The organism is Polymorphospora sp. NPDC050346, assembly GCF_040655695.1.
GTDB classification, from domain to species: domain Bacteria; phylum Actinomycetota; class Actinomycetes; order Mycobacteriales; family Micromonosporaceae; genus Polymorphospora; species Polymorphospora lycopeni.
On the sequence record NZ_JBFAKM010000047.1, the window covers coordinates 1 to 47,530 of the forward strand.

The 47,530-nt window shown below is 72.3% G+C and carries 45 protein-coding genes; 26 read left to right on the forward strand and 19 right to left on the reverse strand.

The genetic code is table 11. From position 1 onward, the window contains the following. The first annotated feature begins 59 nt into the window (after positions 1-59). From AB0I42_RS32470 to AB0I42_RS32485, 4 genes are all read left to right on the forward strand, one after another. Positions 60-791, forward strand: a complete 732-nt coding sequence (locus AB0I42_RS32470; protein ID WP_357543465.1) for a fumarylacetoacetate hydrolase family protein — start codon at positions 60-62, stop codon at positions 789-791. After that, positions 788-1,231: a RidA family protein gene (locus AB0I42_RS32475; RefSeq protein ID WP_357543467.1), complete on the forward strand. Its 444-nt coding sequence runs from the start codon at positions 788-790 to the stop codon at positions 1,229-1,231. Before AB0I42_RS32470 ends, AB0I42_RS32475 begins: the two co-directional genes overlap by 4 nt. Before the next feature lie 42 nt (positions 1,232-1,273). Beyond that, the gene (locus AB0I42_RS32480) at positions 1,274-2,431 is read left to right on the forward strand and encodes a hypothetical protein (RefSeq protein ID WP_357543469.1); all 1,158 of its coding nucleotides are present in this window, start codon (positions 1,274-1,276) and stop codon (positions 2,429-2,431) included. A gap of 87 nt (positions 2,432-2,518) precedes the next feature. Further along, entirely contained in the window at positions 2,519-3,934 is a 1,416-nt protein-coding gene (locus AB0I42_RS32485; protein WP_357543471.1) for a DUF234 domain-containing protein, read from the forward strand. A gap of 16 nt (positions 3,935-3,950) precedes the next feature. Here the strand turns inward: AB0I42_RS32485 and AB0I42_RS32490 are convergent, their stop codons facing one another. Further along, on the reverse strand, positions 3,951-4,487 hold the full coding sequence (locus AB0I42_RS32490) for a hypothetical protein (protein ID WP_357543473.1): 537 nt from the start codon (positions 4,485-4,487) through the stop codon (positions 3,951-3,953). Between the two features lie 149 nt (positions 4,488-4,636). Here AB0I42_RS32490 and AB0I42_RS32495 point away from each other — a divergent pair, with 149 nt between their 5' ends. From AB0I42_RS32495 to AB0I42_RS32505, 3 genes are all read left to right on the forward strand, one after another. Next, entirely contained in the window at positions 4,637-6,340 is a 1,704-nt protein-coding gene (locus tag AB0I42_RS32495) for an MFS transporter (protein WP_357543475.1), read from the forward strand. A 206-nt stretch (positions 6,341-6,546) separates the two neighbouring features. Beyond that, complete coding sequence (locus tag AB0I42_RS32500) at positions 6,547-7,923, forward strand: reverse transcriptase family protein (protein WP_357543477.1); 1,377 nt, start codon at positions 6,547-6,549, stop codon at positions 7,921-7,923. A gap of 257 nt (positions 7,924-8,180) precedes the next feature. Further along, entirely contained in the window at positions 8,181-9,962 is a 1,782-nt protein-coding gene (locus AB0I42_RS32505; RefSeq protein WP_357543479.1) for a glycoside hydrolase family 6 protein, read from the forward strand. A 71-nt stretch (positions 9,963-10,033) separates the two neighbouring features. On the opposite strand, the gene AB0I42_RS32510 is transcribed toward AB0I42_RS32505, so the two are convergent. Both AB0I42_RS32510 and AB0I42_RS32515 read right to left on the reverse strand, forming a co-directional pair. Next, positions 10,034-10,396, reverse strand: coding sequence for a hypothetical protein (locus AB0I42_RS32510; protein ID WP_357543481.1), 363 nt, complete (start codon positions 10,394-10,396; stop codon positions 10,034-10,036). A gap of 127 nt (positions 10,397-10,523) precedes the next feature. Continuing rightward, positions 10,524-11,207 (reverse strand): maleylpyruvate isomerase family mycothiol-dependent enzyme, encoded by a 684-nt coding sequence (locus AB0I42_RS32515; RefSeq protein ID WP_357543483.1) that lies wholly within the window; start codon positions 11,205-11,207, stop codon positions 10,524-10,526. Between the two features lie 49 nt (positions 11,208-11,256). On the opposite strand from AB0I42_RS32515, the gene AB0I42_RS32520 reads away from it, so the two are divergent. Next, the gene (locus tag AB0I42_RS32520) at positions 11,257-11,922 is read left to right on the forward strand and encodes an O-methyltransferase (RefSeq protein ID WP_357543485.1); all 666 of its coding nucleotides are present in this window, start codon (positions 11,257-11,259) and stop codon (positions 11,920-11,922) included. A 65-nt stretch (positions 11,923-11,987) separates the two neighbouring features. Here AB0I42_RS32520 and AB0I42_RS32525 read toward each other — a convergent pair whose 3' ends face one another. Both AB0I42_RS32525 and AB0I42_RS32530 read right to left on the reverse strand, forming a co-directional pair. Then, positions 11,988-12,794 (reverse strand): hypothetical protein, encoded by an 807-nt coding sequence (locus AB0I42_RS32525; protein ID WP_357543487.1) that lies wholly within the window; start codon positions 12,792-12,794, stop codon positions 11,988-11,990. 11 nt (positions 12,795-12,805) lie between these two features. After that, positions 12,806-13,390 (reverse strand): hypothetical protein, encoded by a 585-nt coding sequence (locus tag AB0I42_RS32530; RefSeq protein ID WP_357543489.1) that lies wholly within the window; start codon positions 13,388-13,390, stop codon positions 12,806-12,808. Between the two features lie 234 nt (positions 13,391-13,624). Here AB0I42_RS32530 and AB0I42_RS32535 point away from each other — a divergent pair, with 234 nt between their 5' ends. The 7 genes from AB0I42_RS32535 (at position 13,625) to AB0I42_RS32565 (ending at position 22,312) form a co-directional block, all read left to right on the forward strand. Next, a complete protein-coding gene (locus tag AB0I42_RS32535; RefSeq protein ID WP_357543491.1) occupies positions 13,625-16,081 on the forward strand; it encodes a nitrate- and nitrite sensing domain-containing protein in 2,457 nt (818 codons plus the stop codon). Beyond that, the gene (locus AB0I42_RS32540) at positions 16,081-16,509 is read left to right on the forward strand and encodes a roadblock/LC7 domain-containing protein (RefSeq protein ID WP_357543493.1); all 429 of its coding nucleotides are present in this window, start codon (positions 16,081-16,083) and stop codon (positions 16,507-16,509) included. Before AB0I42_RS32535 ends, AB0I42_RS32540 begins: the two co-directional genes overlap by 1 nt. After that, positions 16,499-16,882, forward strand: coding sequence for a DUF742 domain-containing protein (locus tag AB0I42_RS32545; protein ID WP_357543495.1), 384 nt, complete (start codon positions 16,499-16,501; stop codon positions 16,880-16,882). Before AB0I42_RS32540 ends, AB0I42_RS32545 begins: the two co-directional genes overlap by 11 nt. After that, entirely contained in the window at positions 16,863-17,465 is a 603-nt protein-coding gene (locus tag AB0I42_RS32550; RefSeq protein WP_357543497.1) for an ATP/GTP-binding protein, read from the forward strand. Before AB0I42_RS32545 ends, AB0I42_RS32550 begins: the two co-directional genes overlap by 20 nt. Before the next feature lie 109 nt (positions 17,466-17,574). After that, positions 17,575-18,615, forward strand: a complete 1,041-nt coding sequence (locus AB0I42_RS32555) for a lactonase family protein (protein WP_357543499.1) — start codon at positions 17,575-17,577, stop codon at positions 18,613-18,615. A gap of 239 nt (positions 18,616-18,854) precedes the next feature. Continuing rightward, positions 18,855-20,588: a substrate-binding domain-containing protein gene (locus AB0I42_RS32560; protein WP_357543501.1), complete on the forward strand. Its 1,734-nt coding sequence runs from the start codon at positions 18,855-18,857 to the stop codon at positions 20,586-20,588. A gap of 233 nt (positions 20,589-20,821) precedes the next feature. Beyond that, a complete protein-coding gene (locus AB0I42_RS32565; protein WP_357543503.1) occupies positions 20,822-22,312 on the forward strand; it encodes a sugar transferase in 1,491 nt (496 codons plus the stop codon). Positions 22,313-22,361: 49 nt separating this feature from the next. Here AB0I42_RS32565 and AB0I42_RS32570 read toward each other — a convergent pair whose 3' ends face one another. After that, positions 22,362-23,492, reverse strand: a complete 1,131-nt coding sequence (locus AB0I42_RS32570; protein ID WP_357543505.1) for a PP2C family protein-serine/threonine phosphatase — start codon at positions 23,490-23,492, stop codon at positions 22,362-22,364. A gap of 57 nt (positions 23,493-23,549) precedes the next feature. On the opposite strand from AB0I42_RS32570, the gene AB0I42_RS32575 reads away from it, so the two are divergent. Continuing rightward, positions 23,550-24,029 carry a MarR family transcriptional regulator gene (locus AB0I42_RS32575; protein ID WP_357543507.1) on the forward strand — a complete coding sequence of 160 codons (480 nt, stop codon included), beginning with the start codon at positions 23,550-23,552 and terminating at the stop codon, positions 24,027-24,029. Positions 24,030-24,127: 98 nt separating this feature from the next. Here AB0I42_RS32575 and AB0I42_RS32580 read toward each other — a convergent pair whose 3' ends face one another. Then, positions 24,128-25,423, reverse strand: a complete 1,296-nt coding sequence (locus tag AB0I42_RS32580) for an ROK family protein (RefSeq protein WP_357543509.1) — start codon at positions 25,421-25,423, stop codon at positions 24,128-24,130. 74 nt (positions 25,424-25,497) lie between these two features. On the opposite strand from AB0I42_RS32580, the gene xylA reads away from it, so the two are divergent. From xylA to AB0I42_RS32600, 4 genes are all read left to right on the forward strand, one after another. After that, on the forward strand, positions 25,498-26,685 hold the full coding sequence (xylA, locus tag AB0I42_RS32585; protein ID WP_357543511.1) for a xylose isomerase: 1,188 nt from the start codon (positions 25,498-25,500) through the stop codon (positions 26,683-26,685). Positions 26,686-26,816: 131 nt separating this feature from the next. After that, on the forward strand, positions 26,817-28,238 hold the full coding sequence (xylB, locus tag AB0I42_RS32590; protein ID WP_357543547.1) for a xylulokinase: 1,422 nt from the start codon (positions 26,817-26,819) through the stop codon (positions 28,236-28,238). Positions 28,239-28,302: 64 nt separating this feature from the next. Further along, a complete protein-coding gene (locus AB0I42_RS32595; protein ID WP_357543513.1) occupies positions 28,303-29,784 on the forward strand; it encodes an MFS transporter in 1,482 nt (493 codons plus the stop codon). Between the two features lie 17 nt (positions 29,785-29,801). Then, positions 29,802-30,074, forward strand: a complete 273-nt coding sequence (locus tag AB0I42_RS32600) for a hypothetical protein (RefSeq protein WP_357543515.1) — start codon at positions 29,802-29,804, stop codon at positions 30,072-30,074. Between the two features lie 56 nt (positions 30,075-30,130). Here AB0I42_RS32600 and AB0I42_RS32605 read toward each other — a convergent pair whose 3' ends face one another. The 6 genes from AB0I42_RS32605 to AB0I42_RS32630 all read right to left on the reverse strand — a co-directional run bounded on the left by AB0I42_RS32605 (position 30,131) and on the right by AB0I42_RS32630 (position 37,381). Further along, entirely contained in the window at positions 30,131-31,735 is a 1,605-nt protein-coding gene (locus AB0I42_RS32605) for an alpha-amylase family glycosyl hydrolase (RefSeq protein ID WP_357543549.1), read from the reverse strand. Between the two features lie 185 nt (positions 31,736-31,920). Beyond that, complete coding sequence (locus tag AB0I42_RS32610; protein WP_357543517.1) at positions 31,921-32,946, reverse strand: LacI family DNA-binding transcriptional regulator; 1,026 nt, start codon at positions 32,944-32,946, stop codon at positions 31,921-31,923. A 40-nt stretch (positions 32,947-32,986) separates the two neighbouring features. Next, entirely contained in the window at positions 32,987-33,952 is a 966-nt protein-coding gene (locus tag AB0I42_RS32615; protein WP_357543519.1) for a carbohydrate ABC transporter permease, read from the reverse strand. A 1-nt stretch (position 33,953) separates the two neighbouring features. After that, positions 33,954-35,018 (reverse strand): sugar ABC transporter permease, encoded by a 1,065-nt coding sequence (locus tag AB0I42_RS32620; protein WP_357543521.1) that lies wholly within the window; start codon positions 35,016-35,018, stop codon positions 33,954-33,956. A gap of 85 nt (positions 35,019-35,103) precedes the next feature. After that, entirely contained in the window at positions 35,104-36,447 is a 1,344-nt protein-coding gene (locus AB0I42_RS32625) for an ABC transporter substrate-binding protein (RefSeq protein ID WP_357543523.1), read from the reverse strand. Between the two features lie 211 nt (positions 36,448-36,658). Continuing rightward, positions 36,659-37,381 carry an HD domain-containing protein gene (locus AB0I42_RS32630; RefSeq protein WP_357543525.1) on the reverse strand — a complete coding sequence of 241 codons (723 nt, stop codon included), beginning with the start codon at positions 37,379-37,381 and terminating at the stop codon, positions 36,659-36,661. A 131-nt stretch (positions 37,382-37,512) separates the two neighbouring features. Here AB0I42_RS32630 and AB0I42_RS32635 point away from each other — a divergent pair, with 131 nt between their 5' ends. Then, positions 37,513-38,292, forward strand: a complete 780-nt coding sequence (locus AB0I42_RS32635) for a peptidoglycan DD-metalloendopeptidase family protein (protein ID WP_357543527.1) — start codon at positions 37,513-37,515, stop codon at positions 38,290-38,292. A 108-nt stretch (positions 38,293-38,400) separates the two neighbouring features. On the opposite strand, the gene AB0I42_RS32640 is transcribed toward AB0I42_RS32635, so the two are convergent. The 6 genes from AB0I42_RS32640 to AB0I42_RS32665 all read right to left on the reverse strand — a co-directional run bounded on the left by AB0I42_RS32640 (position 38,401) and on the right by AB0I42_RS32665 (position 41,792). After that, on the reverse strand, positions 38,401-38,889 hold the full coding sequence (locus AB0I42_RS32640; RefSeq protein ID WP_357543529.1) for a TspO/MBR family protein: 489 nt from the start codon (positions 38,887-38,889) through the stop codon (positions 38,401-38,403). A 188-nt stretch (positions 38,890-39,077) separates the two neighbouring features. Further along, the gene (locus tag AB0I42_RS32645) at positions 39,078-39,221 is read right to left on the reverse strand and encodes a GPGG-motif small membrane protein (RefSeq protein WP_357543531.1); all 144 of its coding nucleotides are present in this window, start codon (positions 39,219-39,221) and stop codon (positions 39,078-39,080) included. A 42-nt stretch (positions 39,222-39,263) separates the two neighbouring features. Further along, a complete protein-coding gene (locus AB0I42_RS32650; protein WP_357543533.1) occupies positions 39,264-39,986 on the reverse strand; it encodes a metallophosphoesterase in 723 nt (240 codons plus the stop codon). Continuing rightward, positions 39,983-40,228, reverse strand: coding sequence for a hypothetical protein (locus tag AB0I42_RS32655; protein ID WP_357543535.1), 246 nt, complete (start codon positions 40,226-40,228; stop codon positions 39,983-39,985). The genes AB0I42_RS32650 and AB0I42_RS32655 overlap by 4 nt, the downstream gene beginning before the upstream one ends. Before the next feature lie 25 nt (positions 40,229-40,253). Further along, positions 40,254-40,832, reverse strand: a complete 579-nt coding sequence (locus tag AB0I42_RS32660; protein WP_357543537.1) for a nucleotidyltransferase — start codon at positions 40,830-40,832, stop codon at positions 40,254-40,256. Positions 40,833-40,991: 159 nt separating this feature from the next. Continuing rightward, complete coding sequence (locus tag AB0I42_RS32665; protein WP_357543539.1) at positions 40,992-41,792, reverse strand: SigB/SigF/SigG family RNA polymerase sigma factor; 801 nt, start codon at positions 41,790-41,792, stop codon at positions 40,992-40,994. A 209-nt stretch (positions 41,793-42,001) separates the two neighbouring features. On the opposite strand from AB0I42_RS32665, the gene AB0I42_RS32670 reads away from it, so the two are divergent. From AB0I42_RS32670 to AB0I42_RS32690, 5 genes are all read left to right on the forward strand, one after another. Beyond that, positions 42,002-42,688 carry a dTMP kinase gene (locus tag AB0I42_RS32670; RefSeq protein WP_357543551.1) on the forward strand — a complete coding sequence of 229 codons (687 nt, stop codon included), beginning with the start codon at positions 42,002-42,004 and terminating at the stop codon, positions 42,686-42,688. 62 nt (positions 42,689-42,750) lie between these two features. Next, positions 42,751-43,761 carry an NAD-dependent epimerase/dehydratase family protein gene (locus tag AB0I42_RS32675; protein WP_357543541.1) on the forward strand — a complete coding sequence of 337 codons (1,011 nt, stop codon included), beginning with the start codon at positions 42,751-42,753 and terminating at the stop codon, positions 43,759-43,761. A gap of 184 nt (positions 43,762-43,945) precedes the next feature. Beyond that, positions 43,946-44,815 carry a MurR/RpiR family transcriptional regulator gene (locus AB0I42_RS32680; protein WP_357543553.1) on the forward strand — a complete coding sequence of 290 codons (870 nt, stop codon included), beginning with the start codon at positions 43,946-43,948 and terminating at the stop codon, positions 44,813-44,815. 115 nt (positions 44,816-44,930) lie between these two features. Continuing rightward, a complete protein-coding gene (murQ, locus tag AB0I42_RS32685) occupies positions 44,931-45,932 on the forward strand; it encodes an N-acetylmuramic acid 6-phosphate etherase (RefSeq protein ID WP_357543543.1) in 1,002 nt (333 codons plus the stop codon). 477 nt (positions 45,933-46,409) lie between these two features. Continuing rightward, positions 46,410-47,411, forward strand: a complete 1,002-nt coding sequence (locus AB0I42_RS32690) for a sigma-70 family RNA polymerase sigma factor (protein ID WP_357543545.1) — start codon at positions 46,410-46,412, stop codon at positions 47,409-47,411. Positions 47,412-47,530 lie beyond the last annotated feature (119 nt).

Here is a 47,530-nt window from a genome sequence, read left to right on the forward strand (position 1 = left end):
GAGGACATGATCGTCGACGTCGCCCTCGACCTGGTCGGTGGCGGCGGGGAGGGCAAGCCGTGACCGACCTCGCCACCATCGCCGAACGACTCGACCGGGCGGCGACCAGCCGAACCGCGACCCCGCAGTTCGGGGCCGACGCCGGGCTGGACGTGCCCACCGCGTACCGAATTCAGGAGGCCGTGGTCGCCCACCGGACGGCCCGCGGCGAACGTCTCGTCGGGTTGAAGCTGGGGCTGACCAGCCGGGCCAAGATGGCGCAGATGGGCGTCGACGAGGTCATCTGGGGCCGGCTCACCGATGCCATGGCCATCGCAGACGGCGGCACGATCAGCCTCGCCGACCACATCCACCCGAAGGCCGAACCGGAGGTCGCCTTCCTGATCGAGGGCGGCGCCATCGCGGCGGTCGCACCGGCGATCGAGGTCATCGACTCCCGGTACGTCGACTTCCGCTTCACCCTGCCCGAGGTGATCGCCGACAACACGTCGGCGAGTGGTTTCGTGGTCGGCGCCTGGCAGCCGGTTCCGGCCGGGATCGACAACCTCGGGGTGCTGCTGGAGGTCGACGGCCGCACCGTCCAGATCGGATCGACGGCCGCCATCCTCGGCGACCCGCGCCGGGCCCTGGCCGAGGCGGTCCGGCTCGCCGCCGCCGATGGCGTCGAGCTGACCGACGGCTCGGTCCTGCTCGCCGGCGCGGCGACGGCCGCCGTACCCCTGGAACCCGGCGCCCACATCCGCGCCGTCGTGGAATCGCTCGGCACCGCGTCGCTGAAGGTGACGCCGTGACCGCCGGGAGCGCACCGGGCAACGGTGCCAAGGGCGGCGGGGTCGTGGCCGGCAAGGCCACGCCACGCGGCCGGTTCCCGCACGTCAGGGTCGCAGGCGACCTGGTCTTCGTCTCCGGCACGTCCAGCCGGCGACCGGACAACACCATCGCCGGCGCCTCCGTCGACCCGATGGGCACCACCGACCTCGACATCCGCGTGCAGACCCGGGCCGTCATCGAGAACATCCGCGACATCCTGCACTCCGTCGGCGCCGACCTGACCGACCTCGTCCAGATCACCACCTACCTGGTCAACATGAACGACTTCGGCGGCTACAACGAGATCTACGCCGAATACTTCGACGAGACCGGACCCACCCGCACCACCGTCGCCGTACACCAACTCCCACACCCGCACCTACTCATCGAGATTCAGGCGGTGGCCGTACGCCGGGGTTGACGGCACCGCTGCCGGTGGAGGCCCGCTGGCAGGATGTCGCGGGTGGACACGGTTGACTGGGCGGGGTTGGAGCACGCGTACGGCAGTGCCGGGGACGTACCGGCGAACCTGCGGGCGCTGACCTCGGCGGACGAGGAGGAGCGGCACGGTGCGTTCGGCGAGTTGTACGCCAGCATCGTCCACCAGGGCACCCGCTACGAGGCGAGCGCCTACGCGGTGCCGCCGCTGCTGGACCTGATCGCCGACCCGGCGACCCCGGACCGGTGGCTCGTCGGGCAACTGCTGGTGCTGATCGCGATCGGCAGCGACGAGGCGTGGCTGCCCGACGGGCTGCCGGTCGACGAGTTGCGGGCGGCGGCGGCCGGTGGTGTCGAGGTGCTGCGACGGTACAAACGCGACGAGCCCCTGGACGACGCGGACCAGGGGCGGATGTACGCGCATTTCGACCTGCGCGCGTACGAGGCGGTCGGCGCCGGCCTGCCGCTGCTGCGCCGGCTGGTCGGCGGGGACGACGCCGATCTGAGCATGATCGCGACGTACACGCTGGGCTGGTATCCGGAACCGGAGCCGGTCGCGAGCATCGCGGCGGTGGCGACGGTGGCGACGGACCCGGCCCGAGCTGAAGAGGAAGTGGCGGTCGCGGTGGTGGCGGCCGGGATGGTCGGCGCCGACGGTGCCGACCGGCTCGCCGCGACGGCACTCGACGACGGGCGGGCGGTGGTGCGCTGGGCGGGTGCCGTCGCGTCCGCCCGCCTGCACGGGCCGGCCTCCGGCGAGCGGGCGGTCGCCGAACTGCTGCGCTGGGCCGGCGGCGCCGACGAACCGGACACCCGGATCCCGTACCTGGAGGGTGACCTGGGCGGCTACGCCTCGCTGGCGCTGCACCAGCTCGGGCCGGCGTACGCCGAGGCCGCGTTCGACGCCCACCTGGCCCGGCTGCCGAAGGTCCAGGCCATGCCGGCACTGACGGTCGTCGGCGCGGCGCTGCGGCTGGCGTTCCCGGCCGGCCCGGTGCCGGCGGATACACCGTTCACGGCACTCGACGACCGGCAGCGCCGCCTGGCCCGGGTGCTCGCCGCCGCGCCCGGCTCGTGGTGCTGGTCCGGGCAGAAGAGGTTCGGCAACTTCGACATGGCGGTCGGCGAATACGGCCTGCCGAACAGCAACTCCCGCATGCGTGAGTACGTCAGAACCGCCTGACCAGCTGAAAGAAGACTCCGTCTAGCGATACTATCTCTAGCGATAGTATCGCTAGGCGGAGTCTTTGGGGGATCTGTGGTCGCTTTCGTGGGGCGGGAACGGGAACTCGGCGTGCTCGGCACGCTGCTCGACGACGTGGCCGCCGAGACCGGCACCGACCGGCCCGGCCGTTGCCTGCTCATCCATGGACGGCGGCGGATCGGCAAGTCCAGCCTGGTCGAGACGTTCGTCGGTGCCGCCGGAGCGCCGTCCGTCTTCTACACCGCCGCCGGCGCGTCGTCCGAAGCCGAACTCGAAGTCCTGACCGACGCCGTCCGTTTCTCGACCCTGCCGGACCGGGCCGTCTTCGACGAGGCGATACCGGGAAACTGGACGGCCGCCCTACGCCAACTCGCCGGCACCCTGCCCGACGACCGGCCGAGCGTGGTCGTCATCGACGAGGTTCCCTACCTGATGGACCGGGTGGACGCGTTCGAGGGCATCCTGCAACGTGCCTGGGACCGGGAACTCAGCCGGCGTCCGGTGCTGCTCGTTCTGATCGGCTCGGACGTGTCCATGATGGAGGCGCTCGGCTCGTACGGCCGGCCTTTCCATCAGCGGGGACAGGAGATGGTCCTCGGTCCGCTCAACCCGGCCGAGGTCGGCCGGATGCTCGACCTCGATCCGCCGGCCGCTTTCGACGCCGCGCTCGTCACCGGTGGACTGCCGCTGATCTGCGCGGCGTGGCGTCGGGGCATGGACCTCTGGGACTTTCTCGCCGCGGAACTGGCCAATCCCGTGTCGGCCCTGCTGGTCAGTGCCGAACGGTCGCTCGCGGCGGAGTTCCCCGACCATGCCCACGCCCGAGCCGTACTCTCGGCGATCGGCAGTGGCGAGCGGACCTTCACCAACATCGCCCGGGCGGCGGGCGGGATCGCCAACACGACCCTGACCCGGGCCGCCGAATTCCTCGTCCGCAAACGGCTCGTCGCCGCCGAGTTGCCGCTCTCCACCCGGCCGTCGAAAGAGCGCCGATACCGGATCGCCGACCCGTATCTGCGGTTCTGGCTGCACTTCGTGCAGCCGCACCTGCCCGAGATCGAACGGATGCGCGGCGACCTCACCCTCGACCGGGTCCGGGCGGGCTGGACGACGTGGCGCGGCCGCGCGATCGAACCGCTGCTGCGGGAGTCGCTCGCCCGGCTGCTGCCCGACGACAACCTGCCGTCGCCCGCCGCCGTCGGCGCCTACTGGACCCGGTCGAACGACATCGAGATCGACATCGTCGGCGCGGACCGCGAACCGATCGCCCGGGAATTGCTCTTCCTCGGCTCGGTCAAGTGGCTGGAGCAACGGCCGTTCGACGCCCACGACCTCGCCGCGCTGCACCGGCACCGGGCGCTGTTGACCGATCAGCCGGTTCCGCTGGTCGCGGTGAGCCGAAGCGGGGTCACCTGCACCGGGCTGGAGGCGGTCTACGGTCCAGCCGAACTGCTCGCCGCCTGGCGGCCGGCGTCGGGCTGACCGCCACAGCCCGTCGTCAGTACAAGAGCAGGGTGCCGGCCAGGGAGATCAGAGCGCTCACCAGCAGGGCGGCGCCGCAGCCGACGCCGGTCACCGCGCTCACCGGCAGGGACCGGGCCCGCGCCACCGGCACGGCGGCCAGCGCCACCACGGTCAGCAGCACCGCCGGCAGGTGGATGAGCGGATAGTGCAGCAGCACCGCCACCGGGAAGAGGTGCAGCCCGACGACGAGGGCGACCCAGGCGGGGATCAGGTCCTTGTGCCGGGTGAAGGCCAGGAGCAGGGCGCCGAGCCCGGCGGCGCCGAACTCGATGGCGACCACCAACCCGAACGCCTTGCTGGTGTCGGCGTCGAAGACGGTGCCGTCGGTCCAGTGTCGCCAGGCGAGCAGGCCGCCGGCCACCGCCGTCAGCATCGACACACCGGATCCGATGCCGAGCCACTTCGGCCAGGTCGGCGGCGGCTTCTCCTGCGCCCACCCGAACCAGCCGGAGGCGAAGAAGCCGAAGATGACGGCGGTCATGGCCGCGTCTCGGACGAAATCTGCGGTCATCGGTCTGCCCCCTCCGGCCGGGCGGCGGCTCCCGGACCTGGTTCACCGTACGGGAGACTTTCTACCTGGACCGATACCCGCGATCCACCAACGGGTGCCGGATCATTGGATGCCCCGTGGGGATCAGCGCGGCTGTTACGGTGGCGCCCATGTCCGACCCCGCGCGTCCCGCAACCGGTGGAGCCGTCGCGAAGCGCCGGGAGGCGAGCACCCTTCTCGCCGCCGCGCTGACCAACGGGCCGGCCGAACTCGTCGACTTCGTACTCCCGCTCTGGGCCGGCATCGCCCTGGGGGCCAGCGCCACCGAGGTCGGCCTGCTCGTGGCGCTGGAACTGGCCGTGTCGGTGGTCGTCCGCCCGATCGCCGGGGTGCTGGCCGACACCCGGGAGCGCCGCTACGTGGCCGGTGCCGGGGCACTGCTCTACGGCCTGTCCTGTGCCGGATACGCGGTGGCGGGCAGCCTGCCGCTGGCGTACGTCGCGGCGGTCCTCGGCGGTGTCGGCGGCGCCCTGCTGTGGGTGTCGGTACGCGCCATCGTCGGGGAACGGCTGGCCCGCGACACGACCGTCTACCCGCGCCTGATGTCGGCCCAGGAGACCGGGACCTGGATCGCCTTCGTCGCCGGGCTGACCCTGCTCGGCTTCGTCGACTTCGTCGGGCTCTTCCTGGCCTGCGCGGCGGCCTGCCTGGTCGGCGCGGTGGCCCTCTTCGCGATGCCGGCCCGGCCGGCTCCGGCCGGGGAACACGGTGGCGCCGACATCGCCGGCACGGTGGGGCTCGGCGCGGTCGGGCGCCGGCTGCGGCCGATGCTGCTCGCCGTCGTCGTCACGATGACCGCCGAGGCCGCCATCGGCATCCTGTTGCTGCTGCACCTGCAACGCGGGTTCGACCTCGAGATCATCGAGATCGCGTACGTCTTCCTGCCCGGCGCCATCGCGATGAGCGTCCTGCCGGGCTATCTGCACCGGTTCGTGCTCCGGTTCGGCCGGACCCGGGTGCTCGCGACCGCCTCGGTGGCCAGCGCCGCGTTCGCCGCCAGCCTGTCCCTGGCCCCGAACCCGTGGGTGCTCGCCGGGCTGTGGGTCCTCAGTGGTGCGGCGTGGGCGGCGGTGATGCCGATCCAGCAGGCGGTGATCGCCGAGGCGTCCGGCGCGCAGACCGGTCGCGGGATGGGCCTCTACGAGTCGGCGGCGCTGGTCGGTGGCGTGATCGGTTCGCTGGCCGGCGGCCTGCTCTACGACGGTGGCTCGTGGGCGCTGGCCTGCCTGGTCGCCGCCGCGGTCATCCTGTCCGGCGCGCTGATCGTGCCCCGGTCGGTGCGTGCCCTCGGCGTCGCCGACGTCCCGACCGTCACCGAGCCCGAAGAATCCGATGTGGACGACGGCGGGGCGCCGACCGCTGGCGGGGGAGCGGTGGTGGCTCCGGCGCCGGGGGTCGTACCGGTCGTACCCGTCGCGACCCGCCCGGCGGAGCCGGTGCCGCTGACCAAGCCCGAGCCGTCCGCACCCGAGCCGTCCGCTGGTGCACGGGCCGGAACCGGCGAGCCGTCCGCCCCGGAGACGACGAAACAGCAGACGGCCGGGAAGCCGCCGAAGACCCCCCGTCAGCGCCTCGTCGAACTCGGCCAGCACGCCGCACTCTTCGCCGCCGTGCAGGTCGGGCTCGCGGTGTTCGGCGTCTCCTGGCTCTGGGACCTGCTCACCGGCCGGCTGTCCGGGCTCGTCATGCGCGGCGGCGTCGAGCACGACGGGCTGGCCGCCGCCGCGTACGGGGTCGGCCGGATCTGGACCATCGTGCTGGTCGTCGACGTGCTGTGGACCTTGATTCAGGTGTCGCGCTCGCGACGCCGGTAGGTGGCCGCCTAGGCTGGCCGGGTGGCAGCGTGTCCCGAGCTGACCAGGCCGCGTCCGCGCGGTCCCGGTCTCTCCGGGGAAACCCCGGGGACGTCACCCGTACCACCGCATCGCGTCGCCTGCGCTCCGGTGCGCTCCGCGCACGTCCGCGCACGCACGACCGGGCCTCGTCGGGACACGCTGCCTCACCCGACCGTGGACCGGCCGTGCTGAGCGGCGCCGGACCAGAAGAGTCGCCCGGCCGGCCCGCGGAGCGGTTCGCCACGGCGCTGGCCGATTCGTTCCTGGCCGGTGACTGGGTTCGCGACGGCCTGCTCGGGCGGGGTGCGCTCGTCGTCGGCGTACGGGCCCGCTGGCTGCGCCGGGTGGTGGCCGAGGTGCTCGGGGCATACCCGAGGGTGCCGGCCGACCGGCCGCGTGAACTCGCCGGTTTCGTCGCGGCGTCGCCGGTCTACCGGGCGGCGTGGCACTCGGCCCGGCTGCGTGGCCGCCGGTTGCGGGTCCACGCCCGGCCGGTCACCGCGACCCGGACCGTACGCCGGCCCTGGCCCACCCCGGTCGTCGACGATCTGGCCGCGCTCTCCGACCTGCTCGGACTCACCCCCGAAGAACTCGACTGGTACGCCGACCGCCGGTCGATCAACCGGCATGCCCGCGACGAGCGGCTGCGCCACTACCGGTACACCTGGCTCGGCGGGCGGTTGATCGAGGCGCCGAAGCCCCGGCTGCGGGCGCTCCAGCGGCGGCTGCTCGCCGAGGTGCTCGGACCGGTGCCGGTGCATCCCGCCGTGCACGGCTTCGTGCCCGGCCGGTCCGCGCACACGTTCGCGGCGGCACACGCCGGGCGGCCGACCGTCGTACGCGTCGATCTGGTGTCGTTCTTCGCGACCGTGTCGGCGCCCCGGATCTTCGGGCTGCTGCGGGTCGCCGGATATCCCGAGCCGGTGGCGCACACGCTGACCGCGTTGTGCGTGACCCGTACCCCGGTCCGGGTGCTGCGGGCGGCGCCGGCCGGGCTGCCGGACCGGCCGTACCGGCTGGCGTTGCTGCGCGGGCCGCACCTGCCGCAGGGCGCGCCGACCTCGCCGGCGCTGGCCAACCTGTGCGGCTACCGGCTCGACCGGCGGCTGGCCGGGCTGGCGGCCGCGTTCGGCGCGACCTACACCCGGTACGCCGACGATCTCGCCTTCTCCGGCGACCTGCCGCCGCGCCGGGCGGCTGCCCTGGTCGACCGGGTCACCGCTGTCGTGGCGGCGGAGGGGTTCCGGGTCCGGCCGGACAAGACCCGGATCCGCGGCCGGGCCGACCGGCAGGTGCTCGCCGGCCTGGTCGTCAACGCCCGGCCGGCGGTGCCGCGCGACGAGTACGACCGGCTGCGCGCCCTGCTGCACAACGCGGCGCGGACCGGACTGGCGGCGCAGAACCGCGACGGCCACCCCGACTTCGAGGCCCATCTCGCCGGTCGGATCGGGTGGGTCGGCCGGGACCGCCCGGCCCGGGCGGCGAAGTTGCGGGCGCTGTTCGAGGCTGCCCGCTCCCGCCCGGACGGCGGCTCGTCGGACGGCGTGACAGCAGGTCAGTGATACGCGGAAGTTTCAGGCCGATGTCGACTGTTGTGCATGGAAGCGCTCCCATGTAAGAATTCCAGCACTGTGTCGGCCAACACGCCACACAGTAATGGCGCCGAGGGCATCCGGCTATCCGGGCGGCGCCGATGAAAGCCCGACCGGGCCGGGCAGAGCACCACCCCCGAATGGCGCCCCACGGACGACGTCCGGCGGTCGTCGCCGTTCCGGACCCCACCCCCGGGGGCCGGACCGACCCGAGGAGATCAGCGGTAATGAATTTGCGGAACAGGTTGTCCGGCCGGCGTAAGGCCGTGGCGTTGGCAGGTGCCAGCGCCCTCGTGGCCGCCGGCCTCGCCACGATCCCGGCCACCATGGCCCACGCGGCGACCGGCTGCGACGTCACCTACACCACCAACGACTGGCAGGGTGGCTTCACCGGCAACGTCACCATCAAGAACGTCGGTGACCCGCTGACCGCGTGGACGCTGCGCTTCACCTTCCCCAACGGCAGCCAGCAGGTGCAGCAGGGCTGGTCGGCGAACTGGTCCCAGAGCGGCAGCCAGGTCACCGCCACCAACCTGTCCTGGAACGGCGCGCTGGGCACCGGCGCCTCCACCAGCATCGGATTCAACGGTGCGTGGAGCGGCAGCAACCCGAAGCCGACCAGCTTCACCCTGAACGGCGTCGTCTGCAACGGCGGTACCACGAACCCGACCACGCCGCCGCCCACCACCCCGCCGCCGACCACGCCGCCGCCCACCACGCCCCCGCCGACCACCCCGCCGCCCACGACGCCGCCGCCCGGCGGTCCCCGGGTCGACAACCCCTACGTGGGCGCCCGTGGCTACGTGAACCCGGAGTGGCGCGCCAAGGCCAACGCGGAGCCGGGCGGAAGCCGGATCTCCAGCACCCCGACCGCCGTGTGGATCGACCGGATCGCCGCGATCGAGGGCACCGACAACAGCCAGTCCAACGGCCCGATGGGCGTACGTGACCACCTGGACGCCGCCCTCGCCCAGAACGCCGGCTACATCCAGTTCGTCATCTACAACCTGCCCGGCCGCGACTGCTCGGCCCTCGCCTCCAACGGCGAGCTGGGCGTCGACGAACTGCCCCGCTACAAGTCCGCGTACATCGACCCGATCGCCGCGATCCAGGGCGACCCGAAGTACCGCAACCTGCGGATCATCAACATCATCGAGATCGACTCGCTGCCGAACCTGGTCACCAACCTCAACGTGGCCAAGTGCCAGACCATGAACAACAACGGCGGCTACGTCAAGGGCGTCGGCTACGCGCTGCACAAGCTCGGCGCGGTCCCGAACGTCTACAACTACATCGACGCCGCGCACCACGGCTGGATCGGCTGGGACAGCAACTTCGGTCCGTCGGCCGCCAAGTTCAAGGAGGCGGCGACCGCCGAGGGCGCGACCGTCAACGACGTGCACGGCTTCATCACCAACACCGCCAACTACTCGGCGCTGCGCAACCCGCACTACACCATCAACACCACGGTCAACGGCACCTCGGTGCGCCAGTCCAAGTGGGTCGACTGGAACTTCTACGTCGACGAGCTGACCTTCGCCCAGGCCTTCCGGCAGGAGCTGGTCAACCGCGGCTTCAACAGCAACATCGGCATGCTGATCGACACCTCCCGCAACGGCTGGGGCGGCCCGAACCGGCCGACCGGTGCCGGCCCGACGGACAACGTCGACAACTTCGTCAACGCCCGCCGGATCGACCGTCGGATCCACGCCGGCAACTGGTGCAACCAGAGCGGTGCCGGCCTCGGTGAGCGTCCGGTCGCCGCTCCGGAGCCGGGCATCGACGCGTACGTCTGGGTGAAGCCCCCGGGTGAGTCGGACGGCTCCAGCCGCCTGATCCCGAACAACGACGGCAAGGGCTTCGACCGGATGTGCGACCCGACCTACACCGGTAACGAGCGCAACGGCAACAACCTGAGCGGTGCCCTGCCCGACGCCCCGATCTCGGGTGCCTGGTTCTCGGCGCAGTTCCGCGAGCTCATGGCCAACGCCTACCCGCCGTTGAGCTGAGCGTCACACCCCGCCCGGCGGCCCCCGATGCGATCCGCATCGGGGGCCGCCCCCTTTTGTCGTTCCGGCGACTAGGGCACGGTCCGTTCGATGGCCGCCGGACCGTCCCGGTCCAGCTCGGCCTGGGCCCGCCGGACGCGTTCCGGGGTCGGCTCGCCGCCCTGCGCCATCACCAGGTCCTCCGGATCCCACGGCTGCTCCGCCCCGGTACGCGCACCGCGCGCGGCCGGCGTGCCACCGCCGAACGGGGCGCCGAGGATCTCCTCGGTCGGCGGAAACTCGGCGGTGTCACCGGCCTCCCGAAAGTCCGGATTGTCCGGGCCGGGCCCGCCACCGCCGGTCAGCTTGTTCACGCTCGTCTCCTGCTCGACCGCGGCGGCCACCTCGGGCGTCTCCTCCAGCGGTCGCTGCGCATCGGAACTGCGGTCCGTCATGGCTCCGCCCTCCTGTCGGTCGACACCGACGGCATACCCGGCGCCGGCCCGGACATTCCGGCCGCGACCGGACGGGGAGCGGGCGGTGAGCGGCGGGCGGCCGGGACGCCGGAGAAGAAGCGGCCGGCTACCCCAGGGTCAGCCAGCGGATCGCGCGCTGCTCGACCCGGGCCGTCTCGGCCGGGGTGAGCGGCTGACGGCCGGTGGCCTTGCGCAGGAACGTGATCTCGTCCCAACCCAGATCGGCCACCGCCGCGATGCCGTGGTCGGGCAGCAGCAGGTCGGTCAGCACGCCGGCCGCGGCCGGGGTCAGCCACGGCCGCCGGTCCAGGGCCGTGGCCAGGTCGAGGCCGTGGATGCCCACCTCGACGATTCTGGTGACCAGGAAATCGGTCAGCAGCATGGCGTCGCCGTGCCGGGTCCGCACCACACGGTCGGCCGGCTCCCGCCCGCACTGTTCGACGATCCGCCGCCAGGTGCCGTCGAACTCGACGGCCAGCGCGGCGCCGTCCGCGACGTCCGCCACCCGCCGCTCGGCCAGCCCGATCCGGGCGGCGTTCGTACCGGTGGCGAAGCGGTGGTCGGGCCGGTAGTAGCCGGCGGCGGAGACCGTCGCCCGGGGCGGGGCCGGTGCCGCCAGCATGCCGGGCAGCCACTCCAGGATGGTCAGCACGTGACCGAGCAGCCCGGCGACGTTCCACGGTGGACACGGGGTGGGTCGCGACCAGTCGTCCGCCGGCAGTTCGCGCAGGACGGCGGCGAGTTGTGCGGCCTCGGCCCGCAGTGCCGGCAGGGCCCGATCACTTGGCATGTCGGGCACCCTATCGGGCCGCCGTGGAGCCCTCTCGACAATGCAACGTATGACCATTGATGCGTGGGAGTCCGTCGACCGGTACTTCAGCGACCTGCTCATTCCCGCCGACCCGGTGCTGGCGGCGGTGCTGCGGGCCAACAAGGAGGCCGGCCTGCCGGCCATGGACGTCGCGCCCAACCAGGGGAAACTGCTGATGCTGCTGGCCCGGATCAGCGGTGCCCGCCGGGTCCTGGAGATCGGCACCCTGGGCGCCTACAGCACCATCTGGCTGGCCCGGGGAATCCCGGCCGACGGGTGGATCGTGACCCTGGAGGCCGACCCCTCGTACGCCGCCGTGGCGCGGGCGAACCTCGACCGGGCCGGGGTCGCCGACCGGGTCGACCTGCGGGTCGCCCCGGCCCTGGACACGCTGCCCGAACTCGTCGCGCAGGACGCCGGACCGTTCGACCTGGTGTTCATCGACGCCGACAAGCCCAACAACCCGCACTACCTGGAGTGGGCGCTGCGCCTGACCCGGCCCGGCAGCCTGATCATCGGTGACAACGTCGTACGCGACGGGCACGTCGTGGACCCGGACAGCCCGGACGAGAAGGTACGGGGGGTGCGTACCTTCCTCGAGATGACCGGCGCCGACCCGCGCCTCGACGCGACCGCGCTGCAGACGGTCGGCGCGAAGGGCTGGGACGGCTTCTCGCTCGCGGTCGTCCGGTGACCGGCGGGCGCCGGTGGTGCGTGGTCCGGCACGACCACGCGCCACCGGCGCCGGGGGAGGCCGGCTCAGGTGTCCAGCAAGCGGTCCAGGAAGTCCCGGTAGCGGCGGACGGTGACCCGCAACCGCTCGGTGTCGTCGGCCCCCGAGGACCGCCAGCCACCGAGGTCGTCCTTCTGCTCGGCGAGTGCCGTGGCCAGCGTTTGCACCGCCTCATCGACCAGGTCCTGCGCCTCGCCGGCGGCGGCGCGCGGATCGTCGACGAAGCGCAACTGGACCTCGCGCCACCGCTGGCGCAGGGCCTGCGCGGTGGCGGCCGGGATCAGCACGGCGACCGGCTCGCCCGGCACGTCACCGGGCATGAGCCCGGACCTGCCGGCCGGTTCCGCCTCCGCCGCGGCGTCGGCCGCGGGGTCGACGGCGACCGGGTCGGGCCGGCGGTCACCGGTCGTCGCGTCGGTCCGGTCGTCGTCGAACCGGTCGTCGACGGCGCCGGTGTCGGTCCGGTCGTCACCGGGCCGGTGGTCGACGGCGACGGTGTCGGCTGGGCCGTCGGCGGTGTCCGTGTCGGCCTTGGAAGCCGTACGGTCGGCGTGGAACCCGTTGACCGCCGGATCGTGACCGTCGACGCCGTGGTCACCGGTCGGATCGGGCCGGTCCCGTCGCAGGTCGATGGCGTCCGGAGCGGCGCGTCCCGGGTGGTCGTGACCGGGGTCGGGGGTGTGGTCGTACCCGGGGGTGTCGCGCGGGTCCGACGCGAACTCGTCGGCCCGGCGCGCGGACGTCCGGTCCGGGGCGTCGTCCTGCTCGGGTACGGGCACCGGGTGGGACCGGACCACGTCCGGTTCCCGCAGCTGCTGGTCGTGATGGCGCACGGCTGGCCTCCTCAGCGGATCGTGGCGTCGGCGGGTGCGGGCGACTCCGCGGCCCGGGTCGGCGCGGGAGCGTCGCCGAGCAGGTCGGCGAAGAGTTCCCGGTAGTGGACGATGGCCTGCCGCAGCTCCTCGGTGCTGGCCTCGCCCTTGGCGTTGCGGACCTGGATGTCGTGGGCGTCGCGGTAGTGCCCCAGGGTGCGGGCGTGCTCGACGCTCAGGTGGGACACCTGGGCGTCGTAGTCGCCCGTGGGGTAGCCGCGCTCGGAGACGAGGCGGGTGACCAGTTCGTCGGCGGCGCCGACGGCCTCGGCGGGGGAGTCGACGAACCGGGCCTGGATCTCCTCCCACTGCGTGGCGTAGCGTTCCCGGGCCTCCGGCGACAGCGGCGTCAGGGTCAGTTCGGCGTGGCGGCGCTCCCGGTCCCGCAGCTCACGCTCGGCGTCGGCGCGGCTGTCCCGTTCGGACAGCAGGCGGTCGTACTCGGGCCCGAACCTGCTGCGCAGGTTGCGGCGCCGGCCGAACATCAACGCGGCGGCCACGGCGGCCACGACGACGACAACGAGAATCAGGGTGACGACGATCTGGGTGGTCGACATGGTGTCCTCCTTCGACACCGGTAGTTCCCGCTGGAGGGTGGTTGTCAATCCCCCTCCGGCCAACCAGTTGTCATCGATGGGCTAAACCGGATCGAATCGGTCGAAAGTCGAGATATCAATCCATCGACGAAACGGTACGGATCGATCATTGGTGGTAGTGCCGAGGCCCTGGATTCCGTATCCTGCCCAAGGCGCACGCGCCGGGTCCTGCCGTATCCCCTAGGGCGAGGTCTGATGATTACCCGCAACTGGTCGATCCGGTCGAAGATCGTGGCCCTGGTCACCGTGCCGCTCGCCGCGCTCCTCGCACTGTGGATTTTCGCCACCACGCTCACGGTCGGGCCGGCGCTGAGCCTGCTCAGCGCCCAGTCGCTGCTCAACGACCTGGGCTTCCCCGGCCAGGCCATGGTGTCGGAGCTGCAACGCGAGCGGCGGCTGTCCCTGGTCTACCTGGCCGGCGACACCGACACCACCGAGCTGGGCCAGCAGCGGGTCAGCACCGACCGGGCGATCGCCGAGTTCCGCCGCCGGGCGCTGAACCCCGACTTCCGCGCCGGCGTCGACCCCACCCTCAACGCCCGCCTCGGCCAGCTCGCCACCGCCCTCGACACGCTGCCGTCCGGGCGCGGCTTCATCGACCGGCGCGACCTGGACCGCACCGGGGCCCTCGGCCTCTACACCAGCACCATCGACGCGGCGTTCCGCACCTTCAGCGCCCTCGCCGCCCTGCCCGACGACCAGATCAACAGCGAGGTACGCGCGCTGACGTCGCTCGGCCAGGCCCGCGAGGTGCTCGGCCAGGCCGACGCGCTGCTCGCCGGGGTGTTCACCGCCGGCCGGTTCGCCGACGGCGAGCACGGCCAGCTCGTGCAGATCCTCGGCACCAAGCGCCACCTCTACGGAGCCGCGGTCGCCGATCTCAACTCCGAGGACCGGGCCACCTACCTGCGCCTCGTCGAGGGCGAGACGTTCGTCCGGCTGCAGAACCTGGAGGACCGGCTCATCGCCGAGGGGCGTACCGGCGCGGTCTCCCCGGTCGACCCGGGCAACTGGGCCGCCACCTACGACTCGGCGCAGGAGCAGCTGCGCGACTTCGAGTCGACCGCCTCGACCACGCTGGAGCGGCGCACCGTGCCGGTCGCCGTCGACATCCTGGTCCGGCTGGCCCTGGCCGCCGTACTCGGGCTGATCGCGGTCGCGATCTCGCTGTTCATCGCGTTGCGGGTCGGCCGGCAGCTGATCCGTCGGCTGGGCGACCTCCAGGAGTCCGCGCTGGAGATCGCCGACCGGCGGCTGCCGAACGTCGTCACGCGGCTGCGTCGTGGCGAGGACGTCGACGTCGAGGCCGAGACGCCGGTGCAGGAGTACGGCAGCGACGAGATCGGCCAGGTCGGCCGGGCGTTCGACCAGGTGCACCGGCGGGCGGTGCGCTCCGCGGTCGACGAGGCGGACCTGCGCCGTGGCCTCAACGAGGTCTTCCTCAACATCGCCCGGCGCAGCCAGACGCTGCTGCACCGCCAGCTCGCGCTGCTCGACAAGATGGAGCGGCGCACCACCAACCCCGACGAGCTGGAAGATCTCTTCCGGGTCGACCACATGGCCACCCGGATGCGGCGGCACGCCGAGGACCTGGTGATCCTCGCCGGTGCCGTGCCCGGCCGGGGGTGGCGCAACCCGGTGCCGATGATCGACGTGGTGCGCGGTGCGGTGTCCGAGGTGGAGGAGTACGTCCGCGTCGACGTACACGCCATCCAGCCGGTGTCGGTGGTCGGCCGCGCCGTCGCCGACCTCACCCACCTGCTCGCCGAGCTGATCGAGAACGCGACCTCGTTCTCCCCGCCGCACACCCGGGTGCAGGTCGCCGGCCAGGAGGTGCCCAACGGCTACGCGATCGAGGTCGAGGACCGTGGCCTCGGCATGGTGCCGGACGCCCTCGCCGAGGCCAACCGGCGGCTGGCCGAGCCGCCCGACTTCGACCCGGCCAACAGCGCCCGGCTCGGGCTCTTCGTGGTCGCCAAGCTCAGCGCGCGGCACGGCATCCGGGTGCAGTTGCGGCCGTCGCCGTACGGCGGGGTGACCGCGGTCGCGCTGCTGCCGACGGAACTCGTCGTCGTCGCCCCCGGCGCCCGGGCGCTGCCCGGCCGGGCCGGGGGACAGCCGGCGGTCGACGTCGACACCATGGAGGTCAAGGCACTGGACCCGGCCCGCCGGCCGAGCCCGATGCTGCTGCCGGCCGGACCGTCCGCGGCCGCCCCCGCCGAGCCCGAGCGGCGGATCCGTACGACGACCCGGCTCACCGCCGTACCGACCCAGCCCTCGCCACGCCGGGAGATGCCGTCGCCCACGCCACGGGGTCCGGTGGCGCCGGCGACGCCGGTCGGCGACGACGGGCTGCCCCGCCGGGTCCGCCAGACCAGCCTCGCGCCGCAGCTCCGGGCCTCCGCGACCGGCGACCTGGCCGGTCTCGCCAGCGAGGTGCGCGACCGGTGCCCCGAGGAGGTCCGGGCGAGGATGTCGGCGCTGCAGGCGGGCACCGCCCGGGGCCGGCGCGAATCCGAGGACCTGACGAATCCACCGGCCGGCCAGCCCGGTCCGGTGACCGAATCCCAGCCGGTGCCGCCCGCTCCGGCCGCCCCCGACGGCACCGCGGTGCCCGACGGGGCGCCAGCCGATTCCGAAAGGAACGCGTAGTGGTGTATCCGCACCCGACCAGGTCTGCCTCGAATCTCGACTGGCTGCTCGACGATCTCATCGAGCGTGTGCCGTCAGCTTCGCAGGCCGTGGTGCTCTCGGCCGACGGCCTGCTGATGGGCTCGTCGAGCGAGTTGAGCCGGGAGGACGCCGAGCACCTGTCGGCCATGGCCGCCGGCTTCCAGAGCCTGGCCAAGGGGGCCAGCCGGCACTTCGCCGCCGGCCCGGTCCGCCAGACCGTGGTGGAGATGGAGTCGGCCTACCTGTTCGTGACCGCCGCGGGGCAGGGCGCCTGCCTGGCGGTGCTCAGCACCACCGACGCGGACATCGGCCTGATCGCGTACGAGATGGCGATGCTGGTCACCCGGGTCGGGCAGAACCTGAGTTCGCCGACCCGGCCACCGGCGGTGCACTCCGATGCGCGGTGACACATCGGATCCGCATCACTGGCTCGACGGCGACGCCGGGCCGGTGGTACGGCCGTACACGGTGACCGCCGGCCGGGCCCGCCCGGCCGCTGGCGGGTTCGACGTGGTCGCCTTCGTGGTCGCGGGTGCGCCGCCGGCCACGGCGGACCCCCGGCTGCAACCCGAGCACCACGCGATTCTCGGCAACTCCCAGCAGCCGATCTCGGTGGCCGAACTGGCCGCCCAGGTCGACCTGGCGCTCGGCGTCGTCCGGGTGCTGCTCGGCGACCTGCTCGCCGAGGGGCTGATCGCCATGTACGAGCCGCAGCCGGCGGCCAACTTCCCCGACGACAAAATTCTCAAGGCGGTGGTCAATGGACTCCGTGCGCTCTGACCGGCGGGGCACCGGCCCGCGCATCCCGCTCGCGCTGAAGATCCTCATCGCGGGTGGTTTCGGGGTGGGCAAGACGACGCTGGTGGGCTCGGTGAGCGAGATCCGGCCGTTGCAGACCGAAGAGGTCCTCACCGACGCGGGCATCGACACCGACGACCTGACCGGCGTCGAGGCCAAGAACACGACGACCGTGGCGATGGACTTCGGCCGGATCACCATCAACTCCGACCTCCAGGTCTATCTCTTCGGCACGCCCGGGCAGGACCGGTTCTGGTTCCTGTGGGACGAGTTGTCGTTCGGGGCGCTCGGCGCGGTCGTGCTCGCCGACACCCGGCGGCTCGCCGACTGCTTCCCATCGGTCGACTACTTCGAGCAGCGGGGTACGCCGTTCGTCGTCGGTGTCAACTGCTTCGAGGGGGCGCAGCGGTTCAGCCCCGACTCGGTCCGCACCGCCCTGGACCTCGACCCGGAGGTACCGGTGGTGCTCTGCGACGCCCGTGACCGGCAGTCCGGCAAGGCGGTGCTGGTGTCCCTTGTGGAGTACGTGGCCAGCCGGCGGGGGCATCCGGTCCCGGCGTACTGACCGTCGGGGCGGGGGCGCGAAGTGATGCTTCCCCGGCGCCCGGCCGCCGGTTCTGGTTGGATCGTAACCGGGGCCAATGCGGCGGATCAGGCAGAAGACGGAGCTTCGAGTGGCTGACAGTGGCGAACTGGTGCATATCGGGTGTTACACCCCGCAGGGCGGCGGACGGGGCGAGGGTATCGTCGCCGCCCGCCGCGACCCGCGTACCGGCCGGCTCGACATCCTCGGCACGGTCGCGGCCACCCCGTCACCGTCGTTCCTGACCCGGCACCCCCGGCTGCCGGTGCTCTACGCCGTCGGGGAACTCGACGACGGCGTGGTCACCGCCTGGGGCATCGGGCCGGACGGCGGACTGGCACCGCTCGGCAGCCAGCCGACCGGTGGCGCCCACCCCTGCCACCTCGCCGTCTCCGCCGACGGCGGCCACCTGTTCAGCGCCAACTACGGCGGGGGCAGTGTGGCCGTACACCCGCTGGACCCGGCCGGGGTCCCCGGCCCGCGCTCCGACCTGATCGAGCACCACGGGCACAGCGTCGACCCCGACCGGCAGGCCGAGCCGCACGTCCACATGGTCTCGCCCGACCCGGACGGCGGCCCGCTGCTCACCGTCGACCTCGGCACCGACGCCGTCTACCGCTACCAGCTCGACCCGGCCACCGGGCGGCTCGGCTCCTACGGCACCCCGGTGCGGACCTCGCCCGGCACCGGCCCGCGCCACCTCGCCCGGCACCCCGACGGCCGGTTCTTCCTGGTCGGGGAACTCGGTGCGACGCTGCACGAGTACGGCCCCGATGGCGCCGGCACCGTGCACGAGCGGTCCCGGGTCCCGGCCAGCGAACGGCGTGGCCACGTCCAGCCCTCGGAGGTCGCCGTACGCGGCGACGGCCGCTTCGCCTACGTGGGCAACCGGGGCGTCGACACGGTCAGCGTGTTCGCGCTGGACACCGCGCAACCACGGCTGGTGGCCGAGGTCGGCAGCGGCGGACACTGGCCCCGGCACCTCGTCGTCACCGGCACCCACCTGTACGTCGCCAACGAGCGTTCGGACACGATCGGGGTCTTCGCCGTCGACGCGGAGAGCGGGGTGCCGACGCCGCTCGGCGAGCCGGTCCCGGTGCCCAGCCCCACTTGCGTACTTGCGACCACCTGACGGCCACTATGCGTAATAAGTGTGAAGTGTCGTCTCATTCTCCGGTTGGGCGATTGCTGAAACGCCCCGGGATCAGGGTGCTACCAGCGGTTACTGAAATTTCCTCCGAGGTTCCGCCTCCGTAACTTTCGACCGAACGTACGTGGCAGTCACCGGGCGGCTTCAGCACTATGGGGACCGTGCCGGGCCGCCATCGCATGCGAAAAAGCTTCCGTGGAACGAGCGCCATCGCGTCCGCGATGGCGCTCGTCGTCGTAGCCGCGGGAGGTTGGTTCGCCTACCGGACCGTGCTCGGGGCCGACTGCTCCGGCCGGGTGCCGCTCAACGTCGCCGCCGCACCCGAGATCGCGCCGGTGATCGAGGCCGCCGCGGCCGAGTGGGTCGAGGACGGGGCGGCCGTCGACGGCACCTGCGTCGCGGTCACGGTCAGCGGCACCGACTCGGTCGACGTCGCGGCCGCCGTCGCCGGACTGCACGGCATCTCGCTCGCCGGGGTCGGCCGGGCCAGCGGCACCGCCGTCATGCCCGACGTCTGGGTGCCCGACTCGTCGACCTGGCTGCTGCGGCTGAGTGCGGCCGCGCCCGGATTCGCCCCGACCAACAACGCCTCGGTGGCCCACAGCCCGGTCGTGGTCGCGATGCCCGAGCCGGTCGCCACCTCGTTCGGCTGGCCCGACAAGCAGCTCACCTGGGCCGACCTGCTCCAGCAGATCACCACCGGGACCCAGCTGCGGACCGGCATCGTCGAGCCGACCCGGGACTCCGCCGGGCTGTCGCTGCTGCTCGCCCTCGGGGCCGCCGCCAGCGCCGCCGGCGAGGGCGCCCAGCAGGCCACGACGGCGGCGCTGCGGGCCCTGGCGACCGGCCGCTCCGCACTGCGTCAGGACCTGGTCGCCCGCTTCCCACGGTCGGCCGACCCGGCCTCCGTCGCCTCCGCGCTGGGCGCTGCCGCGCTCTCCGAGGAGGACGTGATCGCCTACAACGCGGCCCGGCCGCCGATCACGCTCGCCGCGCTCTACCCGCAGCCGGCGTCGATGGCGCTGGACTACCCGTACGCGATCCTGCCCGGCACCGATCCGGCCCGGGCCGCCGCCGCCGAGGGGCTGTTCTCGCTGCTCGACACCGCGGCGTTCCGGGACCGGCTCGGCGCCCGTGGACTGCGTGGCCCGGACGGCACCTGGGGCCAGGGCTTCGAGGCGCCGCGCGGGGCACAGGCCGGGCTGCCGTCCCCGCCGTCGGCCGCACCGGGCACGAGCGCGTCACCGGACCCCGGCGGGTCGGCGCTGCCCGGAGCACCGGCCCGCGGCCCCGATCCGGCGGCGGTCGAGCGCGCCCTGTCCACCTGGACGGCGGTGACCCTGCCCGCGCGCATGCTGGCGGTGATCGATGTGTCGGGATCGATGCTGCAACGGGTGCCCACCGCCGGCGGCGCCACCCGGATGCAGGTCACCCTCCAGGCCGCCCAGCGCGGGCTCGGTCTCTTCGACGACTCCTGGGCCGTCGGGCTGTGGACCTTCTCCACCGAGTTGTCCGGCGGGCGGGACTACCGCGAGGAGCAGCCCGTCGGGCCGCTGAGCAGCCAGCGGAGCAGGCTGCTCAGCTCGCTGAACGCCATCACCCCGAAGCCGGACGGCGACACCGGCCTCTACGACACCGTGCTGGCGGCGTACGAGAGCATGCAGGAGGGGTGGGAGCCCGGGCGGGTCAACTCCGTCGTCATGCTCACCGACGGTCGCAACGACGACGACAACGGCATCTCGCAGGAGAAGCTGCTCACCGACCTGCAGGCGCTCGTCGACCCGCGCCGGCCGATCCAGGTCGTCATCATCGGCATCGGCGACGGGGTGAGCCGCGACGAACTGGACGCGATCACCAAGGTGACCGGGGGTGGCGTCTTCGTCACCGAGGACCCGGCGAAGATCGGCGACATCTTCCTCCAGGCGATCGCGCTGCGTCCGGCCGCACCCGGCTGACCTGCGATTCAGCGATGGACGACAATGCCGAATCACGTTGAGTGGTGCCGTGGCTGCGATCTGCTCCCACGGATGAACCTATGGCCGCAATCAAGTGACAGTTTTTTGTCGCAAGGTCTGGACGAGTACCCGCGTAGGCAAAGATGACTGAGTGCCCGGAGCAGCCGGCTCGCGTTCATGAGCCGGGTGATGTTCCGGGTTTTCGTCGACTTCTCTGACCTGGGGGTGGATTGGTGTCGTCGGCGACGCTTTCGAGCCCCGCCGCGGTCCAGGCGGGCGCCGGGCCGCAGGCCCGCGCCGAATCGCTGCGGATACGGCAGCGGGCATACATTCGCGCGATCTTCGTCCTGGACACGGTCGTCCTGGTGCTGGCGGTGCTCGGCGCCTACCTGATCCGGTTCGGCACCTCCGAACCACGTGGCCGCGGTTCCGACATCTCCTACCTGATAGTCGGACCGGCCCTGGTGCTCGTGTGGCTGCTCTCGCTCAAGCTGCTGCACTGCTACGACGACCGGGTGCTCGGCTACGGCGCCGACGAATACCGTCGGGTCACCTCGGCCAGCCTCCGGCTCGCCGCCACCGTGGCGATCGCCGGATACATCGCCGACGTCGGGGTCGCCCGCGGCTTCCTCGCCCTCTCGTTCGCGCTCGGCATCGCCGGAATGCTGGTGGCCAGGTTCGCCGCCCGCAAACGGCTGCACCGGGCCCGCTCGCGGGGCGCCGGCTGGTCCCGGCAGGTGCTCGTCGTCGGTGACACCGCCCACGTGCTCGAACTCGTGCACACCCTGCGCCGCGAGCCGTACGCCGGCTACGAGGTGGTCGGCGCCTGCATCCCCGACGCGCTGCTCGCCCCCGTACCGCAGCGGCTCGGCGACGTACCGGTCGTCGGCTCGTTCCGGGGCATCCCCGACGCCGCCGCCGCGACCGGCGCCGACACCGTGGCCGTCACCGCCTCCGGCGAACTCACCGCCACCCGGCTGCGCCGGCTCGGCTGGCAGCTCGAGGGCACCGGCATCGACCTGGTGCTGGCACCGGCGCTGACCGACGTCGCCGGCCCGCGCATCCACACCCGGCCGGTCGCCGGACTGCCCCTGATCCACGTCGAGGCGCCCGAGTTCCGCGGCGCCCGGAAGTTCATCAAGGGCCTGGTCGACCGCTCGCTCTCGCTGATCGCGCTCACCCTGGCGCTGCCCGTACTCGCCGTCATCGCGCTGACCATCAAGCTCGACAGCCGGGGGCCGGTCATCTTCAAGCAGGTCCGGGTCGGGCAGGGCGGCAAGGAGTTCGGCGTCTACAAGTTCCGCACCATGGTGGTCAACGCCGACGCGCTGCTCGCCAAGCTGGCGGCCAGCAACGAGACCGACGGCCTCATGTTCAAGATGCGCGACGACCCCCGGGTCACCCGGGTCGGCAAGTTCCTGCGCAAGTGGTCGCTCGACGAGCTGCCCCAGCTGGCCAACGTGCTCTTCGGGCACATGAGCCTGGTCGGCCCGCGCCCGCCGCTGCCGTCCGAGGTGGCCCGCTACGACGGCGACGTGGCCCGGCGGCTGCTCGTCAAGCCCGGCATGACCGGCCTGTGGCAGGTCAGCGGCCGATCCGACCTGACCTGGGAGGACGGCATCCGCCTCGACCTCTACTACGTCGAGAACTGGTCGCTCGCCGCCGACCTCGCCATCCTCTGGAAGACCTTCGGCGCGGTGGTCAACAGCCGCGGCGCCTACTGAACCCCGCCGCTCCGCCCCACCCGTCCGGGACCCGGGGGAGCGGCGGCGGTCAGTGCTGCGGGCCGGTCCAGTCGAGGCAGACGGCCACGGCGTCGTCGACCAGGTCGCCGGAGACGAAGGCACGCACGTCGCCGAGCAGCGAGCGCACCGCCTCCAGCGGTGCCAGCGGGCGGGTACGCCGGACGAACCGCTCCAGCGCCGACTCCCCGTACCGGGTGTTCGTCGCGGTGGCGTCGGAGATGCCGTCGCTGAGGACGAACAGCCGGTCACCGACCCGCAGGTCGAAGCTCTGGGCGTGGTAGATCGTGCCGTCGAACATGCCGAGCGGGAACTGCGCCTCCAGCCGCTGCTCGACCACCTCGCCCTCCCGCAGCAGCAGCACCCGGGGCGAGCCGGCGTCGACGGCGAGGACCTTCCCGGTGGCCAGGTCGAGTTCGAGCAGGAGCGTCTCGATGTGCTGCACACCCCGGTGGTGGGCGTAGACGGCCTGGTCGGCCAGGGACGCCTGGTCGGCCAGGGACAGCCCGGCGCGGCGGGCGTTGCGCAGTGCCTGGATCGCCAGGGTGGTCAGGGTGGCGGCGGTCACCCCCTCACCCATGCCGTTGACGGTGGCGAGCCAGGCCCGGTGCCCGTCGTCGGCCCAGTCGAAGCTGTCGCCGCGCACCGCGTACGCCGGCTCCAGTTGGCCGGCGAGGCTGAACGACGACCGGGACCGGCTGCGGCCGGGAAGCAGTTCCCACTGCATCTCCGCGGCGAGGGTCAGCCGGCGGGTGCGTGCCCCCACCGAGTACCGGTCGGTGCTGGAGCGTACGGCGGCCAGTTCGTGCCCGAGCGACGTGGCGATCTCGGCCAGCTCGCCGCGTAGTCGCGGGTCGTCGGGTGAGGGTCGCAGGCGCAGCACCCCGATCCGGTCGCCGCGCATGGTGACCGGCAGGTAGAGCGTGTCCTCGTGGAGGATCTCGGCCTGGTGGTCGAAGCTGCGCCAGGCCGGGTCGCCGGGCGAGGTCACCGGCCCGTCCCCGCAGAGCGGCAGGAGCGCGGCGATCCGGTAGTCGACCTGGAGAAGTTCCGTCCCGGTGATGCCGTACGCCTTGGCCAGCGCCCCGCCGAGGCACTCGACGATCTCGTCGGCGGGTGCCGTGGTCAGGGATCGCCGCACTCCGATCAGCCGCTCGTACATGATCCGCCCCCTGGCTTGTCCGGCGGCGGGTGCCGCGAGGGTAGTGTCAGGCCCACCATGGCCGAACACCATGGTCCAGACGGGCCGGAACCGAGTATCGCCGCCGAGGTGGACGCCGCGGCGGAAGCGTTGCTGTCCGTGTGGGATTCGGCACGTGAGCGGGCCACCAGCCGGTTGTCCGGATCACAGCTGCGCGCGGTGATCATCGTCGAGCAGTACGACGGGATCAACCTACGCGGGCTGGCCGAGAGCATGGGCATGATCCTGTCGTCGGCGAGCCGGCTCTGCGACCGGCTGGTCGCGGCTGGGGTGCTCGAACGGGTGCCCGGCCGGGCCGACCGGCGGGAGATCTCGCTGCACCTGACCCCGGTCGGTCAGGCGTTGCTCGCCGAGCTGCGCCGGGACCGGCGGGAACGGCTGGCGGCGGTGCTCGACGCGATGAGCGCCGGCAGCCAGCAGGCGCTGCTGCGCGGGCTGCGTGAGTTCGAGTCGGCGGCCCGCGCCGAGACGGCCGAGGACGAGGCCCGTTCGGCCTGAACCCCGATCCGGGCGGGCGCCTCGCCGGTCACGGCCGGGTGGGCGCCGCACTGGTCACGGCCGGCGGGCACCGTCACGGCCGGGCGGCGCCTCGCCGGTCACGGGCGGCCGCCGGTCAGCCAGCGGGCCGGCCGGTCCAGCACGGCCCGTACGACGGATCCGGCCGCACCCACCACCGCCGCGTCGCCGCCGAGCCGGGAGGCCCGGACGGTCACCGGTGACCAGCCGGCGGTCAGCACCCGGTGGTTGACCTCGTCCTCGACCGCCGGCCCGAGCCAGGGGGTGAGGGGGGCGTAGACACCGCCCAGCACGACGGTGTCGACGTCGAGCACGTTGATCACGCCGGCCACGGTGACGCCGAGGGCCGAACCGGCGTCGGCGAGGGCTCGCAGCGCCGCCGGGTCGGCCGCCTCGGCGAGGCTGGTCAGCCGGGCGACGGCCTGGTCCGCGGTGTGGCCCCGGCCGGCCAGGCCGGCGGCGGCCAGGATCGCGTCCTGCCCGGCGTACCGCTCCAGGCAGCCCCGGGCGCCGCAGCCGCACGGCGGGCCGTCGGGCCGTACCGCGACGTGGCCCAGTTCGCCGCTCCAGCCTCGGGCGCCGCGCAGGAGGGCGCCGTCGAGCACGATGCCGGCGCCGATCCCGATCTCGCCGGAGACGTAGAGGAAGCTGGCCGGACCGGCGGTGTGCAGTTCGCCGAGGGCGGCCAGGTTGGCCTCGTTGTCGACGGTCAGCGGCGCCCCGGCCAGGGCGGGATGCCCGTGCACGAGGGCGGGTACGTCGACGTCGCGCCAGCCGAGGTTGGGGGCGAGCCGGACGACGCCGTCGGCGGTGACCAGCCCGGGTACGGCCAGCGCGGTGCCGGCGTGCGCCAGTCCCTGCCGTTCGGCCTCGCCCCGTACGGCGGCGGCGAGGTCGGCGATCCGGGCCAGCACGTCCCGGGGCCCGGCCGGGCGCTGGTCGGCGCGGTGGACGACGCGGTGCCGGACCCGGCCGGTCAGGTCGACGACGCACGCGGCGAGGTAGTCGACGTTGATCTCCAGCCCGAGCCCGGCCGGCCCGTTCCCGGCGAGCACCAGGCCGAGCGCGGGCCGCCCGGCGCCGGCACGTGGGGCGGGGGCGACCTCGGTGACCAGCCGGCCACCGATCAGGTCGTCGACGAGTGCGGAGACGGTGGCCCGGGTCAGCCCGGTCGAGGCGGCGATGTCGGCCCGCGACGGCGCCCGCCCGCCCGCCGCGGCCGGCCCGCCGGTGCCGACGGTCCCGTCGGCCGCTTCGGTGCTGCCAGCCGTCGGCGGACCGGTCGCGATGTGTCGCAGGACCAGGCCGAGGTTGTGTTCGCGCAGGCTGGCCTGCCTCACCGGGGTGTTGCCCGACCGTGTGCCAGCCTGCGCCATGACCTTGACAGTGCCATAGCCGCGCCAAATAATTCAACGAATAAACAAATCGAACGTGTTACGTGGAGGTCGCCATGGCAGCCCAGCCCACGCCCGCTGACAAGTTCTCCTTCGGCCTGTGGACGGTGGGGTGGCCGGCCCGCGATCCGTTCGGCGACGCGACCCGGGCCGCGCTCGACCCGGTCGAGGCGGTGCACCGGCTCGCCGAACTCGGGGCGTACGGCATCACGTTCCACGACGACGACCTGATCCCGTTCGGTTCCGACGACGCGGCCCGCGACCACCACGTCGGCCGCTTCCGCAAGGCGCTCGACGAGACCGGCCTGGTGGTCCCGATGGTGACCACCAACCTGTTCACCCACCCGATCTTCAAGGACGGCGGGTTCACCAGCAACGACCGGGACGTACGCCGGTTCGCCCTGCGCAAGGTGCTGCGCAACATCGACCTCGCCGCCGAACTCGGGGCGCGCACCTTCGTGATGTGGGGTGGCCGCGAGGGCGCCGAGTACGACGTGGCCAAGGACATCCGGGCCGCGCTCGACCGCTACCGCGAGGCGGTCAACCTGCTCGCCGGCTACGTGCTCGACCGCGGCTACGACATCCGGTTCGCGATCGAGCCGAAGCCCAACGAGCCGCGCGGCGACATCCTGCTGCCGACCGTCGGTCACGCGCTGGCGTTCATCAACGAGCTGGACCACCCGGAGCTGGTCGGCCTCAACCCCGAGGTCGGGCACGAGCAGATGGCCGGGCTCAACTACGCGCACGGCATCGCCCAGGCGCTGTGGGCCGGCAAGCTGTTCCACCTCGACCTCAACGGCCAGCGCGGCATCAAGTACGACCAGGACCTCGTCTTCGGCCACGGCGACCTGCTCAACGCGTTCGCCCTGGTCGACCTGCTGGAGAACGGCGGCCCGGACGGCGGGCCGGCCTACGACGGCCCCCGGCACTTCGACTACAAGCCGTCGCGGACCGAGGACTTCGCCGGGGTGTGGGCCTCGGCGGCCGCCAACATGCGCACCTACCTCCTGCTCAAGGAGCGGGCCGCGGCGTTCCGCGCCGACCCGGAGGTGCGGCAGGCGCTGGCCGACAGCCAGGTCGGCGCCCTCAACGAGCCGACGCTGAACCCGGGGGAGACCTACGCCGACCTGATCGCCGACCGGTCGGCGTACGAGGAACTCGACGCCGACGCGGTCGCCGCGAAGGGCTTCGGCTTCGTACGTCTCAACCAGCTCGCGGTGGAGCACGTCCTCGGCGCCCGCTGACCCCCACCCGTGATCACCGTGATCAGGGAGTACGTCCGGCGTGCCGGCGTACCCACTCCCTGATCACGGTGATCTTGGAAGAGGGCGGGCCAGCGGGTAGAGTTTCGGATCTGTCGATGCGGAGGCCAGTCATGCCGTACGTCGCCGGAGTCGACTCGTCGACCCAGTCCTGCAAGGTGGTCGTCCGCGACGCCGAGACCGGCGCGCTGGTCCGGCAGGGCCGGGCCGCCCACCCCGACGGCACCGAGGTCGAACCGGCCGCCTGGTGGGCGGCACTCCAGGAGGCGATCGACCAGGCCGGCGGGCTCGACGACGTGGTCGCCGTGTCGATCGCCGGCCAGCAGCACGGCATGGTCTGCCTCGACGAGGACGGCAAGGTGGTACGGCCGGCGCTGCTGTGGAACGACACCCGCTCGGCCGGTGCCGCCGCCGACCTCGTCGCCGAGTTCGGCGGCGACCGGGCCGGCCGGCGCGCCTGGGCCGAGGCGGTCGGATCGGTGCCGGTCGCCAGCCTGACCGTCACCAAGCTGCGCTGGCTGAGCCGGCACGAGCCGGCCGCCGCCGACCGCACCGCCGCCGTCTGCCTGCCGCACGACTGGCTCACCTGGCGGCTGGCCGGCGCGCCCGGCCTCGACGCCCTGCGCACCGACCGCGGCGACGCCAGCGGCACCGGCTACTGGTCGCCGGCCACCGGCGCCTACCGCACCGATCTGCTCCGGCACGCCTTCGACGGGCGGGAGCCGGCCGTACCCAGGGTGCTCGGCCCGACCGACCCGGCCGGCACCCTGCCGGCCGGCGCCCGGCTCGGCCCCGGCACCGGCGACAACGCCGCCGCCGCGCTCGGGGTCGGCGCCCTGCCCGGCGACGTCGTGGTGTCGATCGGCACCTCCGGCACGGTCTTCAGCGTCGCCGACCGGCCGGCCGCCGACGAATCCGGCGCGGTCGCCGGATTCGCCGACGCCACCGGCCGGTTCCTGCCGCTGGTCTGCACCCTCAACGCCGCGCGGGTGCTCGATGCGGTCGCGACGATGCTCCGGGTCGGCCTCGACGACCTCGCCACCCTGGCCCTGGAGGCGCCGCCCGGCGCCGACGGCCTGGTCCTGGTGCCCTACCTGGAGGGGGAGCGGACCCCCAACCGTCCACACTCGACCGGCGCGGTGCACGGCCTGACGCTGCGCACCGCCACCCCGGCCCACCTGGCCCGCGCCGCCGTCGAGGGCATGCTCTGCGCCCTCGCCGACGGGCTGGACGCCCTGGTGGCGCAGGGCGCCGCCGTCAACCGGGTGATCCTGGTCGGCGGCGGGGCCCGGTCCGAGGCGGTCCGCCGGATCGCGCCCGAGGTCTTCGGCGTCCCGGTGCTGGTCCCGCCGCCCGGCGAATACGTGGCCGACGGCGCCGCCCGCCAGGCCGCCTGGGTCGCCCTGGGCGGTGCCGAGCCGCCGCCGTGGTCGGCGAGCCAGGCCCGGGAGTACGTCGCCACCGCCGCCCCGCACGTCCGCGGGCAGTACGCCGCAAGCCGCGACCTGGTCCGGGACCGGCCGGTCGCCGGTTAGCGCGTCGCCGGCCCCGGGTGTTGCCGGTGCCGGCGGCGTGGGTGATCCTGGTGCGGTGCCGAGGATGACCAGCGGGGTCGGGCCGCGTGGGGGCAGCCCGGCCCACCGGTTCTACAGCGTCGTCGTCTTCGTCGTCCTCGCCTCGCTCGACAACGTCGCGATCGGGCTCGTCCCACCGCTCTACGGGCCGATCTCCGAGTCGTTCGACGTGCCCGTCAGCGCCCTCGGCCTGGTCACCGCACTCACCTTCCTCGTCAGCGCGGTCGCCTCCGTCGCCTGGGCGTACGTCGGCGACCGCACCGACCGCAAGCCGCTGCTGGTCGCCGGCACCCTGCTGTGGGCGGCCGGCACCGCCGGCAGTGCGCTCGCCGGCGGCGCGGTCGGCGGGCTGGCCACCGGCTACGCCGGCTTCGTCGTCGCGCAGATCGTGGCGGCGATCGGCCTGGGGGCGGTCGGGTCGGTCGGCTTCTCGGTCGTCACCGACCTGATCTCGCCGCGCCGCCGTGGCCTGGTGATGAGCTTCTGGGGGCTGTCGCAGGGCATCGGCACCCTGACCGGCACCCTGGTCGCCGGGCTGCTCGGTTCCGTCGACTGGCGCCGCCCGTTCCTGGTGCTCACCGTTGTCGGCCTCGCCGCGACCGCCGCCTACCTGTTCACGTACGACATCCGGCGCGGCGCGAGCCAGCCCGAACTGGCCGGTGTGCTCTCCGCCGGCGGCGACTACGACTACCGGATCGGCCGCGCCGACCTGCCGAAGATCGTCGGCCGGCGCAGCAACGTGTGGCTGATCCTCCAGGGCCTCACCGCCCAGGCGGCGTTCGGGTCACTGGTCTGGCTGCCGGTGCTGTTCCAGCAGCGGGCCCTCGACCAGGGCTACTCGACGCCCACCGCGATCGTGGTCGGCAGCGTCTTCGCGACCCTGTTCCAGCTCGGCGGGGTCTTCTCCATCGTCGGCGGCCTGGTCGGCGACGCGCTGCAACGGCGTACCCCGCGCGGCCGGGCGATCGTGGCCTCGGTCGGCATCCTCGCCGCGGTGCCGTTCTACGTCGCCCTGTTCTTTGTGCCGATGCGCATCGACGTGCCGGACGGGGCCGGCGGCGGCGCGGTCACCGCCGCCGTGCTGCGCAGCGTGGTGTCCGAGCCGACGGTCGGCCTCAGCTTCCTCGCCGCCGTCCTGGCCCTGGCACTGACCTCGGCGAACTCCCCGAACTGGTTCGCCCTGATCGCCGACGTCAACCCGCCCGAGCACCGGGGCACCGTCTACAGCCTCGGCAACCTGGTCAACGGGGTGGGCCGGGCGGCCGGCAACGGGCTGGTCGGCGTCGTCTTCGGCGTACTGCGCGGGGCGTTCCCACCCCCGCTGAACTACGCCGTGGGGCTCGCCGCCTTCCAACTGTTCTTCGTGCCGACCGGGATCATGTACTGGCTGGCGTCACGCACCGCCCCCCGCGACATCGTCGCCGTGCACGACCTGCTGACCGCACGGGCGGCGGGGGCCGGGCCGGACCGCACCGACCGGTCGGCCGAGGGCACTTCCGGCCGTTGATCGGCAAGCTTGGCGGCATGCAGAACGCTCACCCGCTGCCGGCCCGTGTCGCCGGCTGGTTCGGGCTCGTCGCACATCTCGCCACCCTCGTCTGGTACGCCGCCAGCGGCCTGCTCGCACCCGGCTGGGCGGTGCTGCTCCTGCTGCTGGTGTGGGCCGGGCTGCTCGTCGTCGCGATCGTGCTGCTGCGCCGCCGTCCGGCGTACGTGCCGCTGGTGCCGGTCGTGGCGGCGCTGTTCTGGTTCGGCGCCATCTCGGCCGGGGAGGCCTGGCTCGGCTGGACCGGCTGACGGCACGCTCGTCACACCGGCCGGTCCCGGGCCCGGAACCGGCCGGTCGACGTGTCTCAGGCGCGGGCCCACACGGTGACGTCGGTCGGCACCCCGCCGTCGGAGTCGAGCGGACCGCTGCTGAGCAGCGGCTGCGTGCCGGCCGGCAACCCGACCGGATCGGCCCCGAAGTTGGTCACCACGAGCAGGTCGCCGTTGCGGAACGCGAGCACGTCGTCGGCGGTGTCCACCCAGGACAGCGTGCCCCGGCCGAGACCGTGTTCGCGGCGCAGCATCAGCGCAGCCCGGTACATCTCGTACGTCGCCCCGGCCACCTCCCGCTGGCGGTCCAGCGCGTACTCGGCCCACAGCGCCGGCTGCGGCAGCCAACTGGCGTCGGTCGGCCCGAAGCCGTACGACGGCGCGTCCGCCTCCCACGGGATCGGTACCCGGCAGCCGTCGCGGCCCCGCTCGGCACCGCCGCTGCGCTTCCAGGTCGGGTCCTGCCGGGCGTCGTCGTCCATCGTGGTGTGTTCGGGCAGCCCGAGTTCCTCGCCCTGGTAGAGGTAGGCCGATCCGGGCAGGGCGAGCATCAGCAGGGTGGCCGCCCGGGCCCGGCGCAGCCCGACCGCGGCGTCCGGCTGCGGGTCGCCGGCCCCGATCCCGTTCGGCTTGGGCGTGCCGGGCGGCAGCCCGAGCCGGGACGCGTGCCGTACGACGTCGTGGTTGGACAGCACCCAGGTGGTCGGTGCCCCGACCGCGTCGGTGGCCGCCAGCGAGCGGGTGATCACCGCGTACTGGGCGGGCGCGGTCCAGGCCGCCAGCAGGTACTCGAAGTTGAACGCCTGGTGCATCTCGTCGGGGCGGACGTAGGCGGCCAGCCGCTCGGCCGGCTGCACCCATGCCTCGGCGACCAGGATCCGCTCGCCCGGATAGCTGTCCAGCAGCCGGCGCCAGTCCCGGTAGATCTCGTGTACGCCGTCCTGGTCCCACATCGGCGGCCGTACGCCCTCGCTGCCGCCGCCGCTGAGCGGCTCCTCCGGATAGTGCCAGTCGGCGAGATCGGCCTGCTTCACCAGACCGTGCGCCACGTCGACCCGGAAGCCGTCGACGCCACGGTCGAGCCAGAACCGCAGGACGTCCTCGAACTCGGCGCGCACCTCGGGCAGGTCCCAGTTGAGGTCGGGCTGGCCGACGTCGAACAGGTGCAGGTACCACTGGCCGGGCCGGCCGTCGGGGTCCGGCACCCGGGTCCAGGCCGGCCCGCCGAAGACGCTGCGCCAGGTGTTCGGCGGCTCGGCGCCGTCGGTGCCCCTGCCGTCGCGGAAGACGTAGCGGGCGCGGGCCGGGCTGCCGGCCGGGGCGGCGAGCGCCTCGACGAACCACGGGTGCGCCGACGAGGTGTGGTTGGGCACCAGGTCGACGATGACCCGCAGGCCCCGGGCGTGCGCCTGCGCGATCAGCTCGTCGGCGTCGGCCAGCCGCCCGAAGATCGGGTCGACGTCGCGGTAGTCGGCGACGTCGTAGCCGGCGTCGGCCTGCGGCGACGGGTAGAACGGGGACAGCCAGACCGCGTCGACCCCGAGTTCGACGAGGTGGCCGAGGCGGGCGGTGATGCCGGGCAGGTCGCCGATGCCGTCACCGTCGATGTCGGAGAACGAGCGCGGATAGATCTGGTAGATGACGGCGTCACCCCACCAGGCGGGCGGGACGGCGGCGGGCCCACCCTGGGCCGGGGAATCCGTGGCGGAGGTTTCGTGCGTGTTCAGGGCGCTACTCCCGTCAGTTCGTGCCGGATCGACCTGTTTCCACCGTACTGGTCGAGCCGCTGAATCCGGGTGGACCGGTCGTGGCGCGGTCGACTCTCTCAACCTGCCCGCGGCGGCGCCGTCGACTCCCGTACGACCAGCCGAGTGGGCAGGATCACCGGCGGCTCGACGGCGTCGGCGGGATCGCCGTGGCCGAGCGGGCCGAGCAGCAGGCGGGCACCGATCCGGCCCTGTTCGGCGGCGGGCTGCGCGACGGTGGTGAGCCCGACGACGCCGGCCACGTCGTGGTCGTCGATGCCGATGACGCTGATGTCGTCGGGCACCCGCAGCCCGGCCTGCCGCAGCGTGGCCATCGCGCCGAAGGCCATCTCGTCGCACGCGGCGAAGATCGCGGTGGGCAGCGGGCCACGGCGCAGCAGTTCGGCGGTGGCCCGGCTGCCCCCGTTGATGGTGAAGTCGGCCTCGATGTCGAGCCGGGGATCGGGCTGCACACCGGCGGCGAGCAGTGCCCGCCGGTGGCCGATCCGCCGGTCGATGTGGGTGGTGAAGGCCAGTTCGTCGGACGGGTCGCCGGAGATGTGCGCGATCTGCCGGTGCCCGAGGGCGAGCAGATGGTCGGTCGCGGCTGCGGCGGCCGCCCGGTCGTCGATCAGCACCCGCGGCCACCCGGGTACGGCGGTGCCGGAGCTGATCGTGACGCCGGGCAGGGCCAGGTTGGTGACCGCCACGAAGTCGGCCGGCCCGAGCGGGGTGGCCACCAGCATCACGGCGTCGACCCGCTTGTGGAGGTTGGCGGTGTGCAGCAGCCGCTGGCGGGCGTGCTCGCGGCCGCCGAGGTTGTACAGCAGCAGGTCGTAGCCGGCCTCGTGCAGCGTCTCCTCGGCGGCCTCGACGACCGTGGCGAAGAACCAGCGGGTGACCCGGGGGATCACCACCGCGACCGCCCCGCTGCGGCCGCCGGCCAGCCGGGAGGCGGTGGGGGAGGCGGTGTAGCCGAGTTCGGCCGCCGCCTCCAGCACCCGTTCCCGGGTGGCCGGCGACACCGTCGGCAGCCCACGCAGGGCCCGCGAGACGGTGGCGGTGGAGACGCCGGCCCGGCGGGCCACGTCGTCGATCCTGGTCACCGGACCACCCCCGCCACCGTCGCGCGCAATGGTGCCGCGGTCAGCCCTTCACACTGCCGGCCAGCAGGCCGCGTACGAAGTAGCGCTGGAGGGACAGGAACACGATCAGCGGTACGACGATCGAGACGAACGCGCCCGCGGTCAGCCGTTGCCACTCGTTGCCCCGGGTGCCGGCGAGTTCGGCCAGCCGCACGGTCAGCGGTGCCGCCTCGTTGCCGCCGCCCGCGAAGATCAGGGCGACCAGCAGGTCGTTCCATACCCACAAAAACTGGAAGATACCGAACGCGGCCAGGGCCGGGGTGATCAGCGGCAACACGATCGAGCGGAAGATCTTCGGGTGGGTGGCGCCGTCGACCCGGGCCGCCTCCATCAGGTCGCCCGGCAGCTGCGCGATGAAGTTGTGCAGCAGGAAGACGGCGAGTGGCAGCGCGAAGCAGGTGTGCGCGAACCAGACCTGGATGAACCGTTGCTCGTCGTCGAGGTCCCAGGCCGGCATGATCTGGACACCGCCGACGCTGACGCCCTGGGAGAAGAAGCTGAGCAGCGGTACGAGGGCCATCTGCAGCGGCACGATCTGCAGCGCGAAGATGCCGATGTAGACCCAGTCCCGGCCCCGGAAGTTGATCCACGCCAGCGCGTACGCCGCCAGCGCGGCGAAGGCCAGCGGGAACAGCACCGACGGCAGGGTGATGACGACCGAGTTGACGAAGTAGCTGGCGAGCTGTCCGGCGGAGGACGACCGGCCGAAGAGAACGTCCTGGTAGTTCTCGAAGGTGATCTGCGGGTCGGTGAAGAAGGTCCACCAGCCGGTGGTCTTGATCTCCTGCTCGGGGCGGAACGACGAGACGAACAGGCCGAAGGTCGGCAGCGTCCACAGCATCGCGATGACGATCGAGACGAGGCTCGCGACCCTGGTGTTCAGCCGCCTGCGGACCCGCCCGGCGGCGGTCTTCGGCCGGTCGGCGCCGCTCTTGGCCACCGGCGGCGCGGGGGTGGTGGTGGTCATGTCAGCCCTCCCGCTGCTGGCGCAGGTTGCGGATCTGGTAGATCACGATCGGGATCACCAGGACGAAGAGGAACACCGCCAGCGCGGAGCCCTGCCCGACCTGTCCGAACCGGAACGCCTGGTTGTACATCTCGTTGGCGATCACGCTGGTGTTGAAGTTGCCGTTGGTCATGGTCCGGACGATGTCGAAGACCTTGAGGGTGGCGATCGAGATCGTCACGACCACGACGATCAGGGCCGGCCGGATGCTGGGGAGGGTGACCCGCCGGAACATCTGCCAGGCGTTGACGCCGTCGAGCCGGGCCGCCTCGACGATCTCGGCCGGGATGGCCTTGATCGCGGCGGACAGGACGACCATCGCGAAGCCGGCCTGGATCCAGACCATGACGGCGATCAGCAGCAGCGTGTTGAGGGGGGAGTTGAGCAGCCACTGCTTGGGTTCGCCGCCGAAGGACACCGCGATCTGGTTGAGCAGGCCGATCTGCTCCTGCTCCTCGGAGCGGTAGGCGTAGACGAACTTCCAGATGATGCCGGCGCCGACGAACGAGATCGCCATCGGCATGAAGATCAGCGACTTGGCGATGGCCTCGAACCGGGCCTTGTCCACCAGTACGGCGTACAGCAGCCCCATGCCGGTCGCGAGCAGGGGGACGAGGACCACCCACATCAGGGTGTTGATCAGTACGTCGATGATCTCGGGCTGGGAGAACATCCAGCCGTAGTTGCGCAGCCCGACCCAGTTGTCGCTGCCGCCGTCCATCAACGACAGCAGGGTGGTGCGGACGGCCGGCACGACCAGGCCGATGAGCAGCAGCACGATTGCCGGGAACAGGAAGAAGGCGGCGAAGAGCCCCTCCCCGCGGCGGGGGCGGGCGACCGGGGCGGGGGAGTCCCCGCCAGGCCCGCCCTTGGCGGTGCTCGCCGCGATCAGCCGCTGTTCGCGGCGCCGGGCGAAGTAGTTGGGGATGGCGTCGAGCAGCAGGAGCAAGCCACCCACCACGACGACGAACGCCACCAGGCCGTACAACAACATGAGAAGCTTCGGGGCTTCGTCGGCGAACTCCATGCGTCCTCCCGCACGCGGAACCTACCGGGCCGGTGGCCCAATGGAACGGTGGTCCGGCCCGAGAGCGGGCCGGACCACCGGAAAATCACTGGGGCCAGGATTGCTCGACGAAGGTCAGCGTGCTGGCGGTGTCCTTACCGTTGATCCAGTCGATCATGCCCTTCCAGAACGTGCCGGCACCGACGGCCGCCGGCATCAGGTCCGAGCCGTCGAAACGGAAGACGGCGTTGCTGTCCTGGAGGATCTGGACCGACAGCTTGTCGATCGGGTTGGCCACGTTGTTCAGGTCGACGCCCTTGTTGGCCGAGACCCAGTTGCCCAGCTTGGCGCGGGCGTTGGCGTGGTCGGCCGAGGCGAGGTAGGTCTGGAACGCCTGGACCTCGGGGCGGTCGGCGAACGCCGTGGCGAACTCGCCACCGCCGAGGACCGGCTTGCCCTTGCTCGGGTCGACCGGCGGGAAGTAGAAGGCGAAGACGTCGCCGTCCTCGGCGACCCGGGTGCCCTGCGGCCACTGGTTGGCGTAGAACGACGCCTGCCGGTGCAGGGTGCACTTGCCCTCGACGATGGGCAGGCCACTCTCCTGGAAGGAGGTGGTGGAGATGCTCTTGACGTCGCCGTAGCCGGCGTTGACGTACGCCGGGTTCTTCAGGATGGAGCCGGCGCGCTCGAACGCGGCGGCCACCCGCGGGTCGTTGAACGGGATGCCGTGCTCGACCCACTGGTCGTAGACGTCAGGGGCGTTCTCGCGCAGCATGATGTCTTCGATCCAGTCGGTGGCCGGCCAGCCGGTGCCCTCACCGGACTCGATGCCGACGCACCACGGCTTCTGGCCGTCCGCGACGACCTTGTCGCTGAGCGCGATCAGCTCCTGCCAGGTGGTCGGGACCGTGTAGCCCTTCTCCTGGAAGGTCTTCGGCGAGTACCAGACGAAGGACTTCACGTTGGACCCGAACGGCGCGCCGTAGAACTGGCCGTTGACGGTGCCGTACTTCAGCCACTCGGCCGGGTAGTTCTGCTCGGCCATCGTCTTGGTCTCGGCGGAGGTCGGCTTGAGCTTGCCGGCGTCGGCGAAGCGCTTGATCAGACCCGGCTGCGGGATCAGGGCGATGTCCGGCGGGTTGCCGCCGTCGACGCGTACGGGAAGCTGGGCCTCGAACTCGCCGCTGCCCTCGTAGTTGATCTCGATTCCGGTGCAGTCCTGGAACTGTGCCCAGGACTGTTCAAGCAGATCGGCCTCCGCGTCGCGGATCGACGCGTAGACGGTCACCTCGGTGCCGTCGTGTCCCTTGTATGGCTCGTACGCGGCGCACTCCGGGGAGTCCGCGTCGGTACCGCTGCTGTCGTCGCTGGAGCACGCGGCGGCACTGAGGGCAATGCCGAGCACGCTGGCGATCACGAGGGCTTGGCGTGGTCTGGTGAAGACCGCCATGCCGTCCTCCTTCCTTGCCGGCGCCGTTTCCGAGCCCCACGGCTCACACGCCGGCCCCGACTCCTGTGGGCGTCCTCACATGTAAGCGCTTGCAACATTCGGAGTCCAGTCCAGAAAGGCATCGGCAAGTAACAATCAGGAAACTCGAAGAGATCGCTCTCCGTAGTTGTTTGCGCACCTGGTGCTCATGGGAGCGCTTCGACCAGCGGATTCAGTCACCGAGAATGGCGGCGAAGCGGGTTTCCGCAAGGTCCAACTGGTCGAAGATGTGGTCCTTGGCGCGGGTGGACAGCGGGGTGTCGGGGCGTCCGATCAGTTCCCGGAAGAGCGGGACGAGTGGCCGGTACTTGCGGGCGAGCCGCGCCACCCGGTCGCCGGTGGTGTGGATGATCCCCACCCCGTTGTCGGTGAAGTCGGAAACCTTGATCACCCGCGCCCACGGGTGCCGGTCCAGGCTCTCCGCCACGTGTGCCCGGTACTGCTCGTGCCGGTCGCGGTCCGGGGCGTACTCCGGGTTGGTCACCGCCCGGACCAGGTCGGCCACCCGCGGGTTGAACCGGCGGGCCAGTTCGGCCAGGGCGGCCCGGGTCGCCACGTCGTACGGCTGGCCCGGCGGCAGTCCGGCCAACTCCTCCGGGTGGTCCTCGACCGCGTCGTGCAGCAGGGCGGCGACGATCACGTCGACGTCGTCGACCTCGTAGTACCGGATGATCCGGATCGCCACCCGGAGCAGGTGGTTGAGGTACGGCTCGCGCACCCGGCGGTCGTCGCGGTGCAGGTGGGCGGCGAGTTCGGCGGCGGCCGCCAGGCGCGGCCGGTCGGCGGGGGAGAACCGGGCGAGTTCCTCGTCCAGGCGGTCCCGCAGGCCCGGTTCGCCGTAGACCTCGGTGATCGCGTGCAACGGCATGGACATCAGGTACGTCGGCGAGGCCATGGCCAACAGGTATACCGGATCATCGCCACCGGAACTGGCGTGAACTTGCCAGAGCCCCTTCCGCCGCCTGCAGCTTTCTGTCAGCATCCATCGAAAGATCGACAATTATTACCGCTACTTGGAGGATCTGGATGTTCAGACGCCTGCTCACGCTCTCCGCCGCGGCGCTGATGGCCGCCGCCGCCGTCATCATCCCGGCCGCGCCGGCCGCCGCCGCACCCACCTTCAAGGTCCCGTTCCCGTGCGGGCAGACCTGGTCGGGCCAGACCCGGACCAACCACAGCCCGCCGAACTCGATCGACTTCAACCGGACCAACGACGTCGGCGACCCGGTCGTGGCCAGCGCCGCCGGCACCGTCGACCGGGTCACCAACCTCGGCAACACCAGCTACGGCAAGTACGTACGGATCAACCACGGCGGTGGGTACCACACCTACTACGCGCACCTGAACGCGTTCCGGGTGTCGGTCGGCCAGACCGTGCGCCACGGCACGGTGATCGGCACCGTCGGCAGCACCGGCGGCTCCACCGGCCCGCACCTGCACTACGAGCAGCGGCTCAACGGCGCCGACATCAAGATCCGGTTCAACGGCACCCTTGCGTTGTACTGGGGCACCCGCAACTACACCAGCGACAACGGCTGCTCCGGCGGCAGCACCGCCGCGGGCACCGTGCGCACCGCCGGCACCCCGCTGACCGTGCGCTCCGGCCCCGGCACCGGTTACGCCTCGGTCGGCACCCTCGCCACCGGCACCAACGTCACGATCCACTGCCAGACCACCGGTACGTCGGTGACCGGCACCTACGGCACCAGCAACATCTGGAACCGGATCGGCAGCGGCCGGTTCATCGCCGACGCCTACACCTACACCGGTCACAGCGGCTTCATCCCGGGCGTGCCCCGCTGCTGACCGACCGATCCGCGTACGGGCGCCGTGGCCGGGCTGGGCACGGCGCCCGCCGGATCGGTTCATCCGCCATACGGCGAGGGATTCGTTCATCCGCCAGACGGCGAGGGATCAGTTCATCCGCCACACGGCGAGGTTGAGCGCCGCCGCGAACGTCACCCACGCCCAGTACGGCACGAGAAGCAGCGCGGCCGGGCGGCTCACCCGCCAGAAGAGCGCCACGGTGGCGCCGACCAGCGCCCACAGCACGACGATGTCGAGGAACGCGAGGCCGTACCGGCCGGCGCCGAAGAAGATCGGTGTCCAGAGCGCGTTGAGCACCAGTTGGGTGGTCCAGACGTAGAGGGCGGGGCCGAAGCCCACCCGCCGCCAGACCAGCCAGCCGGCGAGCGCGATCATCGCGTAGAGCACGGTCCACACCGGACCGAAGACCGACGACGGTGGCGCCCACGACGGCCGGGCGAGCCCGCCGTACTCCTGCGCCGTGCCGCTCACGCCCAGGCCGCCGATGCCGGCGGCCACCACGACGGCGGCGGCGAAACCGGCGAGCGCCCACCACCGCCGGTGGCCGTGCCGGGCGTCGACGCTGAGCGTGTCCATGTCCGATGCGGTTCCCGCCGGTGGACCCGGGCAAACCTGGACCCGGCCCCGGACGGCAAGGCGCCGGGGCCGCTGCCGGCCGGCCGTCCATCGGGGAGGACGACGACCTTCCGGCAAGCGACCCCGGCGGGTTCGGGAGGGGAATCGGAAACGAGGGGTGGGAGGGACGGAGAGGGGATTGGACGGCGTCAGGTGAAGAGGCTGACGCCGCCCGGGCCGACGAGCAGCCCGACGATGATGAGGACGATGCCCCACAGGATCTGCCGCCGGAAGAGCGCGAGTACGCCGGCGACGACCAGTACCACTGCGAGAATCCAGAGAATCAGGTCCATGGCGGCGAATTACCCGACCGCCCACTGCCGGAAACCCGCCGGTCAGTGCCCTTGGTCGCCCACGTGGAAGACGCTGTACGCCTGCTTGATCACCGGATGGGCGACGTTGCGGACCCGTACCCCGCCCGGCGTGGTGCCGCGTTCGCTGCCGGAGTGCGCGTGCCCGTGGACCGCCAGCGCCGTCGGCGCCGAATCGATCGCCTGACCGAGCAGATACGACCCCAGGAACGGGTAGATCTCCGGCGGCTCGCCGGCCAGCGTCTCCGGCACCGGCGCGTAGTGGGTCAGCGCCACCCGCAGGTCGCACCGCAGGCCGAGCAGCGCGGCCGCGAGGTTGTCGGCGCAGTCGTGGGTGGTCTGGATGAACGCCTTCATCTCCGGCTCACCGAACGCGCTCGCACTGCGGCCGGCGAACCCCCCGCCGAAGCCCTTCGTGCCCGCCACGCCGAGCCGTACGCCGTCGTGCTCGATCACCGTGCCGTCGCCCTCCAGCACCGTGATCCCGGCGTCCTCCAGCACCTTCAGCACCTGCGGCACCTGGTCGCAGTGGTGGTCGTGATTGCCGAGGACGGCGATCACCGGCACGCCCAGTCCGCCGAACTCGGTCGCCACGCAGCGCGCCTCGGACTCGGTGCCGTGCCTGGTGAGGTCCCCGGCGAGCAGCAGCACGTCCGCGTGCTCGGGCAGCCGGTCCAGGGCCGGGCGGAACCGGCCGACGACGTCCTCGTCCATGTGTACGTCGCCGACAGCGGCGATCCGGATCATGGCAGTTCCTCCGCCTCGGTCGGCGCGGCGGCCCGGATCACCCCGATGTCCGAGGCCAGTCGCAGGTCGGGATACCTCTCCTGCACCAGGCGCAGGATCTCGTCCCGGCGTTGCGGGCTCTCCACCTCGCCGCACAGGACCAGCGTGTTGTCCCGCCGCGACGCGGTGATGCCCTGTTCGGCGACCTCCGCGTTCTCGGTCAACAGATGTTGGATCTCGGCTTCCAGGTACTCGTCGCTCACGGCTCCTCCTCGATCCGCTCGGTGTTCACGTCGGCACCGCCCGGTCGGCCCCGTACGGCACCACGTCCAACCGGTCCAGCAGCACCAGGAACGCCTCGGCGTACGGGGAGTGCTCGGTCTCCTTGCGTACCCGATCCCAGTCGATCTGCTCCCGCAGCGAGCGGGCCAGCGGCAGTCCCCGGGCGAAGTCGCAGTAGTGCTGGGAGAAGCTGAGCAGCTTGTGCACCATCAGCTGGGTCGCGGACAGGACCGGCATCTGGATGGCGTCGACGGGGCGTACGACGGTGTCGGTGAACGTCTCGTCGGTGACCGGGGTTTCGATCGGCCGGTGGATCAGGTCTACCATCCGACCTTCGTCGTAGACCTTGACAAGCCAGTCCTCCGGCGGGTGCTCCGCGGTGAATCCGGCCTCGACGAGCGCCTCCAGGCAGCGCTCGACGTCCTGCTCCCGGATCAGGAAGTCGACGTCGTGGTCGCTGGAATGGCCCCCGTGGGCGTACACCGCGAAGCTGCCACCGAGCGCGAACGGCACGTCGGACTGTTTCAGTACGGCGGCTACGCGTTTGAGGGTGTTGAGAAGGCCCTCGTCCACGCGGTGAGACATGGCGGTCTCCCGTGGGTAGGTGTCTGTTGAAGGTCTACCGGTACCCGACCGTCGGCCCGCTGACACCTGGGCAGGGGCTCAGGAGCGCATTCCCCGTACGGGCCGGGGCTAACCCGCCCGGCCCCGGACCGGCCTTTCCGGTCGGCGGTGACCAGCCGGTCACCGCCCGCCGTACCCGTCGTCGAGGTGACCGCGCAGCTTGACCAGGGCCCGGGCCAGCAGCCGCGAGACGTGCATCTGCGAGACGCCGATCCGGTCGGCGATCTGCGACTGGGTGAGGTTGCCGTAGAACCGCATGGTGAGGATCTGCTGCTCGCGCAGGTCGAGGGAGGCCAGCGCCGGGCCCAGCGCGACCCGCAGCTCGGCGAGGGCGAGTTCGTCGTCCTCGCCGCCGAGCAGGTCGCCGAGTTCGGCGGCACCCTCGGTGTCGCTGGTCGGGGTGGACAGCGAGACGGTGTTGTAGGCGCGGGCCCCCTCCAGGCCCTCCAGCACCTCTTCCTCGGTGATGCCGAGGTGCCGGGCGAGGTCGGCCACGGTGGGCACCCGGCCGAGCCGCTGCGGCAGCGTCTCGGTGGCCTCCGAGATCACGATCCGCAGTTCCTGGATGCGGCGGGGCACCCGGACGTCCCAGGTGCGGTCCCGGAAGTGGCGTTTGATCTCCCCGACGACGGTCGGGATCGCGAACCCGGCGAACTCCACCCCACGCCCCGGATCGAAACGGTCCACCGCCTTGATCAGCCCGACCGTGGCGGTCTGGACCAGGTCGTCGACGGGCTCGCCGCGGCCGGCGAACCGGCCGGCGAGGTGCTGGGCCAGCGGCAGCCACTGCTCGATGGCCTCGGCCCGCAGGCGGGGGCGGAGCGGATCGTCGGGCGCGAGTGCGTGCAGTTCGCCGAGGAGCGCCGAGGCTCGTTCGTCGAATTCGCGTTCGGCTGTGGTGCGGACATGTGTGCTGCCCACTGGAGGCCTCCCCTGCGCCAGATTGCACCCATCTTAAGACGATAAATTGGTGAATACCGGCAAAAGTACCGTGTCTTTGCCCTGCACAATCGCTTTTCGTCCCGACGGCCGCGTGCGTCCGCCCGGTACCGTTGCGGACTGTGGCCCCGGTACGAGAGCACCACAGCACGAGTGGGAACGACGCGGGCACCACCCGCAGGCCGCGCGCGATCGCGTTGGTCGGCATCGATGGTTCGGGCAAGACGACCCAGGCGCACCAACTCGCCGCGCTGCTGACCGCGCACGGGGTGCCGGCGACCTACTGGCAGAACGCCGGCGGCCGACGCTGGCTCGGCCGGATCGCCCGCCGGGTCGGCCGGCGCGACCCGCAGCACCTCCTCGGCCGCACCGGCCTGCTTTTCGTCGAGTCCGTGCTGCGCTGGCTCGCCATCGCCCGCGCCCTGCTGCGCTCCACGCTGCGCCGCCGGGTGGCCGTCATGGACCGCTACGCCGTCTGCCAGTACGCCAGCATCCGGGCCCACGGCGGGCACCGGTCGGAGGCGCTGGCCCGGGCGTTCTACCGGATCTTCCCGCCCCCGGACGTCACGTTCCTGCTCGACGTCGACCCGGCCGAGGCATACCGGCGGATCGAGACGCGCGGCACCGACCACGAGACCATGGAGTTCCTGTCCGCCTCGGTCGCCGCCTACCGGTCGCTGCCGGAGCATCCGGGCTTCGTGGTGATCGACGCCAACGGCACGCCGGCCGAGGTCACCGCGGCGATCGTCGACCACCTCCTGGAGCGGTACCGGCCACGACCGGAACCGGGGGCGGCCGGAACCGTCGACGAGGTGCCGCCGGCCGGCCCGGCGGCGGCCGGCCCGGGCCTGGCCCGGATCGCTACGCGCTCGGCGTAACCGTTCCGCCCAGGGTGAACGGAACTGTCGCCGGCCCGCGGTCGCGGGCGAGGATCGCCCGCATGCGACTTCTCATCCTCGGTGGCACCGTCTTCCTCGGCCGCGCGATCGCCCGGCACGCCCGCGACGCCGGCCACGACGTCACCGCCGCCGCCCGCGGCGTGACCGGCACGCCCGTGGACGGGGTCCGGTTCGTCCGGGTCGACCGCGACGACCCGGCCGGCCTGGCGGACCTGGACGGGACGTACGACGCCGTCGTCGACGTGTCCCGCCGGCCCAGCCACGTCCGCCATGCGGTGGCGGCGCTCGGCGACCGGATCGGGCACTGGTCGTTCGTCTCGACCGGATCGGTCTACGCCGACGCCGTGACGCCGGGGCAGCGCGCGGCGACCGCGCCGCTGGTCGATCCCGCGCCCGCCGACGTCGACGACCCGTCCGGCGACCGGATGGAGTGGTACGGCCCCTGCAAGGTCACCTGCGAGTCGATCCTGCGTGACGGGGTCGGCGCCGACCGCGCGTTCATCTGCCGGGCCGGGCTGATCGTCGGCGCGGAGGACATCAGCGACCGGTTCCCCTACTGGGTCCGGCGGCTGGCCACCGGCGGCGAGGTGCTCGCTCCCGGCACCCCCGACGAGCCGGTCCAGTTCGTCGACGTGGCAGATCTCGCGGCCTGGCTGGTCCGCGCGGCGGAGACCGGGCTCGCCGGCGCGTACGACGGCGTCGGGCCGGCGCTGCCGAGAGGCCGGTTCCTCGCCGAGGTGGCCGCCGGGCTGGGGCGGCCCGATCCGGAGCTGACCTGGGTCGACCAGGAGTTCCTGGCGAAACACGACGTACGCCCCTGGTCCGGCGAGCGGTCCCTGCCGCTGTGGCTGCCGCTGCCGGAGTACGGCGGTTTCATGTCCCGCGACGTCTCCGAGTCGCTGGCCGCCGGGCTGGCGCCCCGTCCGCTGGCCGAGACGGTGCGCGACACCCGGCAATGGATGACCGATCATCCGGATGCCGTCAAGGCGGGCGGTCTGGCCCCCGGCGAGGAGACGAAGGTCCTGCGGGAATGGCACGGACGGTTGGCGTGACCGCACCCCGGCGCCGGCCGGGTGGGCGTACTTTCGCAGGTGCCGACAGTCACGGTTGACTCTCCGGCATTTGTGAAAGTAAGTTTCATCCGTGGCGAAGACTGCGAAGGTTTCTGCGACCGGTGGGGCACGCGGTTCGACGGCCTCGGAGACGCGAGCTTCCGCGGCCCACGACACCGGTGGGCTGATCGTCCACATCAGCGGCCTGCTGCCGTCACTGTCCCCCGCCGAGCAGCGGGTCGCCCGCCTCGTGGTCGCCGACCCCGCCGACGCGGCCCGTCGTACGATCACCGACCTGGCCACGGCCGCCGAGACCTCCGAGGCGACCGTGATCCGCTTCTGCCGCTCGGTCGGCATGGAGGGTTACCCGCAGTTGCGGATCCGGCTCGCCGCCGAGGCGGCCCGCCGGATCGAGCCCCCGGACGCCCGCGTCGTCGGCGGCGACATCCCGCCCGGCGCCGACCTCGCCCAGATCATCGCCACGATCGCCTTCAACGACGCCCGGGCCGTCGAGGAGACCGCCGAGCAACTCGACGCCGAGGTCTGCGAACGGGTGGTCGACGCGATCAACAACGCCGAGCGGGTCGAGATCTACGGGGCCGGCGCGAGCGGCTTCGTCGCCTCCGACTTCCAGCAGAAGCTGCACCGCATCGGCCGGACCGCCTTCCACTTCCCCGACGTGCACGCCGCCCTGACGTCGTCGGCCCTGCTCAGCCGGGGTGACGTCGCGATCGGCATCTCGCACACCGGCACCACCTCCGACGTGATCGAGGTGCTGGAGCAGGCCCGGGTCCGGGGCGCGACGACCGTGGCGATCACCAACTTCCCCCGTTCGCCGATCACCGAGGTCGCCGACTTCGTGCTGACCACGGCCGCCCGGGAAACCACCTACCGGTCCGGCGCGATGGCCAGCCGACTGGCGCAGCTGACCATCGTCGACTGCCTCTTCGTCGGGGTGGCGGCGCGTAACCGGGCGCGGGCGAGAAAGGCACTGGAGGTGACCGCCGAAGCCGTGCAGGCACACCGGCTCGGCGGCCACCGGAGGAAGGCATGACCCGGTCCGTACGGGCCGGGCACGGTGCCGGCCGCGGCACGGCCGGCGGGATCGGAGTCACCGTACGGCGCGGCGGACGGCCCGCCGTGCACCGGCAGCGCAGGCGGGGGATGGCATGACGGCGGAACCGACCAGGCTCGATCCCATTCCCGCGCCCGGCCCGGCGCCGGCCGGCACCGAGCTCGGTGCCGCCGGTGGTGCCGAGCGGCCCCGGGCGGCCGTACGGGTCGCCGCCCCGACCGAGCGGTCCAACCCGACCAGCGCGGACCTCGACCTGATGTCGACCCGCGAGGTCCTGCGGGTGATCAACGAGGCGGACAGCCGGGTGCCGGTCGCCGTGGCGGCCGTCCACGACGAGGTCGTCACCGCCGTCGAACTCGCCGTGACCGCGCTGCGGGCCGGGCACCGGGTGCACTACTTCGGCGCGGGCACCTCCGGCCGGCTCGGCGTGCTCGACGCCGCCGAGCTGTCCCCGACCTTCAACTCGCCGGACCACTGGTTCCGGGCCCACCTGGCCGGCGGCCCGGACGCGATGTGGCGGCCGGTGGAGGACGCCGAGGACGACGCCCCGGCCGGACACGCCGAGGCACAGTCGGCCGTACGCGCCGGCGACCTGGTCGTCGGGCTCGCGGCGAGCGGCCGTACGCCGTACGTGCTGGGGGCGCTGCGGGCCGCCCGGGCACTCGGCGCGTCGACGGTGCTGCTGTGCGCGAACCCCGGCGCCCCGGCCGCCGGCGAGGTCGACGTCTTCATCGGGATCGACACCGGACCGGAGGTCGTCACCGGCTCCACCCGGATGAAGGCCGCCACCGCCCAGAAACTGGTGCTCAACGCGTTCTCGACCGCCGTCATGGTGCGGCTCGGCCGGGTCTACTCCAACCTGATGATCGACATGGTGGCCACCAACGCCAAGCTCCGGGGCCGGATGATCTCCATCCTGATCGAGGCGACCGGCTGCACCGAGGACGTGGCCGAGCAGGCCCTCACCGAGGCCGACGGGGACCTGAAGGCCGCCCTGGTGTCGCTGGTGTCCGGCGCCGGCGTCGAGGATGCCCGGGCCGCCCTGGCCCGCTCCGCGCACCGGGTACGCGACGCCCTCGCCCTGCTCGCCTCCTGACCGATTCCCGACTGATCTCGGTCTGATTTCCGCCCCGGACGGCGTCCTGTCCGGCGCATGTCAACCCGCTGTTCTCTGCCGTCTGCGACGTTCGTCACGGCGGGAAGCGATGATCCTGCCCGATTGTTCCTTCCATGGCGGGGTACTCCAAAAGCGTGGTGAACCGGAAGCGGTAATCGAACGTGTAGTTGAGGTGACGAGGATCGCAGCCCTCCCGGTGACCAGGGTCGCTGCGCCGGCCAGCCGGTCGGTGTTGTCGTTGACCAGGGTCGAGAAGGTGGATCGCCATGCATGCGGAAGTGCCCGGCTCCGAATCGCCCTGAACGGCGACGCTGACAGCAAACATCAATCGCGCTCTCAGCAAATCTTCAGGCGTTCGTGACACTTTCCAATGACGAGACGGAATCGCCGACACGTCTCATCTGTTGTGTAGGTGTCAGGACGACAGGGCACAGCAGAGGTTACGGGGGAGGGCTGATGAACGTGGAGACCAGAGGCAAGAGGGCAATCGGGGCAGACGAGGGGACCGTGGGCAACGTGGAGAAGAAGATGGTCATGCGGACCGACGAGGTTGCCGAAGAACGCGACCTGGTCGGCGTCTACCTGCACGAGATCTCCCGGACGCCGCTGCTCGACGCGGCCACCGAGGTCAACCTCTCCAAGTCGATCGAGGCCGGCCTCTACGCGGAGCACCTGCTCGAGACCGACCGGGTGCCGGACGGGGTCGACCGCGAGGAACTGGAGCGGCTCGTCGCCGACGGCGAACGCGCCAAGGACCTGTTCATCCGGGCCAACCTCCGGCTCGTCGTGTCGATCGCCCGGCGCTACGTGCGGTCCGGCATGCCGATGCTCGACCTCATCCAGGAAGGCAACACCGGCCTGGTCCGCGCCGTCGAGAAGTTCGACTACGAGCGCGGCTTCAAGTTCTCCACCTACGCGACGTGGTGGATCCGCCAGGCGATCAGCCGGGCCATCGCCCAGCAGGAGCGCACCGTCCGCCTGCCGGTGCACCTGGTCGAGGACGTCAACCGGATGCGTAACGTCGCCCGGCAGCTCACCCGTGAGCTGGGGTCCGACCCGGAGCCGGAGCAGATCGCGGCGGCGCTCGGCGTTCCGGTCGAGCGGGTCCACGAACTCGTCCGCTGGTCGCAGGACACCGTCTCGCTGGACACCCCGGTCGGTGACGACGGCGACACCAACCTCGGCGACCTGGTCGCCGACAGCGACGCCCCGTCGCCCGAGGAGGTCGTGCTGACCGCCCTGGAGCGCCAGCGCATCGAGGGCCTGCTCAACCACCTCGACGACCGGTCGGCCGGCATCATGCGGGCCAGGTACGGCCTGGAGGACGGCCGCGAGCACTCGCTCACCGAGGTGGCGTCGCGGTTCTCGCTCTCCCGGGAGCGGATCCGCCAGCTGGAGATCCAGGCGCTCGGCCGCCTGCGCGAGCTGGCCCGGGCCGAGGGCCTGCAAGCGGCGTAACAGGTCCGGCCACCCCGTACGGTCGAGCCCAGCCCAGCGTAGGATCGTATGCACCTAAGCGCTGGATCAGCTCGTCAAACGGGGCGTCAAGCAGGGTTTGCACGTCCTGGCTGGGGTTC

Excerpts from the sequence above, each read along its gene's own strand:
- AB0I42_RS32490 (WP_357543473.1), bottom strand. The coding sequence starts at position 4,487 with ATGACCGCAGATTTCGTCCGAGACGCGGCCATGACCGCCGTCATCTTC.
- AB0I42_RS32495 (WP_357543475.1), top strand. The coding sequence starts at position 4,637 with ATGTCCGACCCCGCGCGTCCCGCAACCGGTGGAGCCGTCGCGAAGCGC.
- AB0I42_RS32505 (WP_357543479.1), top strand. The coding sequence starts at position 8,181 with ATGAATTTGCGGAACAGGTTGTCCGGCCGGCGTAAGGCCGTGGCGTTG.
- AB0I42_RS32510 (WP_357543481.1), bottom strand. The coding sequence starts at position 10,396 with ATGACGGACCGCAGTTCCGATGCGCAGCGACCGCTGGAGGAGACGCCC.
- AB0I42_RS32515 (WP_357543483.1), bottom strand. The coding sequence starts at position 11,207 with ATGCCAAGTGATCGGGCCCTGCCGGCACTGCGGGCCGAGGCCGCACAA.
- AB0I42_RS32520 (WP_357543485.1), top strand. The coding sequence starts at position 11,257 with ATGACCATTGATGCGTGGGAGTCCGTCGACCGGTACTTCAGCGACCTG.
- AB0I42_RS32530 (WP_357543489.1), bottom strand. The coding sequence starts at position 13,390 with ATGTCGACCACCCAGATCGTCGTCACCCTGATTCTCGTTGTCGTCGTC.
- AB0I42_RS32535 (WP_357543491.1), top strand. The coding sequence starts at position 13,625 with ATGATTACCCGCAACTGGTCGATCCGGTCGAAGATCGTGGCCCTGGTC.
- AB0I42_RS32545 (WP_357543495.1), top strand. The coding sequence starts at position 16,499 with ATGCGCGGTGACACATCGGATCCGCATCACTGGCTCGACGGCGACGCC.
- AB0I42_RS32550 (WP_357543497.1), top strand. The coding sequence starts at position 16,863 with ATGGACTCCGTGCGCTCTGACCGGCGGGGCACCGGCCCGCGCATCCCG.
- AB0I42_RS32560 (WP_357543501.1), top strand. The coding sequence starts at position 18,855 with ATGGCGCTCGTCGTCGTAGCCGCGGGAGGTTGGTTCGCCTACCGGACC.
- AB0I42_RS32570 (WP_357543505.1), bottom strand. The coding sequence starts at position 23,492 with ATGTACGAGCGGCTGATCGGAGTGCGGCGATCCCTGACCACGGCACCC.
- AB0I42_RS32575 (WP_357543507.1), top strand. The coding sequence starts at position 23,550 with ATGGCCGAACACCATGGTCCAGACGGGCCGGAACCGAGTATCGCCGCC.
- AB0I42_RS32580 (WP_357543509.1), bottom strand. The coding sequence starts at position 25,423 with ATGGCGCAGGCTGGCACACGGTCGGGCAACACCCCGGTGAGGCAGGCC.
- xylA (WP_357543511.1), top strand. The coding sequence starts at position 25,498 with ATGGCAGCCCAGCCCACGCCCGCTGACAAGTTCTCCTTCGGCCTGTGG.
- xylB (WP_357543547.1), top strand. The coding sequence starts at position 26,817 with ATGCCGTACGTCGCCGGAGTCGACTCGTCGACCCAGTCCTGCAAGGTG.
- AB0I42_RS32595 (WP_357543513.1), top strand. The coding sequence starts at position 28,303 with ATGACCAGCGGGGTCGGGCCGCGTGGGGGCAGCCCGGCCCACCGGTTC.
- AB0I42_RS32600 (WP_357543515.1), top strand. The coding sequence starts at position 29,802 with ATGCAGAACGCTCACCCGCTGCCGGCCCGTGTCGCCGGCTGGTTCGGG.
- AB0I42_RS32615 (WP_357543519.1), bottom strand. The coding sequence starts at position 33,952 with ATGACCACCACCACCCCCGCGCCGCCGGTGGCCAAGAGCGGCGCCGAC.
- AB0I42_RS32620 (WP_357543521.1), bottom strand. The coding sequence starts at position 35,018 with ATGGAGTTCGCCGACGAAGCCCCGAAGCTTCTCATGTTGTTGTACGGC.
- AB0I42_RS32625 (WP_357543523.1), bottom strand. The coding sequence starts at position 36,447 with ATGGCGGTCTTCACCAGACCACGCCAAGCCCTCGTGATCGCCAGCGTG.
- AB0I42_RS32630 (WP_357543525.1), bottom strand. The coding sequence starts at position 37,381 with ATGGCCTCGCCGACGTACCTGATGTCCATGCCGTTGCACGCGATCACC.
- AB0I42_RS32635 (WP_357543527.1), top strand. The coding sequence starts at position 37,513 with ATGTTCAGACGCCTGCTCACGCTCTCCGCCGCGGCGCTGATGGCCGCC.
- AB0I42_RS32640 (WP_357543529.1), bottom strand. The coding sequence starts at position 38,889 with ATGGACACGCTCAGCGTCGACGCCCGGCACGGCCACCGGCGGTGGTGG.
- AB0I42_RS32645 (WP_357543531.1), bottom strand. The coding sequence starts at position 39,221 with ATGGACCTGATTCTCTGGATTCTCGCAGTGGTACTGGTCGTCGCCGGC.
- AB0I42_RS32650 (WP_357543533.1), bottom strand. The coding sequence starts at position 39,986 with ATGATCCGGATCGCCGCTGTCGGCGACGTACACATGGACGAGGACGTC.
- AB0I42_RS32660 (WP_357543537.1), bottom strand. The coding sequence starts at position 40,832 with ATGTCTCACCGCGTGGACGAGGGCCTTCTCAACACCCTCAAACGCGTA.
- AB0I42_RS32675 (WP_357543541.1), top strand. The coding sequence starts at position 42,751 with ATGCGACTTCTCATCCTCGGTGGCACCGTCTTCCTCGGCCGCGCGATC.
- murQ (WP_357543543.1), top strand. The coding sequence starts at position 44,931 with ATGACGGCGGAACCGACCAGGCTCGATCCCATTCCCGCGCCCGGCCCG.
- AB0I42_RS32690 (WP_357543545.1), top strand. The coding sequence starts at position 46,410 with ATGAACGTGGAGACCAGAGGCAAGAGGGCAATCGGGGCAGACGAGGGG.